Origin of the sequence: Bradyrhizobium sp. NAS96.2 (genome assembly GCF_001908235.1) — a bacterium.
Lineage (GTDB): Bacteria > Pseudomonadota > Alphaproteobacteria > Rhizobiales > Xanthobacteraceae > Bradyrhizobium.
The window spans coordinates 55,745-110,946 of sequence record NZ_LGHK01000100.1; the positions used below are offsets into that span (position 1 = coordinate 55,745).

The window sequence follows — 55,202 nt, forward strand, 5'->3', positions numbered from 1 at the left end:
CGCGAGGCACTCGACGACAACGGTTTCGGCGACGTGCAGATCATGTCCTATGCGGCGAAATACGCCTCGGCGTTCTACGGCCCGTTCCGCGACGCGATCGGCTCGGCCAAGACGCTGACCGGCGACAAGCGCACCTATCAGATGGACAGCGCCAATTCCGACGAGGCGCTGCGCGAGGTCGAGCTCGACATCGCCGAGGGCGCCGACATGGTGATGGTGAAGCCCGGCATGCCCTATCTCGACATCGTGCGCCGCGTGAAGGACCATTTCGCGATGCCGACCTTCGTGTACCAGGTGTCCGGCGAATACGCGATGATCGCGGGCGCCGCCGCCAATGGCTGGATCGACGGCGAGCGCGCGATGATGGAGAGCCTAGTCGGCTTCAAGCGCGCCGGCGCCGACGGCATCCTGACCTATTTCGCGCCGAAGGCCGCCGAGAAGATCAAGGCGGAGACTTGAGCTAGGTCCGGCCCGCGGCCGGCACCGCCGGATGCGGGCCACACAGCGGGCGCAGTGCATCGCGCTGCTGTTGCGACAGCACGGTCAGCGGATAGATCGGCTCACCGGTCTCGCGCTTGAAGAACGGATGCGGCCACGCCTTTCCGCGCAGGCGCCAGCCAAGCACCTTGCCGATGGCGCGCGCGATCAGCGCCAGGTTCAATCCGGTCGAGCCCTTCGGCGCCTCGCCGACCGCATATTTGCCGAGGATCGCGCCGACCGGCTTGCCGAACGCTGCATCGGCACGCGGCGCGCCGCCGTCGAATGCCTGCACCGCGATCCCGACGAACGGGACCGACGGCGTCAGCGTATTGCCGACCGGCGTGTTGCAGCATGTCGTGTGCCAGCGGAACAGCCCCTTCGGCGTCAGCCGCACGCCCGCGATCTTGTCCTGGCCCTGCACGAAACTGAGCGAGGACGGCGCGACCTGGACGATGTCGGTGCCGCCATGTGCATCGAGCAGATCGGCGCGGCCGAGCTGATGCATGAACGCCTGGCAGTCGTCGCAATAGCAGACCACGCGGTTGGCGGACTGCGGCGCAGCATTGCTGACCGTGCCTCGCACGGCCCCGCAGCGGCAGCGCAGGTCCAGCTGTGCGCTCATACGACCTCCCGTTGCAGCCCGGCGGCGCAACGATGCAGCTGTCGGCCCGCAGCGCCTCGCCTGATGCCCGACAGTAGCGGGCGGGCGGTGCGAAAGCCATCTGGGGGCGACCGCTTTGGCCGCCGAATCGCCGGAATATTTCGGCTAGTTAATGTTCGCGCAGACTTGGCAGGCGCCCCTCCTGTTCCCATGTCCTGCGCGGGAGTTTCATCGGAGGTTGGTCATGTCTTACGGCAGTGACGGTGGTGCTTGGCGCAATGAAGCCTGGCGTAACGACGGCGGCGTTCCCCCGCATGCGTTCGATCCATCGATAGAGCCGGAACTGTTCCGCGGGGTGCTGACGCGGCGGGTGTTTGCGTTCCTGATCGACCTCTTCGTGCTGTCGGTGCCGGTGATCCTCGCCGTGATCTTCATTGCCGTGTTCGGCCTGGTCACGCTCGGCCTCGGCTGGGCGCTGTTCTGGCTGGTGTCGCCGGCGTCGATCGTCTGGGCCATCGTCTATTACGGCGCCTCGATCGGCGGCCAGCATTCGGCCACGCCAGGCATGCGCATGATGGATCTGGAACTGCGCACCTGGTACGGCGCGCGCGGCTATTTCGTGCTCGGCGCCACCCACGCGGTGCTGTTCTGGGTGACGATCTCGTTCCTGTCGCCGCTGGTGCTGCTGGTCGGCCTGCTCAACGGCCGCCGCCGGCTGCTGCATGACATCATCCTCGGAACCGTCATTATCAACAGCTCGGTCCGGACCCAGGTATCTCCGGCCGCGCGGGCCTCCTATTAGGCCCGCCTAAACCAATTGACCGTTAGCCTCCGGGGGGGCGATGCTAACTCGGCTGCCTGTATTGTTTGTGGAGCCCGACGATCAGACGTGACCCAGCACTCGCGTGATACTCCCCAGTTCTATCTGACGGCGCCCTCACCCTGCCCTTATCTGCCGGGCCGGCACGAGCGGAAGGTTTTCACGCACCTGGTCGGCGACAAAGCGGGCGATCTCAACGACTTGCTGACCCATGGCGGTTTCCGGCGCAGCCAGTCGATCGCCTACCGCCCGGCCTGCGACCAGTGCCGGGCCTGCGTCTCGGTCCGGGTGATCGCCAACGAATTCCGTCCCTCCCGCAATTTCCGTAAAGTTCTGGCCCGCAACGCCGACATCATCGGCGAGCAGCGCACCGCGGTGCCGACCTCAGAGCAATATTCGGTGTTCCGGGCCTATCTCGACCGCCGCCACCGCAACGGCGGCATGGCCGACATGACCGTGCTGGACTACGCGATGATGGTCGAGGACAGCCATGTCGAGACCCGGATCATCGAGTACCGCAAGCGCAATGCCGACAGCGCCATCACCGGCCGCGGCGACGAGCTGATGGCGGTGGCGCTGACCGACGTGCTCAGCGACGGGCTGTCGATGGTCTATTCCTTCTTCGAGCCGGGGCTGGAGGCCCGCTCGCTCGGCACCTTCATGATCCTCGATCACATCGCCCGCGCCCGCCGGCAAGGCCTTCCTTACGTCTATCTCGGCTACTGGATCGAGGGCTCCAAGAAGATGGACTACAAGGGCCGCTTCCTGCCGCAGCAGCGGCTCGCGCCGTCGGGCTGGCTGCGCGTCGACGCGTCAGGCGAAGGGCTGGCCGAGCCGCAGGACTAGCGTCTGCTAGGTCCCGAACAGCGTATCGAACAACAGCTTCACGTTCAGGATCACGATCAGGCCGGCGACGATCCACGCCGCCACCGCAACCGGCATCGAGATCGCGAACGCGCCCATCTTGCGCTTGTCGGACACGAAGCGCACCAGCGGGATCACTGCGAACGGCAGCTGCATCGACAGCACGACCTGGCTGAACACCAAGAGCTGCGCGGTGCCGCTCTCGCCATAGAGCGCCGCGACCACGATCACCGGAACGATCGCGATGCCGCGGGTCACCAGCCGTTGCAGCCAGTCGGGCAGCTTGAGGTCGAGAAAGCCCTGCATCACGATCTGGCCGGCCAGCGTCGCCGTCACCGTGGAGTTGAGGCCGGATGCCAGCAGCGCCACGGCAAACAGCGTGGAGGCAATGCCGAGGCCGAGCAGCGGCGACAGCAGCTCGAAGGCCTGATCGATCTCGGCGACATCGGAATGGCCGCTCTTGTGGAAGGTCGCGGCCGCCAGCACCAGGATCGCGGCGTTGACGAACAGCGCCAGCATCAGCGCGATGGTGGAATCGGTGGTCGCCCATTTGATCGCGTCGCGCCGGCCCGCCTCGGTGCGCGGATAGGCGCGGGTCTGCACGATCGAGGAGTGCAGATAGAGGTTATGCGGCATCACGGTGGCGCCGATGATGCCGATCGCGATGTAGAGCATCTCCGGATTGGTGACGATCTCGCGCGACGGCATGAAGCCGCCGAGCACGCCGGCAATCGGCGGCGCGGCGGCGGCGATCTGGACCACGAAGCAGACCGCGATCACGATCAACAGCGCGATCACGAACGCCTCGAGGAAGCGGAAGCCGCGGTTCATCAGGAGCAGCAGCAGGAACGCGTCGAGCGCCGCCAGCAGCGCGCCGCCGATCAGGGGAATGCCGAACAGCAGCTTCAGCGCGATCGCGGTCCCGATCACCTCGGCGAGGTCGCAGGCGATGATCGCGGCCTCGCAGGCGAGCCACAGCAGCAAGTTCACCGGCCGCGAATAGGTCGCGCGGCAGGCTTGCGCCAGGTCGCGATCGGTGGCGATGCCAAGCCGTGCGCTCAGCGCCTGCAGCAGGATCGCCATCAGGTTGGAGAGCAGGATGACCGACAGCAGCGTGTAGCCAAACTTCGATCCGCCGGCGAGATCGGTCGCCCAATTGCCGGGGTCCATGTAGCCGACCGAGACCAGATAGCCCGGGCCCGCGAAGGCCAGCAGCCGGCGCCACCACACGCCTGTGCTCGGCACCGCGACGGTCGCATTCACCTCGGGCAGGCTGCGCGCGTGTCCGGCATCGCCGCGCCAGCCGTCTGGCATGGCGTCGGGAACGGAAACGGACGGCATTTGAGGGGTTCGGGCATCCATACCGGGCAGGATGGCTGATCTCTCCCGTTATTGCAACTCATTTGCAACTGCATCTAGGCTCACGAAAATGATACTGCCTGCCCCGCTTGTAAAGCACTGAGGAAGTGCTTTACGTTAGATGCATGATCAAGCTGCCTGTCGAGACGCCGACCGCAACGCTGCGCTACGCCCTCGCGCCCGATCCGTCGGGCATCGAGGCGATCGAGGCGACCTTTGCGGCCTATGACCGAATGATGGCGATCCTCGCCGAGGTCGCGCCGGTCGGCGCCAACCTCGTCTCGCTGCACGCCCAGGCCTATGAGCGGATCCGCAAGGAGACCGGCCTGCCCGCGCGGCTGGTGACGCTCGGCCTGCGCGATCGCGCCAATTACATCGCAGGCGCCGCCGTCCGCCGGATACCGCTCGACGACAAGTTGTTTGCGATCAAGGGTCCAACTTCACTGACCATTAGCACTGTCAGCGGACGCGTCTTGGTGCCGTTCGACGTGCCGGGATATGTCTCGGGCTGGGAAAGCCCCTTCCCGGCGCATTTGATCTCGGATGGACGCGGCTACGAAATCCACATCGCCGTCAAATCGAAATCAGCACAACCGGAGGAGAAGACCATGCTTCACGAAGGCATCCTTGCGCGCATGGGCCGGCTTCTTGCCGCCATCGCGAGCCAGACCATCGACAATGTCGAGGGCAACAACAAGGTGGCGCTGGTCAAGCAGGCGATCCGCGAGATCGACGCCGGCGCCGACGAAGCGCGCTATGCGCTCGGCAAGTCGCGCGCCGAAGAATTCCGTCTGAAGAGGCGCCGCGAAGAACTGGATACCGAGACGGCTGGCCTCAACGAGAAGATCCGTCTCGCACTTGCGGAAAGTCGCGAGGATCTCGCGCGCGCCGGCGTCGCGCGGCAAATTGACCTGGAGTCGCAGGTGATCGCGCTGGAACGCGCGATGGATTTCATCGAGCTCGAAATCGATGAACAGACCAAGGCGCTGCAAGCCATGCTCGGTGCGCGCCGCGAGGCGGAAGCGCGATTGGCCGATCTCGAACAAAGTCTGATCCGCGAGGCCAAGGACGAAACCAGCCGGGGCCCATCGACGACCAATACATTGAGTGCTGAACGCGCCATGGCGGCGATCGCCCGGGTCACCGGTGTTCCCGCTTCCAGCGTGCTCGGCGACAGGGAGCTTGACGAACTCGATCGCCTGCACCGCGAAAAGGAAATCGCGGCGCGGCTTGAAAGGATCAAGTCAGAAAAATGAGTGCAGTTGGCGACATCCTGCTCGCCCCCGACGTACGGCCCTTTGCGGTCGCGGCTGCGATCATGGTGGCACTTGGCGGTATCGAGCTGCTGACCACCATGGTCGGACTTTCGATCAGCGAGCTCATCGGCAAGGAGTTCGCGGTCGAGGCCGAGAGCCACAATGCTCTTAGTGGCCTGTTTCTCTGGATCAACGCCGGGCGGCTTCCCCTCCTGATCCTGATCATCCTGATACTTGGCATCTTCTCGATCGGAGGCTTTCTGCTTCAGGGACTGGCGCATGCCGCAGGCACCGCCATTCCGGTTTCCATTGCCGCGGTGGTTGCTGCCGCGGGCAGCATTCCCGTAATCAGAAACAGCAGCCGCGGCCTCGCCCGCATCATTCCGCGCGACGAGAGCTATGCGGTCAACGACAGCGACTTTGTCGGCAAGGTCGCAACCGTGTCGGTCGGCCCGCTCGATCAGGGCCTGCCCGGCCGGGTTCGTCTCAAGGATGTCTTCGGAAACTGGCACACCGTGTCGGCGCGTGCCAGCGCAGAGTCCGAGGCATTGCCGGTCGGCGCCAGCGTGTTGCTGGTCGATCGCGACGCCAAAAGCTTCATCGCGATCGCCGCTCCAGCCGACCTCGTCGAACAACAACACTCTTCCAACAGGGCATAACACATGTGGGAACTTGCTATACCCGTCGTTATTGGCGTCCTTGCCATTCTCGTCATCGGCCTTCTCTTCGCAAAGCTTTATAAGCGCTCGACGCGCGATGAGGCCTACGTCCGCACCGGCCTCGGCGGCCAGAAAGTGGTGCTCGACGGCGGCTCGCTGGTGCTGCCGATCTTCCACTCCACCGCCGCGGTGAACCTGAAGACGCTCCGGCTCGAGGTCGCGCGCGGCGGTCCGGACTCGCTGATCACCAAGGACCGCATGCGCGTCGACATCGGCGCCGAGTTCTATCTGCGGGTCAAACCCGACTCCTCCTCGATCGCGCTCGCCGCGCAGACGCTCGGCAACCGCACCAACGACGCCGCCGAGCTGCGCGAGCTGGTGGAAGCAAAATTCGTCGACGGCCTGCGCTCGGTCGCTGCGACCATGAACCTCGAGGAATTGCAGGAGCAGCGCGCGACCTTCGTCAAGGCGGTGCAGGATGCGGTCGGCGCCGACATCCAGAACAACGGTCTTGAGCTCGAGTCGGTGTCGCTGACGCGGCTCGACCAGAGCGACATCAAGCACTTCAATCCGAGCAATTTCTTCGACGCGCACGGCCTGACCACGCTGACCAAGATCACCAAGGAGCGTGAACAGGAGCGCAACCAGATCGTCCGCACCACCGAGGTCAATATCGCCCAGCAGGATCTGGTGGCGCGGCAGACCACGCTGACGATCGAAAGCACCAAGCGCGAGGCCGAGCTCGCTCAGCAGCGCGATATCGCCAACAAGACCGCGGCGATGCGCGCGCAGACCGCGCAGGTCGAGCAGACCGCGTTGCAGAACGAGGCCGAATACCGCATCCAGCAGGAGCTTGCGGTCGCCAACAAGCAGACCGAGGCCAACCAGGCCCGCGATACCCGCAAGATCGAGGCCGATCTCGCAGTCAAGCGCCGCAACACCGAGATGGAGCGCGACCTTCAGATCGTCGCCCAGGAGAGCGCGATCGCGGTCGCGGCCAAGAGCAAGGAGCAGTCGGAAGCCCAGACCATCGCCGAGACCGCGCGTGCGGTTGCGATCGCCGCGGAGGAAAAGGTCACCACCGCCCGCGCCACCGAAATCGCCGAGCGTGACAAGATCATCAACGTGATCGCGGCGCGCAAGGCGGCCGAGACCGACGCGATGCCGATCACGGTCATGGCCGAGGCGGAACGCCAGGCCGCCGCCAACAAGGCGGAAGCCACCAACGTGCTCGCCAAGGCCGACGCGGCGGCCGCGACCACCCGCGCGGCCGGCGTCAAGGCGCTCGGCCAGGCCGAAGCCGAGGTCGCGACGATGAAGGCGGAGGCGCGCAACAAGTTGAGCGCCGAGATGATCGACTACGATCTCAACCTGGCGCGGATCAACGTGATCCCGAGCGCACTCGCCGAGGCGGTGAAGCCGATCGAGAAGATCTCGGACATCCGGATCTTCGACACCGGCAGCATGCTCGGCCGCGGCGGCGCCAACGGCCATGCCAATGGCAATGGCGGTCTCGGGCTCGGCGACGGGCTCGCCGCGCAGTTGCTGTCGGTCTCGGCGTTCAAGCCGATGATCGACAAGATCCTCGCCGAGGCGGGATTCCCCGCAGGCCCCGACGCCATGACCAACCTATTGAGTGCTCTGCGTGCCACGCAAGCGGACGTACCGGCTCCGTCCGTCGACAGCACGGCAACGCCGCCGACCACCATATCGGGATCCGGCCACGCGACGCTTGGCCCGAGGTCGTAGCACAGCACCGGCGCGATCACGGGCCGACTCTCCTGTGATCCCAAAGCTCAAGGGCCTAGTCCGGCTCTGAACATCGCAAGAACGGCCCGCCTCTCCGGCGGGCCCTTCTTTTTGACGTTGTCGGGAAACGGGTGGGATCGGACGGCTTCCAATCACACACTAAAGGCAGTCGAATTGATAAGGATTCTGCCATGTCCGCCGATACGCCTCGCCTGCCAAGCACCTTCAATCGCCTGGCCTGGTCCAACCTCGCCGCGCAATCGGCCGAACAGATCGCGCTTGCGGCCGCACCCATCGTCGCCGTGCTGGTGCTCGGCGTCGGCGAAGGCCAGACCGGCCTGTTGCAGACCGCGCTGACGCTGCCCTTCATCCTGTTTGCGATTCCCGCCGGCCTGCTCGCCGACCGCGTGTCGCGGCGCTGGGTGATGGCCGGCTCCGAGGCGCTGCGCGCGGCGGCCCTTGCCGCGATCCTGCTGTTGCTCTGGCTCGGCGCGATGACCTTGCCGCTGCTTGCTCTGCTCGGCTTCATCGCGGTCTGCGGCACGGTTGCCTACAGCGTCGCTGCGCCGGCGCTGGTCCCCTCGCTGGTGACATCGCAGCAACTCCCGGCAGCGAACGCCCGCATCGAACTCGCCCGCACCGTCGCTTTCGCCAGCGGTCCCGCGCTCGGCGGTGTGCTGGTCGGCTGGGTCGGTGCCGCGCCCGCATTCGGCTTCGCCGCGGCCCTGTCGGCGATCGCGGTGGTGCTGCTCGCCGGCCTCTACGAGCCGGCGCGTGCGCCCGCCCCGCGGCGTCATCCGTTACAGGACATCAAGGAAGGCGCGGCCTTCGTGATGCATCACGCCCTGCTGCGGCCTGTGTTCATCACCCAGTTCATCTTCAACACCGCATCCTTCCTGCTGCTCGCCGTGTTCGTGCCCTATGCGGTGCGCCATCTCGGGCTCAGCGCCACCGGTGTCGGCGCCACGCTTGCGATGTACGGGGTCGGCATGGTGGTCGGCGCGCTGTTCGCAACCCGGGTGATGAAGCGGCTGGCGTTCGGCACCGTGATCGGGCTCGGCCCGGTCACCGGCCTCGTCGCCTCGCTGGTGATGGCGCTGACGACCTGGATTGCAACGCCGCTGCTCGCGGGCCTCGGCTTCTTCCTGCTCGGCGTCGGCCCGATCCTGTGGGTGATCTCGACCACCACGCTGCGCCAGTCGGTGACGCCGCCCTCGCTGCTCGGCCGCGTCTCGGCGATCAACATCATGAGCTACGGTGCCCGCCCGCTCGGCTCCGCGCTCGGTGCGATCGTCGGCGGCCTCTACGGCGCCGAAGCCTGCCTCTATCTCGCGGCCGCGATCTTCGCCGCCCAGGCGCTGGTGATCCTGCTGTCGCCTGCGGTATCGCTGACCCGGCAGCCCGACATGGTCGGCGAGCCGGTGCGCTGCTAGCGTTCGTCATTGCGAGGAGCGATAGCGACGAAGCAATCCACGTCTCCGCAAGCGGTGAAATGGATTGCTTCGCTTCGCTCGCAATGACGGGGAGAGAGCCCGGCTAGCTCGCCAGATAGCGCTCGTATTTGCCGCCGACGACTTCGTCGGCGGCAACGGCCGGATCCAGCGTGTAGAGATCCTGCGCATGGCTGATGCCGCGCAGCACGAAGCGGCCGGTTGAAACCAGATAGTTGCGGCCGGCGGCGTCGAGCCCGGTGCGGAAGTCGGTCGAGGTCAGCAATTCCCGGTCGACCGAAGCGCACATCGAGGCGATCCGGCTGACCTCGTTGACGGCGGGCCCGACCACCGTGAAGTCCAGCCGGTCCTCGCTGCCGATATTGCCGTAAAACACTTCACCGACATGAAGGCCGACATAGGCTGTGGTCGTCGGCTGTCCATCGGCGGCGCGGCGCTCGTTCAACGCATCCATGTTGCCGCGGAATTTGTGCTCGGCCCGCAGCGCCGCGCGCTTGGCCCCCGCCAGGTTTTCGCCGGTGAACATCGCCAGCACGCCGTCGCCGATCAGCTTCAGCACCTCGCCGCCGGCATCATGGATCGCGTCGATCGAGGCCTGCGCGTAATCGTTGAGGAACGGAATGATCTCGTCCGGACCGATGCGCTCGCTGATCGCCGTCGAGCCGCGCACGTCGGAGTACCACAGCACGGCCTTGATCTTCTCGGTGATGCCGCGCTGCATGCGCCCGCGCAGCACCTGCTCCGCCGTCTCGCGGCCGAGATAGACCCGGCCGAGCGTGCGGGCGATCTCGACCTGGGCCGCCGACTTGATCGCAAGCCCGAGCACCGGCACCAGATCGCGCAACGCTGCCATATGATTATCGCCGAACCCATCCGAATGGCGCGTCGTGTAGTAGGAATAGAAACAGTCCATCTCACCGATCGTGCCGGCCTCGCCGAAGCGGTGCACGAAGGCAGCGAAATGCTTGTGGCCCTTCTCGGCAAGCTCGCCGATCATCGAAAAATCATGGCTCTCGGCGAGATCGATCACCATCTCGTCATGGCCGTTTTCGAGCATGTGATGGAACGCCGACCGCCGCCAGTTCTGGTTGGCCTCGCCGGTGCTGGTCGAACCGTATTCGAAGATGTCGGACTCGTTGCTCTCGCCATCATTCCAGCGGAAGCCACGCCCCTCGAAGATCGGATGCAGGGTGTCGATGAAGACGATGGCCCGCGACAGCGGCATGCCGGCGGCCCGGCAGCGCTCGCAGAAGCCGCGCAGCAGGTCGTTTTCCGGCAGGCCCGTCAGACCCTGGCGGACCAACCAATTCATGAGGCGCAAACGGGGCGTCAGTTCCATACGTTGGATTATGCCGAGCAATTGGTGCGGGAGGAAGGGCTGGTTGCCGCGTGACAGATGCGGACGCCAATGCGGCATTGCAAGGCCGCCCGGCCGCATCATTTCACAGGGAACAGCACCGCCGGAGCCGGCGTTTCCACTTCCCTTTGCCCCTGGCTTCGCGCACAAGGAGCGCATGGACAACAATGCCGGCCCGCAAAATCCGATCCGACGCCTTATGAAATGGGCGATCACCCCGCCGCAATCCTATGGGGTCTATCTGGCTGGCATCATCCTGGTCTACGCCCTTTCGTTCTATGCCGGCACGCTGAAGCCGAAACATGTTCCCGCCCCGCCGGTGACCGCGCCGTCCACCCCGCACGGCTGATCAGGGCGGCTTGGTCTCCGACGTCGCGATCCAGATTCCGGCGCAGACCGCAATCAGGCCGACCACCAGATTGGCCGTGATCGGCTCGCGGACCAGCTGCTTCGCCAAAAGCCCGGCCGCGATCGGATTGACCGTCATGGTGTTGGCGACACGGGTCGGTGAGGCCCGCTCGAGCGCCAGGACCCACAGGATGAAGGCCAGCGCACCGCCGGCTATTCCGAGATAGAGCCCGGCGATCCATTGCGACGCGCCGAAATCGCGCAGCGTCGCCATGCTGCCGGTGAACGCCCCGACCGCCACCAGCACAGCCGCTCCCGCCCCCATGCCGACGGCAAGGAAGCCGAGCGCGCTGGAGCGGCGGATGAATGGTCGCGACAGCACGTTGTAGAACGCCATGCAGAGCACCGCGGCGGCCATGATCAGCTCGCCGCGCCACGCGCCCGCTGGCGCCGCCGACAGCCCGGATGCGAGCGCGGCGGCGACGCCGAGCACCGCAATCGAGACCCCGGCCGATTTGCGCATCGTCAGCGGCTCGATGCCGAGCACGGCACCAACCACCATGGTGGACAGCGGTAACGTCGCCAGCGCGAGGCTGGCGCGCGCCGCCGTCGTGTAGGACATCGCGAGATTATAGAGCACGAAGAACACGCCGAAGAAGGCGATGCCGAGCGCCGCAACCGCCGGCCAATCCTCGCGCCGCGGCCACTTCGCCCCGAGCAAGACCGCAACGGGAAGCACGCAGAGGAAACCGATCGCCCAGCGCAGGATCGCAAGCGTGATCGGGTCGGCACTGCCCGCGAGGTAACGCGTGATCGCCGCAGCGGTGCCGCCGAGGCAGCTCGAGAGCAGCGCAATCGCGACGCCGATCCACTCGCCCATCCTGCTCCCCATGCGTTTCGTGCCCGCTTGTGGCATCTTGCCCGGCGAGATCGTTTCGGCAACTACCTGACAGGTACTCATGTCACAGCGCGATTTTGCAGCCAGCCTGCGCTGGTGGCGGCAGCGCAAGGGCCATTCGCAACTCGAGCTCGCCGGGCGCGCGGATATCTCGCAGCGCCATCTGAGCTTCCTCGAGCTCGGCCGCGCGGCGCCGAGCCGCGACATGGTGATCCGGCTTGCCGCGGCGCTCGACGTGCCGCTGCGTCAACGGAACGCGCTATTGGTCGCGGCGGGCTTTGCACCGGTGTGGCGGCAAACCGACCTCGCCGCGCCCGAGCTCGCGCAGGTCCGTTACGCCCTCGATTTCATATTGGCGCAGCAGGAGCCGTTGCCGGCGGTCGTGGTCGACCGGCACTGGAATCTGCTGCTGGCCAATGCCGGCGCGGTGAGGCTGGTGGAATTCCTGGTCGGGCCGCTGGTATCGGGCACCGCGGTCAATCTCGCCGACGCACTGGTCGCGCCCGGCGTACTGCGGCCCTATCTCACCAACTGGACCGAGGTCGCCGGCTACTTCGTCCGCAGCGTCGAGGCCGATGCCGCCAGCGACGGCACCACCGCAACGGCTGATTTGCTCAAGCGCCTGCTGGCCTATGACGGGGTCGAGGCGGCGTTGGCCGCGCCGCCCGCGGGGCCTGCGTCCGGGCCGGTGCTGCCGATGCTGTTCCGCAAGGGCGACGTCCGCCTGCAGCTGTTCACGACAATTGCAACGCTGGGGACGCCGCAGGACGTCACGCTGCAGGAGCTGCGGATCGAGAGCTTCTTTCCGATGGACGAAGAGACCGCGCAGATTTTTCGAGACTGGTCGAAGGCGAGTGCCGCCGAGGCGGCTCAGTCATAGAACTCCGGCGACATTTTCAGCCCTTCGCGCTGCGCCTTGTCGTGGTTGATCCAGAGCTGCGCCTTCTCTTTCGCCAGAGTGTCGGCGATCTTCTGCATCGAGGCCAGCGTCTGCTCCTTGCTGGCGTTCAAGCTCGGTACGCGTCGATTGTCCCAGTTGTCCTTGAAGTGAACGGCGTCGCCGGTCAGTACGACCGCGCCAGTCTTCGGCAGCTTCACCAGCAGCGACTGGTGGCCGGGCGTATGGCCCGGCGTCGACAGGATGGTGATGCTGCCGTCGCCGAACACGTCGCGGTCGCCCTCGAGCTTGGTGACGGGATGCTCGGGCTTGAAGCGCGGCCCGTTGTTGACGCCCGGCCATTCGTACTCCGCCTTCTGCACATAGAGCATCGCGGCCGGGAACAGCTCGACATTGCCGATGTGATCGGGATGGGTGTGCGAGACGGCCAACGCCTTGATGTCCGACGGCTTCACGCCGAGCTGGTCGAGCTGCGCGGCGAGCGTCTTCGGCCGCCGCCACGTGATCGCCTTGGGATCGGCAGGCGCAAGGCCGTTCGGCATCGCAGCCACCGCGTCGGGAATGCCGGTGTCCCACAGGAACCAGCCCTGCGCGTGCTTGATCAGATAGCAATTGTCGACGAAGTCCATCGACTTGCCTTCGTTGACGCCGGGCGACCAGCGCGAAATGTCGCCGGCAACGCCCTCGCCGCAATTGAGGACGTAGAGCCGCTCGACGCCTGATTTCGCCGGCTGGGCGTCTGCCTGCGGCGCCGCGCCCACGACCCAGAGCAACACTGCAAGACCGATTGCCTTCCTCACATTGCCCTCCACCGATCGAGCCCGTTATTTCAACGCGCGCGGTCGCAATGTGCCGTCTTGCCGCCGATCGTGGAAGACGCGGAGATGGGCCCGACCGATCAATTGAATGCGAGTGCGTGAGGCGCCGGCTAGACCATTTCCGCCGGGGCCAGCCGGCAGGTCTCGCTGCTGATCTCGACCTGCAGCGTCGCGTGGTGGATGCTGAACCGCTCCGAAAGCTCGGCGCAGACGCGATGCAGGAAGATATCGTCATGTCCGCCAGGCCGCACCAGATGCGCGGTCAACGCGGTCTCGCTGGTGCTCATCGCCCAGATGTGCAGGTCATGCACCTCGGTGACGCCCTCGAGCGCGGCGAGATAGTCCCTCACTAGCTTGAGCTCGATCCCCCTCGGCACCGCGTCGAGCGCGAGGTTGACGCTGTCGCGGGCAAGCTCCCAGCCGCTCAGCAGCACGACCACGGCGATGGCGAGGCTGATCGCCGGATCGAGCCATTGCCAGCCGGTCGCCATGATCAGCAGCGCGGCGATCACGACGCCGAACGAGACGCCGGCATCCGCCGCCATGTGCAGATAGGCGCCGCGGACGTTGAGGTCGCTGTCGCGGCCGCGCATGAACAAGAGCGCAGTGCCGCCATTGATCAGGATGCCGAGCGCCGCGACCCAGACCACGGTCCAGCTTGCGACCTCCGCAGGCTCGCGGAAGCGGTTGATCGCCTCGACCGCGATGCCGCCGACCGCGATCAACAGCAGCCCGGCGTTGAACAGCGCCGCCAGGATCGAGGCACGGCGGTAGCCATAGGTGTGGGTGTCGGTCGGGCGCCTGCCGCCGAGCCACGCCCCGCCCCAGGCCAGCAGCAGCGCGATGACGTCGGAGAGATTGTGAACGGCGTCGGAGACCAGCGCCAGCGAGTTGGCGGAGTAGCCGAAGATCAGCTCAGCGACGACGAAGGCGGTGTTCAGCGATGCGCCGACCGCAAAGGCCGTGCCGAAGCTGGCGGGCGCGTGGCTGTGTCCGGCATGGGAATGCCCGGCGTGGGAGTGTCCGCCGTGCGAGTGCCCGTGAGAATGACCGCCGTGGTCATGGTCGTGGTCGTGATTGTGCGCCATGGCAACCGTCGCCCGTGATCGTTGGCGACGGTTATAGCGCGGTGAAATGTGGATACTATCACACCGCGAAGGGCTGTGACGTAGCCCGGATGGAGCGAAGCGCAATCCGGGGGCTATTGCCAAACACGACAGCGGCCCCGTATTTCGCGAAGCCTGTCATCGGGCGCGCGTTCGCGCGACCCGTTGGCTCCATCCGGGCTACAAACTGACTCACTCCACGCCGCGACTGAACTTGTTCGACTTCGGCAGCCCATGGGCGAGCCGGCCGGCATCGGCGCGGTTGCCGCGCCAGTCGGCCAGTTCCTTCATGGTCATGCTGTGCTCGCGGCCGGCGGAATCCTTCCAGGTCAGGCCGGTCTTTGAGTCGAACACCGCAACATCCGACAGCGACGCGCTGGAGTATTTCTGCAGCCGCACGCCGCGGCCGCGCGCCATCTCCGGCACCTGGTCGAGACCGAACAGCACCATCTTGTGGTTGGTGCCGATCACGGCGACGGTGTCGCCGTTGACGGTCGTGATGGCGCGGGCCTCGTTCGGCATCTCGACATTGAGCACCTGCTTGCCCTTGCGGGTGTTGCCGACGCAGTCCTCTTCCTTGACGATGAAGCCCTGCCCCTCGCTGCTCGCGATCAGGAACTTGCGCTCGCCCTTGTTGACGAACAGCGAGATGATCGCCGCGTCCTGCTCGAGGTCGATGAACATGCGGATCGGCTCGCCATGGCCGCGGCCGCCCGGCAGTTTTGCCACGTCGAGCGAGTAGAACTTGCCGTTGGTGGCGAACAGCAGCAGCTTGGAGGTGGTCTCGGCAAAGAACGAGTGCTCGAGCTTGTCGTCGGTCTTGAAGGCGAGCCCCGAGAGATCCTCGACGTGGCCCTTCAGCGTCCGCACCCAGCCCTTCTCCGAGATCAAGACGGTGCACGGCTCGCGCTCGACCAGCGCTTCCTCGATCGCGGCGAGGTCATGCTCGGGCGCATCGGCGAAGGTGGTGCGGCGCTTGCCGAGCGGCGTCTTGGGTCCGAAGATATCGCGGACCTTGCGCACCTGCTCGCCGACCTTGGCCCATTGCTCGGTCTCGGATCTGAGCAGGCCCTCGATGCCCTTCAGCTCCTTGCGAAGATCCTTGTCCTCGGTGCGGATCTCCATCTCCTCCAGGCGACGCAAATTGCGCAGCCGCATGTTGAGGATGGCCTCGGCCTGGATCTCGGTGAGGTTGAAGGTCTTGATCAGGACCGGCTTCGGCTCGTCCTCGGTGCGGATGATCTTGATCACCTTGTCGAGGTTCAGATAGGCGACGAGGTGGCCGCCCAGCACTTCCAGCCGGTGCTCGATCTGCGTCTTGCGGAAGTTGGACCGGCGGACCAGCACGTCGCGCAGATGGTCGAGCCATTCGCGCAGGCACTCGGCAAGGCCGACCACCTTCGGGATCCGGCCCTTGATCAGCACGTTGAGGTTCAGCGAGATCTTGCTTTCCAGCTCGGTCAGCCGGAACAGCGACTCCATCATCAGCGCCGGATCGACGGTGCGCGATTTCGGCTCGATCACGAGCCGCACATCCTCGGCCGACTCGTCGCGGACGTCGGCGACCAGCGGCAGCTTCTTCTCGTTGATCAGTTCGGCGATCTTCTCGACGATCCGCGACTTCTGCACCAGCCACGGAATCTCGGTGACGACGACCACCCAGGTGCCGCGCGCGCCCTCCTCCTGGGTCCAGCGCGAACGGGTGCGGAACGAGCCGCGGCCCGTGGTGTAGGCCTCGATGATCGCTTCCTTGGAATCGACGACGATGCCGCCGGTCGGGAAGTCGGGGCCCTTGACCCATTTCAGCAGCGCCTTCGACTTGGCGTCAGGCTTCTCGATCAGATGCAGCGCGGCGTCGCAGAGCTCGGCCGCGTTGTGCGGCGGGATCGAGGTCGCCATGCCGACCGCGATGCCCTGGGCACCGTTGGCGAGCAGGTTCGGGAAGCCGCCCGGCAGCACGACCGGCTCTTTCGACTGGCCGTCGTAATTCAGGCGAAACTCGACGCCGTCCTCGTCGATGCCGTCGAGCAGCAGCCGCGCGACCTCGGTCATGCGCGCTTCGGTGTAGCGGTAGGCGGCCGGATTATCGCCGTCGATATTGCCGAAATTGCCCTGGCCGTCGACCAGCGGGTAGCGCGAGGAGAAATCCTGCGCCAGGCGCACCATGGCGTCATAGATCGCCTGGTCGCCGTGCGGATGGAACGAGCCCATCACGTCGCCGACGATCTTGGCGGACTTCTTGAATGCCGCGCGCGGGTCGAGCCCGAGCAGGTCCATGCCGTAGAGAATGCGCCGGTGCACCGGCTTCAGCCCGTCGCGGGCGTCCGGCAGCGCACGATGCATGATGGTCGAGAGCGCATAGGCGAGATAGCGCTCCTCGAGCGCGTCTCGCAGCGGCACCTCGTGAATTTCGGCCGGCTTTTCCGGCGGGGTCTGTCGCTTTCCCATGGGGAGGCGTTAAACTTTTGCGCTGAATCGGGCAAGCCACGAATCAGCGGGAATTTAGGTCCCGAATCGGCCTTACGGAACCGCCGTTCGGCTCCGCCGCTTCGTTACGGCGTTGATGAACCCGTCGCGGGCGTCGGAATGGCCCTGACCGCGGGGCTCCAGCACGTGACGGAGCAGGAACAGGCCGGTGATCGCAAAGCCGTCGCGCAGGTCCTGGTCCGACCAGCTGTTGGCGCCGCCCTCGCCTTCGCGCAGGAAGGCCGGCAACGGCAACAGCCGGTCGCGCCACGGCTCGCCCGCGGCCCGGGACACGGCGCCGCCGGATTTCGGCGACACGTAGATCAGGTCGGTGGTCTCCCCGGTGGCTGCGCAGTTCTCGAGGTCGAGCCCGAAGCCGAGCTCGGTCAGCATCGCCAATTCAAACCGGATCAGGTGCACGGCGGCAATTCCGGCGTCGTCGAAATCGTCGAGCGTCCCCTGCAGCATCTCGTAGATGTCGTCATGCGGATCGCGCTCCGGCAGCAGCCGTGCCAGCGCGGCCAGGTGGGTGACGCCATAGACCGCATGCGACGAGGCGAGCAGCGTCGCCGCGCGCAGCCGCGTGCCCTCCAGCGTGTACATGCCGAGATGCTCGTCGAGCCGCGCCCGCCACACCGCGGTGACGCTGTTACCGGGTTGCAGCAGCGGGCGCATCCGCGAGCTGGCGCCGCCGCGCACGAGGCCGAGATGGCGGCCGTGCTCGCGCGTCAACAGCTCGACGATGGCGGAGGATTCGCCATGCCGCCGCACGCCCAGCACGATGCCTTCGTCGGTCCATTCCATGGTCGGAAACGTATCATCGCAGGGCGGATTAGCGCAGCGTAATCCGCCGATATCGCCAGGAAGTTACGGCGGCGGGTTACGCCGGAGCCTGTCATCGGGCCGCGCTTCGCGCGGACCCGGTGGCTAACCCGCCCTAGGCAGCGCTACGCGTTGAACCAGCCCTGTGCGTCGCCGGTGAAGGAGTAATACAGCCCGGCCGTGGTCAGGATGCACGACACCACCTCGATGGCGCTGTCGAGCTCCAGGCCCCTGTCGCCGATCACCTGGACCAATGACAGCACCGATATCACCAGCATCGCGGCCAGCACCCAGCGCGGCCAGTTCTTGCGATGCTGCGCGGCCAGCCGGACGAAATACACCAGCAACAGGATCATGCAGCCGGCGGTCAGCGTCTCGCCCGTGATCATCTGATCGGTCCTCACGTCGGTCGGCGTGCGGTCCTGGAACGCCACCGACAACGCGTCGAGCGTCAGCGACAGATAGAGCAGCACCTCAAACCACAGCACGTTTCTGGGCACGTTCATTGCGACGCCGGTTCTTATTCCTTGGGGAAATCCAGTCCCATTTCCTTGTAGCGGTCGGGATCGTCGCCCCAGTTCTCGCGCACCTTGACGAACAGGAACAGATGCACCGGCACGCCCATGATCTCGGCGATCTCGGCGCGCGCCTGCGCACCGATCGACTTGATGGTGGCGCCGCCCTTGCCGAGCACGATCTTGCGCTGGCTCTCGCGCTCGACAAAGATCGTCTGCTCGATGCGGATCGACTTGTCCTTGCGATCGGTCCAGCTGTCGGTCTCGACCGTCGACTGGTACGGCAATTCCTGATGCAGATGGCTGTAGATCTTCTCGCGGGTGATCTCGGCCGCCAGATGCCGCATCGGCGCATCCGACATCTGGTCCTCGGGATAGAGGAACGGTCCGGCGGGCACCATCTTCGCCAGCGCCTGGCGCAGATCGTCGACGCCGTCACCCGACAGCGCCGAGATCATGAAGGTGTGCTCGAAGCGCATCCGCTCGTTGGCGGCCTGCGCCAGCGCCAGCAGCTTCTCGCGCTGAACCAGGTCGACCTTGTTGAGCACCAGGATCTTCGGATGCGCGACGGTCTCGAGCTTGGCCAGGATCGCGTTGGCCTCCTCGTCGATACCAGACTTGGCATCGAGCAGCACACAGACGAGGTCGGCATCATGGGCGCCGCTCCAGGCGGTCGACACCATGGCGCGGTCGAGCCGGCGCCGCGGCGCGAATATGCCGGGCGTATCAACCAGGATGATCTGCGCGTTACCCTCGATCACGATGCCGCGGATCAGCGCGCGGGTGGTCTGCACCTTGCGCGACACGATGGTGACCTTGGAGCCCACCAGCGCGTTGACCAGCGTCGACTTGCCGACATTGGGCGCGCCGATCAGCGCGACGAAGCCACAGCGCGTCGCGTCCCCTTGCCCTTTGGCTTCGTCAGTCATTGGTACCGACGCCTTCACGCTCGATCATCGCGGATGCTGCTGCCTTCTCTGCCGCGCGCTTGTTGCCGCCGAGGCCCTCGGCGGAGGCGAGGCCCGGCAGGTCAACCGCAACGCGGAATTGCGGATCATGGTGCGGGCCGGTGCGTTCGACCTCGCGATAGACCGGCGTCGGCAATCCCTTGCCCTGCGCCCATTCCTGCAACACGGTCTTGGGATCGCGCAACGGCCGACGCAGCTTGTGCATGCGCTCGGTCCAGTTGCGCTCGACGAACTGGCGCGCGGCCTCGTAACCGCCGTCGAGGAAGATCGCCCCGATCACCGCTTCGCAGATGTCGCCGAGCACGGACTTGCGCAGCCGCGCGCCCTCGACCGCCTTCACCATGCCGAGCTTGATGTCCTCGAGCAGCCCGAGCGATTTGGCGACATCGGCGCAGCTCTCCTTGCGCACGAGGTCGGCGAGCCGCTTCGACAATTCGCCCTCGTCGGCCTTGGGGAACGCCCGGAACAGCATGTCCGACACGATCAGCCCGAGCACGTGGTCGCCGAGGAATTCCAGCCGCTGGTAGCTGTCGGCGCGGTTGCGGGTGGCGGGCTTCAGCGCGGACACGTGGGTGAACGCGGTGGTCAGCAGCGCGGCATCCGAGAATGTATAGCCGATACGCGCCTCGGTGCCGGCGATCGCCGCCTTCTCTTCAGCCGCCTTCGCAGCCTTGCTGCGCCGCTTCTTCGGCGCAGCTGTGCTTTCGGCGGCAGGCGTCTGGCTCGGCTCGCCGGTCGGCGCTTGATCGTTGATGGCTGCGGTATCGTCGTTCATCGCACGATGGAGAATAGGCGATTCCACCGCACCGCGAACGGCCAGCGCCAGACCATCCAGGCCTGCTCACCCTCGGCGATCGAGAAGAAGATCATCTGGGCGCGCCCGATGATGTTCTCGAACGGCACGTAGCCGACCTGCGACAGGAAGCGGCTGTCGGTGGAGTTGTCGCGGTTGTCGCCCATCATGAAGAAATGCCCGGGCGGAACGGTGTAGACGATGGTGTTGTCCATGTAGCTGTTGTCGGTGCAGTCCAGCGTCTCGTAGCTGACGCCGTTCGGCAGCGTTTCCTTCCAGCGCTTGACCCGGGCGGTGGCATCCGCCGAGCCGCAGGGATCCTCGCCGATGAAATCGCTCAGCCGCTCGCGCTTGATCGGCTCATCGTTGATGTAGAGCAGCCCATTGCGGACCTCGATGCGGTCACCCGGCAGGCCGATGACGCGCTTGATGTAGTCGGTGGAGTCATCCCGCGGCAGGCGAAACACCACGATGTCGCCGCGGTTGGGTTCCGAGCCGAAGATGCGGCCTGAGAAAATGTTCGGCGAGAACGGGATCGAATAGTGGCTGTAGCCGTACGAATATTTCGAGACGAACAGATAGTCGCCGACCAGCAGCGTCGCCTTCATCGACCCCGAGGGGATGTTGAACGGCTGGAACAGGAAAGTGCGGATGACGAGCGCGATCAGAAGGGCATGGATGACGACGCGGATGGTCTCGCCCAAGCCGCTCTCAGATTTGGTCCCGGTGGTCGCGCTCATTGCTTTCCCAATTCCCGCAGGCCCTGACGCCCACGCGGTGGCAGAACGTTCTCTCCACGCGAGGCGTTCGCCCCCGCGTGAGGAAAATGGCCTTGATTCTGATCTTGAGGGCAAATTCCGGCGTAAACCCGAAATCCGCGTCTCGCTCGATATACCCTGCGGCGTTTTAGACGGTTGTTCGCAGGGGCGCAATCAATCGCCGCCTCAAAACTTCGCAATTCATTGAAATGTCAATGATTTTTTAGTTTGCTGAAGTTTTCTGGCAGATTCCGGCGCCGCGCGCTCATCTGGCCGGGGCAACCGCCGAAATTATGACGAAGGCCTGCGCCAGCGGCCAATCGTCCGTGATCGACAGGTCGATCTGCGCCTCCATGCCCTGGGGCGTCAGTTCCTGGAGCCGGGCCAGCGCGCCGCCGGTCAGCTGCATCGACGGCCGCCCTCCCGGCAGGTTCACGACCCCCATGTCCTTCCACCACACCCCGCGCCGGATACCGGTGCCGAGCGCCTTGGAGCAGGCCTCCTTGGCGGCGAAGCGCTTGGCGTAGGTTGCGACCACCATCTTCTCGCTGTTGGCGCGGCGCAGCGCCTTGGCGCGTTCGGCGTCGGTGAAGATGCGATCGAGGAATCGCTCGCCGTGCCGCTCGATCACCTTCGCGATCCGGGTGATGTCGATCAGGTCGGAGCCGATGCCGATGATCATGCGCCGGCCGTACCCTGCGCCTTGGCGCGGCCGCGGTCCATCGCCGCACGCATCTCGCGCACCGTCTCGGCGATGCCGACGAACAGCGCCTCGCCCATCATGAAATAGCCGATGTTGAGCTCACGGATTTCGGGCAGCGCGGAAATCGTCTCCGCGGTCTCATAGTCGAGCCCGTGGCCGGCATGGACCTCGAGCCCTGCCGCCTGCGCGAGCCTCGCGCCGGCGACGATGCGCTTCCATTCAGCCTCCGCCTTGTCCTTGTGGCCGTCGACCACGGCATCGCACCAGCCGCCGGTGTGGATCTCGATCACGGGCGCCTTCAGCTTGGCGGCCATCTCGATCTGCCTGGGATCGGCGGCAATGAACAGCGAGACCCGGATGCCGGCGTCGCTGAGCCGCGCGATGAACGGCGCCAGCGCATTGTGCTGGCCGACTACGTCGAGGCCGCCTTCGGTGGTGAGTTCCTGGCGCCGTTCCGGCACCAGGCAGACCGCGTGCGGCTTGGTCGCGAGCGAGATCCGCAGCATGTCGTCGGTCGCCGCCATTTCGAAATTCAGCGGCTTGGAGATCTCGGCCTTGAGGCGCGCCATGTCCTCGTCGCGGATGTGGCGGCGATCCTCGCGCAGATGCGCGGTGATGCCGTCGGCGCCGGCCGCGATCGCGGCAAGCGCCAGCCGCACCGGATCGGGCCGCGCGCCGCCCCGCGCATTGCGCAGGGTCGCGACGTGATCGACATTGATACCAAGACGGAGCGGAGCAGCCTTTGACATTTCACTAACCTGCAATTCTAGCCTGTCATGCGCGGGCGCAACCCTTCGAAGGACGGCGTTGCTTGCGCTCGCCGATGCCCTGCGCATCCATCCTACCCATTGACGCGCTCGACCTTTGCGACAACGGCCTTGGCGCGCAGCTGCGCGATGATAGCGAGGAGATGCTTGAGGTCATAGACCTCAAGATCGATGGTCAGCTCCGTGAAATCCGGCGATTGGCGCGACATGTGGATGTTGTCGATATTGCCGTCGTGCTCGGCGATCACGGTCGCGATCTGCGCGAGGCTGCCGGGCTCGTTGACATTGTGGACCAGTATGCGCGCCGGGAAGCGCTGCGGCATGGTCTCGTCGATGTCCCAGCGCACGTCGAGCCAGCGCTCCGGCTCCTCCTCGAAATCCTTCAGCGCCGGCGACTGGATCGGGTAGATCGTGATCCCCTCGCCCGGCGTGACGATACCGACGATCCGGTCGCCCGGCACGGCGCCGCCGTTCGGCGCGAACTTCACCGGCAGGTCGGAATTGATGCCGCGCACCGGGATCACCGAGGTTGCGCGCGCCGGATGCGGCGGGGTCTGCGTCTTCAGCTTGGCGGCGAGCCCCTTCTTGGCGCCGTAGCGCACCAGCCGCTCTTCCTTGTAGTCGGGATACATCGCGCGCGCGACGTCGGAGGCCTTGATCTCGCCGCGCCCGACCGAGGCCATCACCTCCTCGATCGAGGTCCGCGCGAGCCGCGGCAACGCGCCCTTCAGCTTGTCGTCGGCATATTCGATCTTGGCGCGGGCAAACAGGCGGTCGACGATACGGCGGCCGAGACCGGCATACTGGTCGCGGACCGCATCGCGGGTGGCGCGCCGGATCGCGGCGCGCGCCTTGCCGGTGCGGGCGAGCGCCTCCCAGGCCGACGGCGGCGCCGACTGTGCCTTCGAGGTCAGGACCTCGACCTCGTCGCCATTCTGCAGCTCGGACGACAGCGGCGCGAACTTGCCGTTGATCTTGCAGCCGACCGCGCTGTTGCCGACGCCGGTGTGCACGGCATAGGCGAAATCGATCACGTTGGCGTTGCGCGGCAGCGCGATCAATTTGCCCTTCGGCGTGAAGCAGAACACCTGGTCGTGGAACAGCTCGAGCTTGGTATGCTCGAGGAACTCCTCCGGATTGGAGCTTTCCGAGAGGATGCCGATGGTGTGGCGCAGCCAGGCGAAGGCGTTGGACTCGTGCTTCAGCCGCTCATGCGGCGAGCCTGCCCCCTCCTTGTAGAAGGCATGCGCGGCGATACCGAACTCGGCGATCTGGTTCATCTCCTCGGTTCGGATCTGCAGCTCGACGCGCTGCTTGCCCGGGCCGATCACGGTGGTGTGGATCGACCGGTAGTCGTTCTGCTTCGGCGTCGAGATGTAGTCCTTGAAGCGGCCCGGCACGACCGGCCAGGTGGTGTGGACGATGCCGAGCGCGCGGTAGCAGGCGCCGACATCGTCGAGGATGACGCGGAAGCCGTAGATGTCAGACAGCTGCTCGAAGCCGACCGACTTGCGCTCCATCTTGGTCCAGATCGAAAACGGCTGCTTGCGGCGGCCGAACACCCGCGCGGTGATGCCGTTCTTCTGCAGGTTCTTGGAGAGCTGGGTTTCGATCTCGCCGATCAGGTTGCGGTTGCGCTCGGCAAGTGAATCGAGCCGCTGCTTGACCACCGCATAGGCCTCGGGATCGAGCACGAAGAAGGACAGGTCCTCCAATTCCCCGCGCATCTCCTGCATACCCATGCGGCCGGCCAGCGGCGCATAGATATCCAGCGTCTCCTCGGCAATGCGGCGGCGCGAGGCCGGCGGCATGAACTCCATGGTCCGCATGTTGTGCAGGCGGTCGGCGAGCTTGATCAAGAGCACGCGGACGTCGTCGGCGATCGCAAGCAGCAGCTTGCGCAAATTCTCGGCCTGCTTGGCCTCGCGCGACACCAGTTCCAGCCGCTTCAGCTTGGTCAGGCCTTCGACCAGCGCGCCGATCTCGTGGCCGAACACATGGTCGATCTCGGCCCGCGTCGCCTCGGTGTCCTCGATCGTGTCGTGCAGCAGCGCCGCTACGATCGTGGCGTCGTCGAGCTTGAGGTTGGTGAGGATCGCGGCGACTTCGAGCGGATGCGAGAAATAGGGATCGCCGGAGGCACGCATCTGCGTGCCGTGCGCCTTCATGGCATAGACATAGGCGCGGTTGAGCAGATCCTCGTTGGTGTCGGGGTTATAGGATCGGACGCGTTCGACAAGGTCATATTGTCGCATCATGCGGGTCCGCGGCCTCGCCGGCCTCTCCGCCGCGGACGACGCCGGCGCCACCGCGACCGTTTCGGTTGCAGCCTGCATCTGGATGGAACTGCGGCGTCGATACGCCATGAACTCGCTGCCTCTCGCGCGGGACCCTAACGTCCCTCTTCCTCAATCTAGTGCGCTTTCGAACGAAGCTGCACCCCGCACGGGCCCTGGAACCATTCAATTTCCCGCGCCCGCATAGGACGCACCGTAACAGCAAAATTGTCAACAAAAGCAAAGGCCCGGAGCAATGTCCGGGCCTTTTTCAAATCCGTTCGAAACCGGGAGCTGAAGGACGAGCTTACTCGTCTTCCTCGGGCTGCTCTTCCGGGGGCGCGAGGCCCTCGAGACCCTTGAGCAGCTCTTCCTCGGTCATGCGTTCGACCGCGACCTCGGTGTCGTCGGCGTCGACGCTGGCACCGGCGGAACCGATCAGCGGCACAGTGTCCGGCTCGGGCTCGTCCACCTCGACGAACTTCTGCAGGGAGTGTACCAGTTCCTCCTTCAGGTCTTCGGGCGAGATCGTCGAATCGGCGATCTCGCGCAGCGACACGACCGGATTCTTGTCGTTGTCGCGATCAACCGTGAGTTGCGATCCCGACGAGATCATCCGGGCGCGATGCGCAGCCAACAGGACGAGGTCGAAGCGATTGTCGACCTTATCAATGCAATCTTCGACGGTGACGCGAGCCATCTCGAGGCGCTCCGTGGTAAAAGGGACCGAACATGTAGGTTATGAGGGTTAGTTATAGGGCTAGCCCCGATTTCGCAAGGCAAAATTTGTGATTTGCCTTCCCGACAGGCTCTGATAACCCGGTCTGCCGGGGCCAGAAGGGCCGGAGCGTCTGACGACATGGCTAGGTTGCCGTCCCAGACAAGTAAATCTCTTCATTGCAATGTCAAAGGTCTAGGCTTTTTGCCCTCGCCTCACCATAATTGCGGTGGTGACTGTCGTGGGGAAAGATTCACCGAACTTTAGGCAGCAACGCCGGAAATTGCGCGCGGTTGATTACCGCCGCGCTAAGAACACTAACAACCACGCGAGAACACTTTGATGTCGTCACCTGTTTCCAACAAGATCGCGCTCTTCATCGACGGAGCCAATCTTTACGCCACCGCAAAGACGCTGGGCTTCGACATCGACTACAAGCGCCTCCTGAAGGAGTTCCAGAGTCGCGGCACGCTGCTTCGCGCGTTCTACTACACGGCGATCATCGAGGATCAGGAATATTCGTCGATCCGCCCGCTGATCGATTGGCTCGACTACAACGGCTACACCGTCGTCACCAAGGCGACCAAGGAATTCATCGACGCCAGCGGCCGCCGCAAGGTGAAGGGCAACATGGACATCGAGCTCGCGGTCGATGCCATGGAACTCGCCGAGCATATCGACCAGATGATTCTGTTTTCCGGCGATGGCGACTTCCGCTCGCTGGTCGAGGCCGTGCAGCGCCGCGGCGTTCGCGTCACCGTCATCTCCACCATTGCCAGCCAGCCGCCGATGATCGCCGACGAGCTGCGCCGCCAGGCCGACGTCTTCACCGACCTCGTCGAGCTGCAATCCAAGCTTGGCCGCGATCCATCCGAACGTCCGGCCCCGCGCGAACCTCGCGAACCGCGCCACCACTCCCCGCAGTTCCTGCAGCGCGCGACCACCATGGCCCCACGGGGAGCCGATGACGATTTCGACGAGTAACCTCGTCGCCGCCCCCACGCGCCCCGACAGCAACTGTCAGCTCTGCGTCAGGCTGGCCGACTTTCGCGCACAGGCGCGCGCACTCCACCCGGACTGGTTCAACTCGCCGGTGGAATCCTTCGGTGATCCGAATGCACGGCTACTGATCGTCGGGCTCGCGCCGGGCATGCAGGGCGCCAACCGCACCGGCCGCCCCTTCACTGGCGACTACGCCGGCGACCTGCTCTACGCCACGCTGCTCGAATATGGCTTTGCCAGCGGCGTCTACCAGGCGCGGCCGGACGACGGCATGACGCTGGTCGACAGCCGGATCAGCAACGCGGTGCGCTGCGTGCCGCCGCAGAACAAGCCGCTGCCGGCCGAGATCAACACCTGCCGGCAGTTCCTCAGCGCCACCATTGCTGCGATGCCGAAGGTGCGGGCCATCGTGCTGCTCGGGCGCATCGCCCACGAATCGACCCTGAAGGCATTGGGTGTTCGTCTGGCCGCGGCGCCGTTTGTGCATGGCGCCGTGCATAGCGTCGGCAAGTACAAGCTCTACGACAGCTACCATTGCTCGCGCTACAACACGAACACGGGTGTGCTGACGACCGACATGTTTCGCAAGGTCTTCGCGACGGTGCGGAAGGATCTCGGCTAGCGCCCTTTCCGGTATCCGCTTTGCGAACCGCTATCCGAAGCCCGCAAAAGCTCCAGGACATCCGCACGCTATTTCTGAATAATAGAAAAATACCCCCGAATTGCCCGACATGTCAAGTTGCTTGGTCGAACGCCGGCCGCCCCCGGCTCCTTTGCATGGGGTTGTTTTCGATATTTTGGCAGCGCCAGCTGCGACGGCTGCGCTAGCTAGTCCTTGCGCGGATTGTCCTTCAGCCATTCCAGCACATCGCCCGCGTTCCGGTCAGGCGGAAACACCGGATAGAACACCTGCGTGATGCGCGCATCGTCGATGATCAGGGCAAGCCGCTTGATCAGCGTCAGGCCCGCCACCGACATCGTCGGCAATCTCAGCGTGTGCGTCAGTTCCAGCGCTTCGTCCGACAGCACCGGGAACGGCAGGTGCAGGCGCGAGGCCATCTCGGTCTGATAGGCATTGCTTTGCGTCGACAGCCCGAACACCTGGGCGGCGCCGGCCGCCTTCAGCTCGGCGAACAGGTCGCGGAAGGCGCAGGTCTGCGGCGTACAGCCGCGGGCGCCGGGGATCATGTCCCAATCGTCGACCAGCCCGATCTTGCCGGGCTCGCCGGTTCGCGGATAGGCAAACACCACGGTGCGGCCCTTGAGCGCCGACAGCGTCACGGACGTGTCGTTGGTGGCCCGCAAGGTCACCGGCGGGATCGCCATGCCGGCCAGGTGCGCCGCGCCGCCATCATCGGTGGGCGCCGGGATCTTGCTCCAGTCGACGTCGGTGAAGCTGCCTTGGCTCATCGGTCCATCTCCATCCGTCGTCATTGCAATGACGGCGCGCTATCCCCGCGCCCGCATCAGGCGGCCCTTCTCGCGGCCCCAGTCGCGCTTCTTCACGGTCTCGCGCTTGTCGTGCAGCTTCTTGCCCTTGGCGACCGCGAGCAGCAGTTTGGCACGGCCGCGCTCGTTGAAGTACAGCTTCAGCGGAATGAGCGTCATGCCCTCGCGGTCGACCGCGCCGAGCAGCTTGTTGATCTGCTTGCGATGCAGCAGCAGTTTTCGCGGCCGCTTCGGCTCGTGGTTGAAGCGGTTGGCCTGCAGATATTCCGGGATGTTCGCGTTGATCAGCCACAGCTCGCCGTTCTTGGAATCCGCATAGGATTCCGCGATCGTGCTCTTGCCGCTGCGGATTGACTTCACCTCGGTGCCGGTCAGCGAAATGCCGGCCTCGATGGTGTCCTCGATTGCGTAGTTGAAGCGGGCCTTTCGGTTTTCGGCGACAACCTTGATCGGGCGTTCGTTCTTCTCGGCCACTTTAGCCCTTCTTGAGGAGATCGCGGATTTCCGTCAGCAGCACGACTTCGTCGGACGGCTTGGGCGGCTCGGCGGACTTGGCCTCATCCTTGCGCTTGAACTGGTTCATGAATCGGACGACCATGAACAGGACGAAAGCGATGATCAGGAAGTTCAGCGTCAGCGTCAGGAAGTTGCCCCAGGCCAGCACCGCGCCCTGCTTCTTGGCGTCGGCCAGGTTGGTTGCGTTGACCGCCTTGGAAAGCCCGGTGAAATAATTGGAGAAGTCGAGACCGCCCGTGATCGCGCCGATGATCGGCATGATGATGTCGCCGACCAGCGAGGTGACGATCGCGCCGAAGGCTGCACCGATGATGACGGCGACGGCGAGGTCGACGACATTGCCCTTCATGGCAAATTCGCGGAATTCCTTCAGCATGCCCATCCCCTTCTCTTCGACATTGCGCACGGCATGGTTCACGGCGGCACGGTCCCGGCTCAGTTGATCAGGCCGGCGTGCACCATGGCGCTGCGGACGGCCTGGCGGGTGGATTCAGCGACCGGCACCATCGGCAGGCGCAGCTTCTCGTCGAGCTTGCCGAGCAGCGACATCGCATACTTCACCGGCGCCGGATTGCTCTCGATGAACAGGTTGGTGTGCAGCGGCATCAGCTTGTCGTGGATCTTCAGGGCGGTGGTGACGTCGCCCTTCTGCCAGGCGGTCTGGAACTCGGAGCACAGCCGCGGCGCGACGTTCGAGGTCACCGAGATGCAGCCATGGCCGCCATGCGCCATGTAGCCGATAATGGTCGCGTCCTCGCCGGACAGCTGGTTGAAGTCCTCGCCCATCGCGGCGCGCTGCTGCGAGACCCGCACCATGCTGGCGGTGGCGTCCTTGACGCCGGCGATGTTCTTCAGCTCGAACAGCCGTTTCATGGTGTCGACCGACATGTCGATCACCGAGCGCGGCGGGATGTTGTAGATGATGATCGGAATGCCGATCGCATCGTTGATCGCCTTGAAGTGCTGATACATGCCTTCCTGGGTCGGCTTGTTGTAGTACGGGGTCACGATCAGCACCGCATTGGCGCCCGCCTTCTCGGCGTGCTCGGCGAGCTCGATTGCCTCCTTGGTCGAATTCGAGCCGGCGCCGGCGATCACGGGCACCCGGCCCTTGGCCTCCTCGATGCACCACTCGACCACGCGCTTGTGCTCGTCATGGCTCAGCGTCGGGCTCTCACCTGTCGTGCCGACCGGCACCAGACCGTGCGTCCCCTCGTCGATCTGCCAGTTCACGAGGCCGCGGAACGCCGCCTCATCGACCGAGCCGTTTTTGAAGGGCGTCACCAAGGCAGTGAATGATCCCCGGAATTTTGTCTTGGCTGCCATGGACTTCCTCCAAACGCTTCAGGCTAAAGGCTAGGTCGACGGACCCTTGTTGTTGTCGTGCTTTACGTCCGTGCAACCGGCACCCGGTTGATGCGAAACGCCATGAAAGGCAATTCATATCGGGTCTGGCCGACAGGCGAAAGGGCCGTACCGTACCTATTCCCAACGGTAATCTGCGGCGCGCGAAACCGCTTCCAGCCGCGATTTTGCCGTTGTGCTGGCGCAAACAGCCGCACCGGCAGGCTTCTTAGTATTTTGTCTACGTTTTCAATCAAATAAGAACCCATGGCCCAAACGACCAGATGATTCGGGGCCGCAGAGGACTTCTGTGATCTGTTCCGTTCGCGCAGGCACATTGCGGTCGACGGCGCTGGCGACGAGCCTGGCGCTCGTTGTCGGCCTTGCCGCCATCACGCCCGACGCCCGGGCCGCCGAAGATGTTCCAACCGCAACGCCGGCGGCCCAGGACACGGCTTCCAAATCGAGTGCAGCGAAGCCTGCCGCGCCGAAGACTGCGGCTTCCAAGAGCGCCACTCCCAAGACCTCTACTTCGAAGCCGGCGGCTTCCAAGCCAGCCGCGACCAAGAGCAGCGAAGCCAAGAGCGGCGACACCAAGCACAGCACGGCCAAGACCGACGCTGCCAAGACGGTCGCATCCAAACCGGTCGCTTCCAAGTTCGGCACGGCCAAGACAGACGGAGCCAAGGCCGCCCCTCCCAAGCCTGAGGCGCACAAGACAACAGCTCCGAAGTCCACCGAACCGAGGACCACCACGTCCACGACGTCAAAGCACGCCTCGCCGGCGGCAACGGGTACTGTCTCGAGCAGGTCGGTGCCCGCCCCCGCACTGGTTCCGGCAACTCGCCAGCATGCCGCGCCTATCGCGCGCAAGCCGGTGCTGCCTGCGGCCGTGGCAGCGACATCGTCGACCTCGCAGTCGGACAAGGAAGCGCTCGCAAGCGTCGTCGAGCTGTTGCGCAAGCGCAGGCCCTCTGACGCAACCGAGGCCGAAGCCTCGATCTCCGATCCGGTCGCGCGCAAGCTTGCCGAATGGCTGATCCTGCGCAGCGAGGACAATGGCGCTTCGGTCGAACGCTACCGCGCCTTCCTCGACGCCAATCCGAGCTGGCCCTCGCAGACCTTCCTGCGCCGCCGCATCGAGGCCTCGCTCTGGGACGACCATCGCGACGACTCCGCGGTCTGGGGCTGGTTCCAGAATGAATCGCCGGTCTCGGCCAAGGGCCGGCTCGCGCTCGCCAAGGTGATGGTCGGACGCGGCGACCGCGGCAATGCCGAGCGCCTGGTCCGCGAGGCCTGGCGCAATGACGGGATGAGCGAGGAGACCGAAACCACCGCGCTCGAAATGTTCGGCTCGTTCCTGACCGCCGCCGACCACAAGGCGCGCATGGACACCATGCTCTACGGCACCGACAACGAGGCTGCCGGCATCCGCGAGGCCAAGCGGCTTGGCTCCGGCTACCTGGCGCTCGCCAAGGCGCGCATCGCAGCCAACCGCAAGGGCTCGAACCTGCGCGCGCTGCTCGAGGCCGTGCCGAGCGAACTGTCCGGCGACACCGGCTATCTGTTCGCCAAGATCCAGCTGCTCCGCCGCGAGGAGAAGTTCGCCGAAGCCGCTCGGCTGATGCTGAGCGCGCCGAAGGACGCCGCGCGGCTCTACAATGCCGACGAATGGTGGGTCGAGCGCCGCCTGCTGGCGCGCAAGATGATCGACGTCAACGAGTTTCGCACCGCCTATCTGATCGCGCGCGACGCAGCGCTGCCGGCCCGCGACATCTACAAGACCGAGCAGGAATTCACCTCGGGCTGGATCGCGCTGCGCTTCCTCAACGATCCCGCCCTCGCCTCCCAGCACTTCGCGCGGATTGGCGTCGGCAGCGCCAACCCGACCGCGCTCGCGCGTGCCGGCTATTGGCAGGGCCGCGCCGCGGAAGCCGCCGGCCGCGGCCAAGAGGCACGCGCGGCCTATGCACGCGCGGCCGAGCAATCCACCAGCTATTACGGCCAACTCGCGCGCGCAAAACTCGGCCTGCCGCAGATCGAGCTGAACAGCGCGCCGCGCGGCCGCGGTGCCGATCGGCTGGAGATCGTGCGGGCGGTCGGGCTGCTCTACGAAATCGACGCGCGCGAGCTTGCGATCCCGATCTTCGGCGACATGGGCGACAACGGCGATCCGGAAGCGCTGGCCGGCCTCGGCGAGCTCACCGCACGCCATGGCGATGCCCGCGGCATGCTGCTGATGGGCAAGTCCGCCCTCAACCGCGGACTGCCGTTCGATCACTATGCCTATCCGGTGAACGGCATCCCGTCGTTCCGCCAGGTCGGGCCGGAGGTCGAACAGAGCGTCGTCTACGCGATCGCGCGCCAGGAGAGCGCGTTCAATCCGGCGGTGGTGTCGCCGGCGCAGGCCTATGGTCTGATGCAGGTGACGCCGGACGCCGGACGCTATGTCTGCAAGCGGGCCGGCATCGGTTTCGACCTCAACCGGATGAAGACCGATCCGGTCTACAATGCGATGCTTGGCGCGGCCGAACTCGGCGGCCTGCTCGAGGACTATCGCGGCTCCTACATCCTGACCTTCGCCGCCTACAATGCCGGCCGCGGCAGCGTGAAGAAGTGGATCGAGCGCTACGGCGACCCGCGCGATCCCAAGGTCGACGCGGTCGACTGGGTCGAGCTGATTCCGTTCTCGGAGACGCGGAACTACGTCCAGCGCATCATGGAGAACCTGCAAGTCTACCGCGCCCGCTTCGGCGGCGGCACCAGACTGCAGATCGAGGCCGACCTGCACCGCGGCACCAGCGCGGAGTGAACCCTCGCAAGGCGGTTTTCAACAGCCTTGCGACGGGCGGCCGTCAGGCTCACGAGAAACAATCCTAACCTATTGTTATAACTTATATTTCGTACGACCGCCCGAGTCCGCACCTCCAAATCGGTGCGCTATATAGAGGCTCCGCGCCCGCTTCGGGGCGGCCGGCGGCTGAGGTGCCACCAAATGACCTTGTCGCAATCTGAATCTGCCGCTTGCGGCTCAGCGCCCACTCGGGCATATCGGCGCCATTGGAGAGGTGGCCGAGTGGCTGAAGGCAACGCTTTGCTAAAGCGTCATACGGTCTCAAGCTGTATCGAGGGTTCGAATCCCTCCCTCTCCGCCAGCCCCACGACCGGCTGCCCAACGATGGTCCCCAGGTCTCTCCGCGGAGACATTCGGGCTTCGGCCTGCCCGGTGTGAACCGGCAGTCACCTCCACGTGAACGAAACATCATTCCCGGCACCTCGAAGCGAGCGCGAAACAAACCGCGCCCAACCTCGCTGCATTGTTTTCTTCACCTGAACATTTCCGGGGTAAGGCCATGCAGCACGACGATGGCATTCAATTCCAGGATCTCGACCAGGTTTTGCGTAACGCCCAGCTTCGTCGCTCCGCCGACTTGGGCCTCCTGTTACGGCAGCGCTTCGCATCCAAAGCAGGCAGGCTCGTCATCGCAACTTCGCTGGCCGGCATGGTTGCTGCGCTGGCGATCGTTGCTGCGCCGCGGCCGGTCTCGAGCGCTGCGCTTGGCAGCGAGTGGCAATGCAGCAAGACGGCGTTTGTCTTGACGACCTGTCGTCAAGCTGACCCTGCGCGCTCATAGCAAGCGGCCTCATTCGTTCAGGCGACGTCGCTCGTTGCGCAGGCACTGCGTATGCTCGCAACGTCAATTGGCTGGTGAAACCATGTGCCCGGCAGCTCCATAGCTGGAGCGCCGACCCATTTCTTCCATTTTTGGTCCTACGGGCCGGCTGGGGCCGTTCGGTCTTTTCCCAGTCTCGAACGGCCTCATCTTTGAGTCCGTCTGGTGTAGCCGCGGCGAACTCAACGGGCGCGCGCGAGGGCCGACATGGAAGCGGCAGGCTTCCCCTCGGCAGGATTATTTGGCATCAAATGACCAGGAAGCCCGCACGAAGAATCCGCCGGCTAGCGAGATCGGGCTGAAGGCGAAGAACCAGGATGGATGGCTCAAGCCGCGGTCTCAGGTCAGCGATCTGCTTCGCACTGGTTCTCGTTCTGCCGGCTGCGCAGACGCCGCCGACGGTGCATTCGCGGGACGAGTGGCGTGTGGTTGACAAGGAATGTCGCGATGTCTTGCCTGCGCAGGCAAAGATACGGGCATGCCTGAACCTGCTGAGCGATCGACGGCTCTCGACCGCCTATCTTGCGCCGATCAACGGCGAGATATCGAGCACGTTCCAGAGCTTGCGGGACTACGACAACGCCATAAAGTACAAAAAGATCGAAATCGAACGCGCGAACACCGCGGCGGAACAACCTTCTTCGTTGGGCGACGCACTTCCTGCAAGTCTTGGCGCGATGTCTCTGCGTTATTTGGAGCTCGGCTCACTCCAGTCGCTCAATCGCCTCACCAACTTCAACAGCCAGTCGGATGAAGCGCGCCGGGTCGCCACCGAGGAGCAAAACAACTACAATCTGGCGCTTTCGTACAACCCGATGAACTACAGGGCCTATCGATACCGGGCTGAAATTCACAGCCTGTTCTGCGACAGCGCGTCCGCCGCTCAAGACATGGAGGCCGCGGTCAGGTTTGCTGAACAAGCCGGCGATCAGGATGCCGCCCGCGACTACCAGCGCGTCACGCTCAGCGCCTGCATTCCGGCGTGGCGGAAAGACTAGTTTCGCGAGACCCGGCAGGCTGTCGCCACCCGGTGGCCCCCGCGCCAGACCGCCCCGACCGTATTGTTACGGACCCGCGACTGGCAGGCTATTTGCGATGCATCCGTGAATAGTTCGGCGCCGGCGGCTCTCGGTGTGCCGAACTCAGACATTCGGAGCACGCACATGAACATGCACCATCGTTTTGAGACAGCTCGCGGACGCGACGGACGAGAGTCGACGGTCAGCAAGATGCTGTCCGATCTTGTCCTGGTCTGCCAGCAGATCGAAGCCGACATCGCGACCGAAGAAGCGCGCGCGGGGATTCGTGACCGGTCGGACGCCAGGTACCCGATCCTGGCAAGGTCGCTCAATGAGCGGTACGCCAATCTCAAGGGAACCATCGCCACGCTCGAGAAGCGTGTCACCGAGAGATCTCAGCACAGGCTGGTCACCGACGCAGCATAGCCGATCCCCTTGACCAACGTCCGGCTCGACGGAGAAGGGATCCCTCCGTCTCCGCCAGCCGTGCTGAAATCAGTACCTGAGTCATGGAAACAAAGGGGCCGGCTGCAAGCAGCGCTGACCGACGTCAGCCGCTGCCGCGGGTCGATGGATCGAGATTCCTGTTCTCGCCCGGCGGGATCGGCCCGAAGCCTGGATACACGTAACGGTCCGGAGCGACGACCGGTTCAGTTGGACGGAGGATGAGATGCTGTCGCACGCGCCGGTGATGCGCAGTTGCGGCGTCGGCGGCCGCACCGCACAGGATCACGAGGGGTAGCGTCAAGGCCAGGGAAATACGTAGCGACATTCGTAAGGCAGCGCGCATGGCGATCACTCCGTTTCAGCGAACAAGTGATCGCGGGCCGCAACGCTCTATTCTGGCCTGGCCTTTCACGTGTGATCAAAACCATGAGATCAGCAGGGCACGACGGCCTATCGAGCCTCGCGCGCGGTGTTCAGCGGTCGGGGAAACGCCTGCGCGCAGGCGACACCGAGCAGCGCAAGGCCGCCGCCGATGACGTGGAATGACCTGACCGGCTCACCCAGCATCACGATCGCGGCCGCGGCGGTGAGCACCGGCAGCAGGTTCATGAAGATCGCGCAGCGGTTCGGGCCGAGCTGGGCGACACCGCGGATCCAGAGGAACGGCAGCACCACCGAAGCCAGCGCGCCGGCATAGACGATCAGGGGCCACGTTTCAGCGTTGACCTGGCGCAGCGGCGCCGGCGTCGCGAGGTATGCGGGAAACATCACCGCCAGCGCGCACAGCGCCTGCATGTAGGTCGACTGCCATCCGGTGATCGGCAGATTCCAGCGCTTCAACAGCACGCCGTACAGCGCATAGACGATCGCGGCCAGCAGCATCAAGGCGTCGCCCGCATGCACGCCGTTGTGCAGCAGCGACGACAATTCGCCGCCGCTGACGAGATAGACAAGGCCCGCAAACGACAGCGGCGCACCGCAGATCATGCCAAGCGTCGGCTGCTCGCCGAGCAACGCGGCACTCAGCGCGACGGTCAATAGCGGCGTCAGCGCGGTGAAGACAGCCATGTTGGTCGCCGTCGTGGTCTCCGCCGCGAGATACGACAGGCTCTGGAACAGGCACATCGCAAGGAAGCCGAGGATCGCGAGCGGCCCGAGATGCGGCCAGATCGCGCGGCGATTGCGCCAGGCGGCGCGCGCCACGAACGGCGACATCAAGAGGACCGCGACCAGCAGGCGATAGAAGGTGATCGCCTGCGGACCGATCGTGTGCGCCGAGAGACGGGAGACGATGACGTTGCCGGCCCACAGCACGATGGCAACGAAGGGATAGAGAAGTGCGACTTTCTGCTTGAGCATGATTTGGCAGCGCGTTGGTGAAGGAGCACCAGCAACTACCTGTCGCGCCAGCGTCCGTCTCACGCTAGAATGACCTCACCTAGCGAGATTGGGACATGCAGATTAAGACGTGTTGGACGAGCTGATCACACGGCACCTCGACTATCACGCCACGGCGCGACCGATGGCGGCGATGGAGATCGACTATCCGAGCGGCGCGTCGACCGGCCTGCATGCGCATCCGCGCGGGCAACTGCTCTATGCGATCGAAGGCGTGATGATCGTGCGTTGCGCCGAGGGTACCTGGGTGGTGCCGCCCAATCGCGCGGTGTGGCTGGTCGCCGATCTCGCGCACGAGGTCCGCATGTGCGGCGCGGTCAAGATCCGCACCGTGTTCGTCGATGCCGCCGCGGCGCCCGATCTGCCGCGGACCAGCTGCGTGTTCACGGTCTCACCCTTGCTGCGCGAATTGTTCGTCGCCGCGATGCGCGTCCCGCTCGACTATGTGCCCGGGACCTCAGACGAGCGTCTGATGCACGTGCTGCTCGACCAGCTGCGCGAAGTCGACGTGCTGCCGCTGCATCTGCCGATGCCGCGCGACCAGCGGCTCGCACGGATCTGCGCGACACTGCTGGCCCGCCCGGACGATGCCTCGACCGCCGCGCAGTGGGCGCGGCGCCTGAAGCTGACGTCGAAGACGATCCACCGCCTGTTCGCCAGGGAAACCGGCATGACGTTCGGCGAGTGGCGTCAGCAGGCACGCCTGCTGTTCGCGCTCGAACGGCTTGCGCGCGGCGCGCGGGTGGTCGATGTCGCGCTCGATGCCGGCTATGCCAGCCAGAGCGCCTTCACCGCGATGTTCCGCAAGCATTTTGGCGCGACGCCCAGCGCGTTCTACCGATAGACGGTCGTGCGAGATCGCCAGGACATGATGAGAAAAGGTTGAGCTGGAACGGCGTCGGAAGTTCACCTCTCCCTTGGGAGAGGTCGATTTGCGCAGCAAATCGGGTGAGGCGTTACGGTCTATCGGGAGAGCAAGAGCCCTCACCCGGATTGCTTCGCAATCCGACCTCTCCCCGATGGGGAGAGGTGAACCGAGATCGCCAAGCCGATTCAATCAAAACTCATCCAGCTTTAGCGCTCCGCAGCCGCTGACTGTGCCACTGGACCCAGAATCCACTCCCTGAACGCTGCGATTTTCGGAAGCCCCTGCCTGTTGTCAGGACAGACGAGATAATACGCGAACTCCTCCAGATGCGCGGTCTCGAGCAGCTGGATCAGCTCGCCGTTCTCGATCTCGCGCGCGACCATCGCCGCCGGCAGCAGGCCCGCGCCCTGCCCGGTCAGCACGGCCTTCAGCAGCAGGCCGCTGTCGTCGAACGAGGGTCCACGCGGCGCGCGAACCTCCGCGATGCCGTTGGCCTGAAACCACAGGCTCCATCCCTTGCGATCGGCATCATGCACCTGCGGCCAGCCCGCGAGTTCGCCGGGAGATGCCGGCCGCCCGAGACGCGCGACCAGCGAAGGCGCTGCGACCGCCACCATCTCGACCGTGACGACGCGGTCGCTGCGCAGCCCCGGATAACGGCCAAGGCCATGGCGCACCGCGACGTCGATGCCGCTGCGCGAGAAATCGACCAGCGTGTTGCTGGTGACGATCTGCAGATCGATCTCCGGATGCGCGTTCTGAAACGACGCCATGCGCGGCACCAGCCAGGCCGACGCAAAGAACGGCGTGACGCTGACCGTCAGCGTGCCGACGTCAACAGATGCAGCGACGCGGCGCGACGCCTCCGCGATCTGGCGGAATGCATTGCGGATCGACGGCAAATAGTCGCGTCCGGCGTCGGTGAGATAGATGCCGCGCGGCACCCGCTCGAACAGCTTGACGCCCAGATGGGCCTCCAGCGTCTTGAGCATCTGGCTGACCGCACCCGGCGTCACGTACAGCTCCTCGGCCGCGAGCTTCACCGAGAGATGGCGGGCGGCGGATTCGAACGCCTTGAGCGCGTTCAGGGGCGGAAGCCTGTTCTCCATGATTTAGATTTTCTAATCTTTATGGCGCAGCAAATCTGGTTTGCCAATCCGGCTATCGCGGCGCTTTATCAGCCTACATTAATGCTGGAAGCCGCGTCAACGCAGAGAAAGCCGAACCAATAAGATTAGATCATCTAATCTTCATTTTCGACGTCCGCGGGCGGCTTTCAGCTCCTTGCTGAAGCCAGGACTGATGGAACCAAGACATGATTGAGGCCCCAAATAGACTCGCTCTGCACGAGGTCGGCGCGGACGGCCATCCCAGCCAACTTGTCGATCGCATCAACGCATCGCAAGCCGGCAGCCTGCCCGGCCTGCTGGACTTTCAATGGCTCGAAGCCCGACGCGGCCACATCAGCGGCCGCTTCGAGATCGCCGCAAAACACTTCTCGCCGCACGGGCTGTTGCATGGCGCAAGCATCGTCACCCTGGCGGACACCGCATGCGGGTTCGGCTGTCTCGCCTCCTTGCCGGACGGCGCCATCGGCTTCGCCACCGGCGAACTGAAGACAAATTTCATCGGCGCTGCGCGCGAAGGCGGCGTGAGCTGCGAGGCGCGCCTCGTTCATGCCGGCCGAACGACCCAGGTGTGGGACGCGGAGATCAAGAGCGAGGTGACCGGCAAGACCATCGCGCTGTTTCGCTGCACGCAGATGCTGCTCTATCCGCCAGCCAATGCCGGCGACCGCGCGACGCAGGGAGAACGAACATGAGGGACACCGTCATGCACGCCGGTTATCAGAGAGCAAAGCCGTTCTACGGCTGGATTGTCGTCGCGGCCGCCTTCGTCGTGACCTTCATCGGCTTCGGCAGCGCCTACACCTTCTCGTCCTTTGTCGAGTCCTTGCAGCGCGAATTCGGCGCCTCGCGCGGCTCGGTCTCGCTGGTATTCTCCTTCGCGGGCTTCCTGTATTTCGGTCTCGGCATCGTCTCCGGCCCGCTTGCCGATCGCTGGGGCGCACGCAGGCTCGCTGGCCTTGGAATGGCGCTGGTCGGTCTCGGCATGGTGCTGGCGGGACAGGCGCAAACCATCCTTCAGGTCTATGCCGCCTACAGCATCGGGATCGGCGCCGGCGTCGGCTGCGCCTACGTCCCGACGCTCGGCGCCGTGCAACGCTGGTTCGTGCGGCGGCGTGGTTTCGCGTCGGGCCTCGCGGTCAGCGGAATCGGCGTCGGGACGCTGGTGATGCCGCCGCTCGCGACCTGGCTGATCACGAGCCTCGGCTGGCGCGATGCTTACGTGGTGCTGGGCGTCGTTGCCGTCGTCGCCGGGATCGGTGCATCGCTGCTGATCGCCGACGACCCGCGCCGCTATGGCACCGGACCGGACGGCGATCCGCTGGAGGCAGTCTCCAGCGCGCCGCTCCGCGACGGCGTCTCGATCCGCGGCGCGGTCAGGACCGCGCGCTTCGCCGGGCTCTACGCGGCCTGCCTGATCAGCGCATTCGGGGTGTTCGTGCCCTTCGTGCATCTGGTGCCGTTTGCGGTCGATCATCAGGTGGCGCCGACGCATGCCGTGCTGCTGCTCGGGATGATCGGCGTCGGCAGCACCGCCGGCCGATTCTTCCTCGGCGGCATCGCCGACCGCGTCGGCCGCGACGCATTCCTGATCGCGATGTATCTCGGCATGGCGGTCTCGTTGGCGATCTGGGCGATTGCCGGCAGCTTCTGGTCGCTCGCAGTCTTCGCGCTGCTGTTCGGCGTGTTCTATGGCGGCTGGGTCGCGATCCTGCCCGCTGTCGTCACCGACCATTTCGGCGGCCGCAATGTCGGCGGCATCATCGGCATCCTCTACACCAGCGTCGCGTTCGGCACACTGCTCGGTCCGAGCGCCGCCGGCTTCGCCTACGATGTCAGCCACAGCTACGTCATCCCGGTGGCGATCAGCGCAGCCGCCAACCTCGTCGCGGCCCTGATTGCTGTCGCGACGATGCGAACGGCCTCGCCGATCGCCTCGGTCGCGCGGCCATGACGCCTCATGACGGTCGGTGACGTCAGTGCTACGCTTCGCCATGACCAATGCCTGGACTTATCGGCGAGCCGACCGTGACGACATCGTCGAGCTGGCATCGTGGCGCGGTGCCGGCTCGCTCGGCCTCAGGCCGCACTTCCATGACGAACACCAGCTCGTGCTGGTGCTGTCCGGGTCGCGCAGCTTTCGCATCGATGGCGAAACCATCACCGTGCCTGCCGGCCATGCAGCGCTGATCCCAGCCGGCATGCTGCATGCGCCGATGCCGACGCCGGACGAGGAAACGGTTTGCCTGAACGCCTATGTTCCGGCGAGCCGCGCCTGCTCGTCGCTCCGGGTCGTCAGCTTCAGGGCTCGCTGGCAGCGCGTCGACGAGATCTCGCCCGAGCGCATCCTCGAGATCGCGGGCGACATCCTGTCGCGCGCGCCGTCTCCTTCGACCGGGCGCACCGGCCGGTCCAAGCTCGGCGCCGCCCTGACGGAGAGCCTCGCGCCGATCGGCGCAGTTGCCGCAAGCTTGGGACGAAGCCGCGAAGGGTTCAGCCGCATGGTGAGGCGCGAGCTCGGCGTCGCGCCGCATGCGTTCCGCCTGCTCGCCCGGCTCAACCTTGCGCGGCAGCTGCAGCGCGCGGGCGAGCCGATCGCTGCCGTTGCGGCCGATGCGGGCTTCTCCGACCAGAGTCACCTCACCCGGCTGTTCCGCCGCACCTTTGGCACGACGCCGGGCGTCTATTGGCGCGACTGAGACGACGTCACAGGCGTTCCAGACGGACTGCGGCTCCGCCCGCTAGCCTGCTCACCCTCGAATTGGGTGACGCATGGATATCCAGACAAGCCTTCTGCTGCTCGCCGCCGGTATCGCGGGAGGCATCGTCAATGCCCTGGCGGGCGGCGCGACGCTGATCACGTTTCCGGCGATGCTCGCGGCGGGCCTGCCCGCCGTCATCGCCAACGCGTCGAATGCGGTGGCGATCTCGCCGGGGCACCTGATCGCAGCGCTCGCCGATCGCGGCAAGCTGCCGCCGCCGACACGGCGCACGATCAGCTTCGTCCTCGTCTCGACGCTCGGCGGCGCAATCGGCGCCGGCGTCCTGCTGCTGCTTCCCGAACACTTGTTCGTGCTGCCGGGACCGGCCCTGATCGGCTTCGCGACGCTGTTGTTTGCCTTCGCGCCGCAGATCCAGAGCTGGACCATCGGGCAGCAGAAGACCGCGACCCTGCCCTCGACCCGCGCGAGCGCTGCCGTGCTGGGACTGGCATGTGTCTATGGAGGGTTCTTCGGCGCCGGGCTCGGCGTCATCCTGACCGCAGTGCTGTCGGTCACTGAGCCCAACGACATCAGGGCGATCAAGGCATTGAAGAACCTGCTCGCGACCTGCGTGTCGCTCGCGGCTACACTGATCTTCATCGTAGAGGGAGCGGTGCGTTGGCCGGAGACGTTGGCGATGCTGCTCGGCGCGATGGCCGGCGGCTATGCAGGAGGTCACCTGATCCGGGTTCTTCCCGCGCCCGTCGTCCGCCAGTTCGTCATTGTGGCCGGAGCGGTGATGACCATGATCTATGCCGCTCGATACTGGCTCTAGATGGAGCGAGGGAGCCGAGGCTCCCGGCTCGATAGCTGCTGAGCTGGAGCGTTTTCGAACGAAGCGATTACCGGCTCGCGCGAAGAAACCGCGCCAAACGAAACCTAATGCGTCGTCATCCAGGCGCGGGCTTCGCGCTGGGCAGCCGCGATCTCGACGTCGGACATCTGCTCGGCGACTTCGCGGCGGTGCGCGATCGCGTCGGTACGTCCCTTGAGCGCCGCCAGGTTGAACCATTTGTGCGCCGCGACGAGGTTGACCACGCCGGAGCGGCCGCTCGCCCAATACATGCCGCGCTCGAACAGCACGTCCTGGATTGCGGTCGCAGCAACCGGGACGGCGCTTTCCTGATCGATGACCCCCTGAAACATTGTCGTCATTCCCCTTTTTGTTGTTGGCCGCCCTCCCCCGAGCGCGGCCCCCGTCCACTGTTCAAACGTCCTGCTATTCCCTCGCCGTTTGCCGGCTTGTTGGGATGATCATGGCCCATCAAATTTGAAGAGCGGTTTAAGTATCGCGATGAACGGGATGTAAACCGGCGCCGCCGGGAGCGCTGCGCGGAATCGCAGAAGTGCCTGTGCCGCCGGCACTTCCTTCCATTCGTGAACGCCGGTTTACCCTGGTGCTTCGGACAACGATAACCATCGTGGACAATGGCCGCGCCTATCGGCCGGCCCTCGCCGGTGATCGGTCTCGAAATTGACGGAGGGGTGCGAGACCCGTCGGACGATCCACGGACGGCGCGCACACAAAAGCAACGCGAGGCCGTCAGGCCCAACGTCGATCCAGAACTGGGATGTGGGAAAGTGGCTGCCGGGCGCGGACTGCGCGGGCCGCCGGAACGAGGGGGTCGGCGAACACGTCAGGACCAGATTTCAGCTCGGCATTCTCGCCGGTGAAATTGCGGAACCAAGCGGGCTCCGCACCGAACGAAGAAATCTCTGTTTCTTCTGCCGGATCGGTTTTGGGAAGGTCGCCCTCTCCGAAATTCGATCCAGCCGTTTGACCTGATGTCTCGCCGACACCCTCTTTCGTCAGCCAGAGCCTTGGGGTGGGATGTGCCTCTCAGCAGTCCGTCCGCTGGCTCTCGCGACGTGCCGGCGTCAAGCCGCCGGCAATCCTCTCAAGGCGAGAGGCTTACTTCTTCTTGGCGACCTTGCGGGTCTTCTTCGCAGTCTTCTTCACTGCGCTCTTGGCCTTCTTCGCCTTCTTCGCCTTCTTTGCCTTCTTAGCCATGTTGCCCTCCAGTATGTGAGATGGCTCTACTTCGCTGCGTGCACTCGGGAATCGATATGCACTACTTCCCGAATACACCAACAGACTGAAAAAAACAGTGTCCCGCTTAAGGAAGTGTTGACGCAGCGGTGGCAGTGCGCACAGCGCGCGCCGCCGTTCAAATCGACGATGCATTCGCGCGACGATGCAAGAAGTGCAACAGCGGCCGATATCGGCATTTGTCAACGTTGCAGGAAATGCCTTGTATTGCAGGCTTTCCATGAGTTCGCATTGAAGCGATCGGCGCGCGATCGTCATTGCGCTGAGTCGCGAGCGACGACGAAAAGCGGCGCGTCGCCGACGCCGAGTCGTAATTTTTGGCAACGAAAAAATTTTCGTGGGAAAGACGGCTTTTGCCTCGTTTGAGGTCGTCCGAGCCGGTTTCGCGAACGAATCGCAGCTTCGCCGATTCGGCGGCGATGGCGTCAGTGCGACCGTCGACGGAGGCTGTGAGCTGGGATCACGCCGCGTTCACGCGCGCGCGACGACGCCAAAAGGTGATCGCGCGGGAGCATGATCCGGTTGGATCATGCGCCAAGGACAACATCATTGTCCTGTTCGTCAGATGCCGAGCTTCGACTTCAGGAGGTCGTTGACCGCTTGCGGGTTCGCCTTGCCGCCCGACGACTTCATCACTTGACCGACGAACCAGCCGACCAGTTGCGGCTTCGCCTTGGCCTGCTCGACCTTGTCGGGATTGGCCGCGATGATGTCGTCGACCACCTTCTCGATCGCGCCGAGGTCGGTGACCTGCTTCATACCGCGCGTCTCGACGAGCGCGCGCGGATCGCCGCCTTCCTGCCAGACGATCTCGAACAAGTCCTTGGCGATCTTGCCGGAAATCGTTCCCTCGCCGATCAGATCGACGATCGCGGCGAGTTGCTGTGCCGATACCGGCGAGGCAGCGATCGCAACGCTCTCCTTGTTCAGCCGGCCGAACAGCTCGTTGATCACCCAGTTGGCCGCGAGCTTGCCGTCGCGCGCCTTGTCGGCAAGACCTGAAAGCACCGTCTCGTAGAACTCCGCGCTCTCGCGCTCGGCGACCAACACGCTCGCATCATAGGGCGACAGGCCAAAGCCCGTAATAAAACGGGACCGCTTCTGATCGGGCAGTTCCGGCAGCTGCGCCTTGAGGTCGTCGACGAAGGCCTGGCTGAACTCGAGCGGCAGGAGATCGGGATCCGGGAAGTAACGGTAGTCGTGCGCCTCTTCCTTGGAGCGCATCGACCGGGTCTCGCCCTTGTTCGGATCGAACAGCCGGGTCTCCTGGTCGATGGTGCCGCCGTCCTCGATGATCTCGATCTGACGCCGCGCCTCGTACTCGATCGCCTGGCCGATGAAGTTGACCGAGTTCATGTTCTTGATTTCACAACGGGTGCCGAATGCGGTCTCGCCGTAGCGGCGCACCGAGACGTTGACGTCGGCGCGCAGGTTGCCCTTCTCCATGTCGCCGTCGCAGGTGCCGAGGTAGCGCAGGATCGAGCGCAGCTTGGTGACGTAGGCCTTGGCCTGCTCGGCATCGCGGATGTCGGGCTTGGAGACGATCTCCATCAGCGCGACGCCGCACCGGTTGAGGTCGACATAGGACATCGTCGGCGACTGATCGTGCAGCAGCTTGCCGGCGTCCTGTTCCAAATGCAGCCGCTCGATCCCGATGGTGACGCTGCGGCCGCCGTCGAGCTCGAGCGACACCTCGCCCTCGCCCACGATCGGCGACTTGTATTGGCTGATCTGGTAGCCCTGCGGCGAGTCCGGATAGAAATAGTTCTTGCGGTCGAACACCGAGCGCAGGTTGATCTTCGCATTCAGCCCGAGGCCGGTGAGCACCGCCTGGCGGACGCACTCCTCGTTGATGACAGGCAGCATGCCCGGCATCGCGGCATCGACCAGCGAGACATGGGAGTTGGGCTCGCCGCCGAACGCGGTCGACGCGCCGGAAAACAGCTTTGAGTTCGAGGTGACCTGGGCATGGACCTCCATGCCGATCACGACCTCCCAATCGCCGGTGGCGCTCTTGATCAGTCTATGCGGGGCGGCAGATGCGGTCATGGATCTCGGTTTCCGGACAAGTGATATCTGGGATGGATTGGGCTTCGCGCAACCGACCGCGCCAGTCAAGCCGCCTTGCTGTCCCCTTGCCGCCCTTGCGGCCCATAGCGGCGCATTGGGGCGCGGATCAGAGCCCGCGCCGGAACTGCTGGTAGGCCTTGCTCGAGCGCAGCGCGTCCGCGCCGCCCGCAATCAGCTGGTCGACCTGCTCCGGCGGCAGCGACAGCCGCGTCGGGATGGCGTTCAGGATACCGGCACGTTCCGGCCCAAGCCGGTCGAAGCCGAGCCGCTCGACATAGATCGCGACGTCGCCGCACTTCCAGCCGGCACCAACGCCGAGCCGGCTCCGATCCGCCGCCGACAGGCCGCAGCGCCAGCGCTTCAGCTTGCCCGACCAGTCGCTGGCGAGCGACGTGAAGGCGGCGTAGCTCGAACGCACGCTGGCATCGATTGCGGTGTCGGCCGCCGCCGATACCAGCTCGACGCCGTTCGGTCCTTCGAGCGTCTGCACGAAATCGCCGGAGACGCCGCGGCCGGCATCGACCACCAGGAACAGGATGCGCTTCAGCTTGGCCGCCTGTCGCTCGTCGAGCGGCTCGTAAGGGCGCTGCGCGGCGAGCAGACCGATGCTGAGCCCCGACAGGCCGTAATTGTCGACCAGCCCGCCATCGAGCAGCTTGACGTAGCGCATCGAGCCGTCGCGGTAGCGCGCCTGGGCCTCGGCGTAGGAGCGCAGCAAAGGTTGCGCGTTCGGATCGTTGCGCACCCGATCGTACCAGGGCGGCAGCGGCGCGGCGCAGCCGCCGGGATAGGTTTGCAGCACGATCGGGGCGAATGCCAGCGGCACCGCGGCGGACGCCGCCACCGCTTCGGCGACACGATAGGAGCGGATGTCACTGCACAGCGCATCGAACGAGGTCTTGCCGAACACGAACGGCGTGCGGTTGTAGATGTCGGAGGCGTTGATCCACACCCGCGGCCGGCGGTCGTCCGGCAATGCCTCGAACCGCGCGCCGTCGAACAGATTCTGGTCGAGCCAGTCGGTGAACTGGCTGTCATTGACGCCGCCGCCCAGCGCGCGCCCGATATTGCCGAGCGAGATCCTGGTCTTCAGTCCCTCCTCGGCATTGCGCAGCAGGAAACGTTCGCGGAAATCGGCAAGCGCCGCGCGCCGCTTCAATCCGAAATAAGCCGCGGTGACCGATCCGCCGGAGACGCCGGAGACGAAATCGACGCGATCGAGCAGCGTCTTGCTGCCGGCGGCACTGGAGTGCACCCGGTCGAGCTCTTCGAGCACGCCGAACGAAAACGCGGCCGCGCGCGTGCCGCCGCCGGAGAACGACAGCGCGAGCAACAGGTCATCTTCATAGGTCGGATAGTCGCGGGCGCTATTGTTGTCGGCGAGCGCGGCACCGAGCGGCACGTTGCCGGGCAGATTGTAGACGGAGGCGCAGCCGGCAAGGCCCGCTCCCACCACGGCCACCAGCAGCGCTGACAGCCATCCCCCTATGCCCGACCCACGCACGAATACTCTCTTTGCAACTGGCCCCCGCCCGGTTCCACCAGCCTATCACGGTCAATCTGGGCGCCGGCATGGCGGCCGAAACACGGTTAATGCTCGCGGTGCCACCGCACCGGTGTCCTTTAGCCGCGCTGTGTCAGCAGCGCGGTGACGATCCGCTCCCACTCGGCCTCGAGCGTGTCCTTTGCGACCGGCTGGCCGGCCCGGCGATACCAGTAGCCGGCATTGCCGAGGTCGCCCTCGACGCGATGCAGATAGGCATGCACCCAGGCCGAGTTAGCGTCGCTCTCGTCCTGCACGATGCGGTGCGCCTGGTCCCAATCGCCCTTCTTCGCCCACCACATTGCGGCGAGCGGCGGCGACAGCGCCGCATCGGGCGCTGCGTCAACGAGAGTGGCGCGGAAGTCCGCCATCGCTCACCACCATTTGGGCGCCGTGAACCGGCCGGCCGCCTGCTCGATCACCTCGCCGAGCGAGAACAGCGTCTCCTCGTCGAACGGACGGCCGATCAGTTGCAGGCCGAGCGGCAAGCCCTGGGCGTCCTTGCCCGCGGGCACCGCGATGCCCGGCAGGCCCGCCATGTTCACGGTCACCGTGAAGATGTCGTTGAGATACATCTCGACCGGATCGGCGCCGCCCTTCTCGCCGATGCCGAACGCCGCTGACGGCGTCGCCGGCGTCAGGATCGCATGCACGCCCTTGGCGAAGCAGTCCTCGAAATCCTTCTTGATCAGCGTCCGCACCTTCTGCGCACGCAGATAATAGGCGTCGTAATAGCCGGCCGAGAGCACATAGGTGCCGATCAGCACGCGGCGGCGCACCTCATCACCGAAGCCATCGGCGCGGGTGTTCTCGTACATCTCGATGATGCTCTTGCCCGGCTCGCGCAGCCCGTAGCGCACGCCGTCATAGCGCGCGAGGTTCGACGAAGCCTCCGCCGGCGCCACGATGTAATAGGCCGGCAGTGCGTATTTGGTGTGCGGCAGCGACACCTCGACGAGCTCGGCGCCCGCGGCCTTCAGCCATTGCGCGCCGTCGCTCCACAGCTTTTCGATCTCGGCCGGCATGCCGTCGAGCCGATATTCCCTGGGGATGCCGATCTTCATGCCCTTCACGGACTTGCCGATCGCTGCCTCGTAGTCCGGCACCGCGATATCGACCGACGTGGTGTCCTTCGGATCGTGACCGGCCATCGAGCGCATCAGGATCGCGGCGTCGCGCGTGGTGCGCGCGATCGGGCCGGCCTGGTCGAGCGAAGATGCGAACGCCACGATGCCCCAGCGCGAGCAGCGGCCATAGGTCGGCTTGATGCCGACGGTCGCGGTGAACGCAGCGGGCTGACGGATCGAGCCGCCGGTATCGGTCGCAGTCGCGCCCATGCAGAGCAGCGCCGCCACCGCCGAGGCTGAGCCGCCCGACGAGCCGCCCGGCACCAGCGTGGTGTTGGAGCCCTCGCGGCGCCACGGATTGGTGACCGGGCCGAAGCATGAGGTCTCGTTCGACGAGCCCATCGCGAACTCGTCATTGTTGAGCTTGCCGAGCAACACGGCGCCGTCACGCCAGAGCTGCGAGGTCACCGTCGACTCGTAGGGCGGGATGAAATTGCCGAGGATCTTCGAGCACGCCGTGGTTCTGATATCGCGGGTGGCGAACAGATCCTTGATGCCGAGCGGAATGCCGACCAGCGGTCCGCCGTCACCCTTTGCAATTTTCTCGTCGGCGGCCTTGGCCATCTCGCGCGCCCGGTCGGGCGTCTCGAGCACATAGGCATTGAGCACGCGCGCGGCTTCGATGGCCGCGAGATGCGCATCGGTCAGCTCGCAGGCGGTGAAAGACTTGCTCGCCAGGCCCTCGCGGGCCTCGGCGATCGTCAGCGATGTCAAATCGGTCATTTATTGATCGGGCTGCAGAAGAACGGAGACAGGGTTTTGTCGTTGGCGGGGTCGTCTTGGCGCGCCCGGTTATTGGCATTTTCCTTGGCGCGGGCGGCATCGAGCGCCTCGAGATGGTCGAGCACGGCGTCCATCGCCGCGTTGGGATCGGCGACCTTCCCCTTGCGCTCCATCGCATCGAGGAAGTCCATATAGGCCTTGTAGGCCTTCTCATCGTCGCAGAGCAGACACATTGGACTTATCCGATCGGGCTCTTTACTCGACCACCTTCGGCACCAGGAAGAAGTCGTTCACGGTGTCGGGCGCATTGCGGACGATGATTTCGGCGATCTCGCCGTCATTGACCACATCGCCGCGCTTCTTCATCTCCATCGGCGTCACCGAGGTCATCGGCTCGACGCCCTCGATATTCACCTCCGACAGCTGCTCGACAAAGGCCAGCATCGCGTTCAGCTCGCCCTGGAGATGGGGAACTTCGGCGTCGCTGACCGCGATCCGCGCCAGATGCGCGATGCGGCGGACGGTCGTGGCATCTACGGACATTATATAGGGCCTCGGGTGGTCAGGCTGAAAGGTCAGCCTGCCGTATAGCAGAGGCCGGTTTTGCGCCGCAACCGCGGCCCCGGGGGCTAAACGGGCCCTGCCGGCCCCCGGCGAGGCATTCCGGGCGCTCATTGAGGCAACAAAACCCCGCGACGAAACCACTTCGTGCCCGCCACGAAATGGTCCGGAAACATTGCCGGCGCCTACTCTCTCCAAACAGAAAAGTTCGGAGCGCGTCATGTCAATGCTCGAAAGCCGCCCCCGGTCAGAGGGCTGGGACCCCGCCTTGTGGTCGATCGGCACGGTGCTGGGGATCGCGATCCTTTACGTGGCCTGCCTGGTCTGAGCGTGGCAAGCCATGGCCATCTCCCAGGCAAAGGCTCTGCAGGAAAAGGCCGAGATGTTCGAGCGCCGCGCCGAAAGCGCCGCGGATCCGATTTCCCGCCAGCATTACAAGGAAATGGCCGCGCATTATCGCAGGCTCGCGACCGAGCATCTGGAGATCAGCCGGGACGAGCCGGCGCGTCAGGCCTGAGACAACGCCCCCATCCGCGCCAGCGCCGCGCCGGCCAGTGCGCGGGTTAGCGCCGCGGCCGGCATTTCCTTGCCCATACGTACCGCCTGCCCAGCCCAAAGATTGGTGAAATCGACCTTGCCCTGTTTTTCGGCAGCCGCCTTCAAGGGTCCGAGGGCGGTCGCCGCATGCGGGAACGCCGGCGCGTCAGGCGAGATCGGGCCGACCTCGCGCATCACGCGATTGGCGACGCCGCGCGCCGGGCGGCCAGTCATCACGTTGGTGATGACGGTCGATTCATCGCTGGCCTGCGCCAGCGCAACACGGCCCTGCGCGGTCACCTTGGACTCCGGGCAGCGCAGATAGGCCGTGCCGATTTGCACAGCCGAGGCGCCGAGCGCGAAGGCCGCCGCGATGCCGCGTCCATCGGCGATGCCGCCGGCCGCGACAACCGGCACCTTCACCGCATCCACCACCTGCGGCAGCAGCGAGAATGTGCCCGGCTGCTCGGCGATATCATCGGTCAGGAACATGGCGCGATGGCCGCCGGCGTCGGCGCCCTGCGCGATGATGACGTCGGCGCCGTTCTCCTCGAGCCAGATCGCCTCCTTCACGGTCGTCGCCGACGACATCACGACGGCGCCCGCTCCCTTCACCCGCTGCAACAGTTTTGGCTCCGGCAGGCCAAAATGGAAGCTGACGACCTCGGGTTTCAGCTCCTCGACCACGGCGCAGAACGCCGCATCGAACGGCGCGCGGTTCGCCGCGTTGATCGGTGCGTTGGGATCGAGGCCGTGCTCGCGATAGTAAGGCGCCAGCCGCTGCCGCCACGTCGCCTCGCGCGCCGGATCGGCGTCGACCGCCTTGTGGCAGAAGAAGTTAAGGTTGACCGGCGCGGAGACGCGCTGGCGGATGATGTTGACCTGCTCGCGCGCCTTCTCGGCCGACAGCATCGCGCATGGCAGCGAACCGAGCCCGCCGCCCTGCGCCACCGCGATCACCAGCTCCGCATCCATCACGCCGGCCATCGGCGCCAGCACGATCGGGAATTCGGTCTTGAAACGATCGATCAATCGACGGTCCGGCCACATGGTGCGTCTCACACTTGTTCAGGTCAAAGAGGAAAGAGAGTTGCGCCGGCCCTGCAGCGACTGCTCGGCTTCGGCGACGATACGGCCGAAGATTTCGGCCGCGGGAACGATATCATGGATCAGGCCGACGGACTCGCCGGCAAACACTGCGGCAATGTCGAAATTGCCGGCTTCCCTCGCAGCGGCATACTCCGCAGCGATCTCGTCGGCGCGCTGCATCAGCTCGATCTCGTGGCCAGACCACCGCCGCAAATGATCATTGGCAAGCGAGCGCGCGGTGAACGGCGCCGGCCACATCAGCTTGCGCGACCAGTCCATTACCACGCCGCGCACCGTCTGGCCGCTCTTCGCCGCGCGGATCAACTGCTTCGCCTGCTCGGGCGCGTCGGCCTCGACGCTGGCATAGAAGCGCGTTCCCATCAGTACGCCGGAGGCACCGAGCATCATCATCGCAGCCAGGCCGCGGCCATCAGCAATGCCACCGGCCGCGACGACAGGCACACGCCCTGCCGAAAAATCGATGATCGCCGGCACGATATCGAGCGTGGTGCGCGACGCACCGTGACCGCCCGCCTCCGCGCCCTGCGCGATCAGGATGTCGGCGCCGCAATCGAGCGCCACTTGCGCCATCTCCTCATTCTGCACCTGGCAGATCAGCAGCGCGCCGGCGGCTTTGATATCAGGCGCGAACGGCGCGGGATCGCCGAATGACAGCATCACCGCGCGCGGCCGCGCCTGTAGCGCGATGTCCATCAGCTCGGGTTGCTTGGCGAGACTCCAGGTGATGAAGCCGATGCCGAACGGACGGCGAAATCCGCTGAGCGCCGCAGTCTCCGCCTCGAGCCACGTCCTGTCGCCGTAGCCGCCGCCCAGAATGCCGAAGCCGCCCGCGTTGCTCACCGCCTTCACCAGCCGGCTCCCCGTGATCATGGCCATCGGCGCCGCCAGGATCGGATGTTCAATGCCCAGACGCGCCGTCAATTCGGTGCTGATCGGCATGCGTTTGCTCCCTGTTCTGGACTTGCTGTTCTGGACTCCAACCCTAAGCGGGCCTAACATTCTCGAATAATGAATACTAGAGAACGCAGCCATCCCTAAATTGAAACGGTGGTCCCAGATGGAATTGACCGACCTGCTCACCTTTTCCACGGTCGCCCGGCTTGGCGGCATCACCCGGGCCGCCGACGAGCTGAATACCGTGCAGTCCAACGTCACCCAGCGCATCAAGGCGCTGGAGGCCGAGATTGGCACCGCGCTGTTCGAGCGGCACAGCCGCGGCATGTCGCTGACCGGCGCCGGACGCCGCCTGCTGCCGTACGCGCAGCGGATGGCGGCGCTGTCGCGCGAAGCCGTGCTCGCGGCGCGCGACGACGGCGAGCCGAGAGGACCGCTGTCGATCGGGTCGATGGAAACGACCGCGGCCGTGCGGCTGCCGGCGCTGCTTGCCGAGTTTCACCGCCGCTACCCAGCGGTGCGGTTGACGCTGCGCACCGCGCCGACCGCCGATCTCGTGGCCGCCGTACTTGACGGCTCGCTCGATGGCGCCTTCGTCGCCGGTCCGATCGAGCACGCCGAACTGTCTGCGACATCGGCCTTCACCGAGGAACTGGTGCTCGTCACCGCGCAGCGCTGGAAATCGCTCGCCGCCTTGCGCGCCGGCACACCGGAGTCGGGCCCCACCGCGCTGGTGTTCCGCACCGGCTGCACCTACCGGCAGCGCCTCGAACAGGTGTTCACCGAGTTCGGCTGGCCGTCGGCCGCGCGCTTCGAACTCGGCACGCTGGACGGTATGGTCGGCTGCGTCGCCGCCGACATGGGCGTGACGCTCTTGCCGCGCGCGGTCGTCGAGCGCGACCACGTCCAGCGCGACGTGAATATTCACAAGCTCAATCCGCAGCATGCGCAGGTCGAGACGCTGTTCATCCAGCGCCGCACCGCGCACCAGTACAGCCCGTTGCAGGGCCTCGTCGCGTGCCTCGGCGGCGACGATCGGGTGATCGCCGCATAAATGCATCGACGCCGCCGCAGTTCGTAGCCCGGATGGAGCGCAGCGCAATCCGGGACAGTTTCGCGGCGGCAAGATTCCCGGATTTCGCGGAGCCTGTCATCGTGCGCGCGACCCGTTGGCTCCATCCGGGCTACCTTTCCTTCCCTCACCCGTGCTAAGCGCTTGCGCCATGCCCGCCCCCATCCTTCCCCTGATCGAAGCCGCGCCGCACTGGCCCGACCGCGGCGCGCTCGTCGGCCTCGACCTCGGCACCAAGACCATCGGCGTTGCCGTCTCCGATCCAGACCGGCGGCTCGCGACCGGCGTCGAGACCATCCAGCGCAAGCAGTTCAAGGTCGACGCGGCGCGGCTGCTCGCGATCGCGGCCGAGCGCAATGCCGTTGGCTTCGTGCTGGGCCTGCCGATCAACATGGACGGCAGCGAAGGCCCGCGCGCGCAATCGACCCGGGCCTTTGCCCGCAACCTCTCAAACCTCACCGCGCTGGCGATCGGACTGTGGGACGAGCGCCTGTCGACCGCGGCGGTCGAACGCGAATTGATCGGCATGGATGTCAGCCGCGCCCGCCGCGCGGAGGTGATCGACGAGCACGCCGCGATCTTCATCCTGCAGGGCGCACTCGACCGGCTCGCGAAGCTGCGCGGAGACCGCTGACGATGGCCGTGGTGATCGCGGCGCTGTTGCCGGTGTTTTTGCTGATCGTGCTCGGTTTCGTCCTGAAGCGCACGCTGATGCGGCTCGACACGCAATGGCACGGGCTGGAGCAACTCACCTACTACGTGCTGTTCCCGTTGCTGCTGGTGCAGACGCTGGTCAAGGCCGACCTGACCAAGGTACCGGTCGCCGGCGTCGGCGGCGCGCTGTTGCTCGCGGCGCTCGTGATGTGCCTGCTCTGTCTTGCGCTGCGGACCGCGCTTGCCCGGACCGGTGTCGACGGCCCCGCCTTCACCTCGATCTTCCAGGGCGCGACGCGCTGGCAGACCTATGTCGCGCTGTCGGTGTCGCGTAATCTCTACGGCAGCACAGGACTTGCGCTCGCCTCGGTCGCGATGGTCGCCATCATCCCGCTGGTCAACGTCTTCAGCGTCGCCGTGCTGGCGAAATATGCCTCCTCGGAGAAGCGGTCTGCCGGCGCCGTCGTGATGACGATCGTCAAGAACCCGCTGATCTGGGCCTGCGTGATCGGGCTCGTCATCAACGTCGCGCACATGCCGCTGCCACAAATCTGGCATGATGTCGCCGACGCGCTCGGCGGCTCGTCGCTGGCGATCGGTCTGCTCGTGACTGGCGCCGGGCTGCATCTGGAAGGCATCTTCCGCCCCAGCCTCGCCGCCAGCATCGCGCTGGTGCTGAAGCTGGTCCTGATGCCCGTGCTCACGGTCGCGCTCGCGGTGTGGTTCGGCGTCACCGGCGCCAACCTCGCCATCGTCGCCGCCTGCGCCGCGGTGCCGACCTCGCCGTCAGCCTACGTGCTGGCGCGCCAGATGGGCGGCGATGCCCCGCTGCTCGCCCAGATCATCACGCTGCAGACGATCCTCGCCGCGATCACGATGCCGATCGTGATCGCGGCGGTCGGGCCGTAGGTCCTGCCGGCGTGGATGCCAGCCCGCCTTTCAAACTCAGAAGCGTCTTCGCTTTGGCTCGCACGCGCTGCTAGTCTGCGCCAGTATGAAGCCCAAGTTTGATCAACGATGACCTCGGTCCGATGGACCAAAGGCTACACCCAGGCTGAACTCGACAGAGCTCAGGATCGGTTTGGCTTGGTTTTTCCCCCGGACCTGATTGACCTTCTCCGCCGGAAACGACCGATAGACGGTCACGACTGGACCGATGATGCTGCGATCAGGCGAGCCCTCGACTGGCCTTTGAATGGCCTTCTTGTCTCTGTCGAGAGGGGCCAGATATGGTGGCCGGAATGGGGGAAGGAGCCTTCCAGCGCGCGCGCTCGCAAGCAAATTCTGCGGGAGGTGGTTGCTCGTGCGCCCAAACTGATCCCCTTGATCGGCCACCGATATCTGCCCGAGCAGCCGCATGAAGCAGGCAACCCGGTATTTTCCATCTTCTACACCGATGCGATCTACTACGGCGCCAATCTGAAGGACTATTTCGAACGAGAGTTCGGAGATTGGCACAGACGGGAACAGCCCTGGTCACGCGAAATCAAGTACATTCCGTTTTGGTCTGACCTTGTTGAACGGTTCGCGCAACAGGGTCGACGTCCTACATGAAGGTCGGCGACTGCCGACGACGACTGAGCGACGTCAGCTCTCCCGCGCGCCGAAGTAGCGCCACAGTTGGCCTTTGCGCTCCTGCAACGTATGCAACAGCGTCAACGCCAGATCGATGATCTGCAAGATGACGAGGGCGACGATCGTGGTGCTGGACCGAAATATCCAGATGTTCTGCAAGTTCTCGTCCATCTGCATCACCCTGCGAAAGAGCTGAGAGAGGGATAAAAATCAACGGCTCCGCACGGGGT

At 65.2% G+C, this 55,202-nt stretch carries 57 protein-coding genes and 1 tRNA gene (1 of these 58 cut by a window edge); 26 read left to right on the forward strand and 32 right to left on the reverse strand.

Features of this window, described 5'->3' with window-relative positions; genetic code table 11:
* Positions 1-459 carry the final stretch of a porphobilinogen synthase gene (hemB, locus tag AC628_RS22245; RefSeq protein WP_074128873.1) on the forward strand. The gene continues 606 nt to the left of window position 1, outside the view, so the window shows 459 of its 1,065 coding nt (coding positions 607-1,065); its start codon lies beyond the left edge, outside the window; it ends in the stop codon at positions 457-459.
* Between the two features lies 1 nt (position 460).
* Here hemB and AC628_RS22250 read toward each other — a convergent pair whose 3' ends face one another.
* Complete coding sequence (locus AC628_RS22250; RefSeq protein WP_074128874.1) at positions 461-1,102, reverse strand: DUF6151 family protein; 642 nt, start codon at positions 1,100-1,102, stop codon at positions 461-463.
* A gap of 223 nt (positions 1,103-1,325) precedes the next feature.
* Between AC628_RS22250 and AC628_RS22255 the strand changes: the two genes are divergently transcribed.
* Positions 1,326-1,883 carry an RDD family protein gene (locus AC628_RS22255; protein ID WP_074128875.1) on the forward strand — a complete coding sequence of 186 codons (558 nt, stop codon included), beginning with the start codon at positions 1,326-1,328 and terminating at the stop codon, positions 1,881-1,883.
* An 87-nt stretch (positions 1,884-1,970) separates the two neighbouring features.
* A complete protein-coding gene (locus AC628_RS22260) occupies positions 1,971-2,747 on the forward strand; it encodes an arginyltransferase (RefSeq protein WP_050422600.1) in 777 nt (258 codons plus the stop codon).
* Positions 2,748-2,753: 6 nt separating this feature from the next.
* On the opposite strand, the gene AC628_RS22265 is transcribed toward AC628_RS22260, so the two are convergent.
* Positions 2,754-4,127 (reverse strand): Nramp family divalent metal transporter, encoded by a 1,374-nt coding sequence (locus AC628_RS22265; RefSeq protein ID WP_074128876.1) that lies wholly within the window; start codon positions 4,125-4,127, stop codon positions 2,754-2,756.
* A gap of 122 nt (positions 4,128-4,249) precedes the next feature.
* Between AC628_RS22265 and AC628_RS22270 the strand changes: the two genes are divergently transcribed.
* From AC628_RS22270 to AC628_RS22285, 4 genes are all read left to right on the forward strand, one after another.
* Positions 4,250-5,380, forward strand: coding sequence for a PspA/IM30 family protein (locus tag AC628_RS22270; protein WP_083633083.1), 1,131 nt, complete (start codon positions 4,250-4,252; stop codon positions 5,378-5,380).
* The gene (locus AC628_RS22275; protein ID WP_074128878.1) at positions 5,377-6,039 is read left to right on the forward strand and encodes an OB-fold-containig protein; all 663 of its coding nucleotides are present in this window, start codon (positions 5,377-5,379) and stop codon (positions 6,037-6,039) included. Before AC628_RS22270 ends, AC628_RS22275 begins: the two co-directional genes overlap by 4 nt.
* Positions 6,040-6,042: 3 nt before the next feature.
* Entirely contained in the window at positions 6,043-7,788 is a 1,746-nt protein-coding gene (locus tag AC628_RS22280; protein ID WP_074128879.1) for a flotillin family protein, read from the forward strand.
* Between the two features lie 191 nt (positions 7,789-7,979).
* On the forward strand, positions 7,980-9,221 hold the full coding sequence (locus AC628_RS22285; protein ID WP_074128880.1) for an MFS transporter: 1,242 nt from the start codon (positions 7,980-7,982) through the stop codon (positions 9,219-9,221).
* A gap of 103 nt (positions 9,222-9,324) precedes the next feature.
* Here the strand turns inward: AC628_RS22285 and AC628_RS22290 are convergent, their stop codons facing one another.
* Positions 9,325-10,578 carry an adenylate/guanylate cyclase domain-containing protein gene (locus AC628_RS22290; protein ID WP_074128881.1) on the reverse strand — a complete coding sequence of 418 codons (1,254 nt, stop codon included), beginning with the start codon at positions 10,576-10,578 and terminating at the stop codon, positions 9,325-9,327.
* A 175-nt stretch (positions 10,579-10,753) separates the two neighbouring features.
* On the opposite strand from AC628_RS22290, the gene AC628_RS22295 reads away from it, so the two are divergent.
* Entirely contained in the window at positions 10,754-10,945 is a 192-nt protein-coding gene (locus tag AC628_RS22295) for a hypothetical protein (RefSeq protein WP_074128882.1), read from the forward strand.
* Here the strand turns inward: AC628_RS22295 and AC628_RS22300 are convergent, their stop codons facing one another.
* Positions 10,946-11,824 (reverse strand): DMT family transporter, encoded by an 879-nt coding sequence (locus tag AC628_RS22300; RefSeq protein WP_074128883.1) that lies wholly within the window; start codon positions 11,822-11,824, stop codon positions 10,946-10,948.
* A gap of 79 nt (positions 11,825-11,903) precedes the next feature.
* On the opposite strand from AC628_RS22300, the gene AC628_RS22305 reads away from it, so the two are divergent.
* Positions 11,904-12,722 (forward strand): helix-turn-helix domain-containing protein, encoded by an 819-nt coding sequence (locus AC628_RS22305; RefSeq protein WP_074128884.1) that lies wholly within the window; start codon positions 11,904-11,906, stop codon positions 12,720-12,722.
* Here AC628_RS22305 and AC628_RS22310 read toward each other — a convergent pair.
* The 12 genes from AC628_RS22310 to rpoZ form a co-directional block, all read right to left on the reverse strand.
* Positions 12,713-13,528, reverse strand: a complete 816-nt coding sequence (locus tag AC628_RS22310) for an N-acyl homoserine lactonase family protein (RefSeq protein WP_074128949.1) — start codon at positions 13,526-13,528, stop codon at positions 12,713-12,715. The two genes, AC628_RS22305 and AC628_RS22310, sit on opposite strands and share 10 nt — an antisense overlap.
* Positions 13,529-13,668: 140 nt before the next feature.
* Positions 13,669-14,646, reverse strand: a complete 978-nt coding sequence (locus tag AC628_RS22315; RefSeq protein WP_074128885.1) for a cation diffusion facilitator family transporter — start codon at positions 14,644-14,646, stop codon at positions 13,669-13,671.
* Positions 14,647-14,856: 210 nt separating this feature from the next.
* Positions 14,857-17,112, reverse strand: coding sequence for a DNA topoisomerase IV subunit A (gene parC, locus AC628_RS22320; protein ID WP_074128886.1), 2,256 nt, complete (start codon positions 17,110-17,112; stop codon positions 14,857-14,859).
* Positions 17,113-17,184: 72 nt separating this feature from the next.
* Positions 17,185-17,934 carry a DNA repair protein RecO gene (gene recO / locus AC628_RS22325; RefSeq protein ID WP_074128887.1) on the reverse strand — a complete coding sequence of 250 codons (750 nt, stop codon included), beginning with the start codon at positions 17,932-17,934 and terminating at the stop codon, positions 17,185-17,187.
* A 143-nt stretch (positions 17,935-18,077) separates the two neighbouring features.
* Positions 18,078-18,458, reverse strand: a complete 381-nt coding sequence (locus AC628_RS22330) for a cyclin family protein (protein ID WP_074128888.1) — start codon at positions 18,456-18,458, stop codon at positions 18,078-18,080.
* A 14-nt stretch (positions 18,459-18,472) separates the two neighbouring features.
* Entirely contained in the window at positions 18,473-19,396 is a 924-nt protein-coding gene (gene era, locus AC628_RS22335) for a GTPase Era (RefSeq protein WP_050422612.1), read from the reverse strand.
* Entirely contained in the window at positions 19,389-20,210 is an 822-nt protein-coding gene (gene rnc / locus AC628_RS22340; protein WP_050422613.1) for a ribonuclease III, read from the reverse strand. Before rnc ends, era begins: the two co-directional genes overlap by 8 nt.
* Entirely contained in the window at positions 20,207-20,968 is a 762-nt protein-coding gene (gene lepB, locus AC628_RS22345) for a signal peptidase I (protein ID WP_074128889.1), read from the reverse strand. Before lepB ends, rnc begins: the two co-directional genes overlap by 4 nt.
* Positions 20,969-21,251: 283 nt before the next feature.
* Positions 21,252-21,668: a holo-ACP synthase gene (gene acpS, locus AC628_RS22350; protein WP_074128890.1), complete on the reverse strand. Its 417-nt coding sequence runs from the start codon at positions 21,666-21,668 to the stop codon at positions 21,252-21,254.
* Complete coding sequence (locus tag AC628_RS22355) at positions 21,665-22,438, reverse strand: pyridoxine 5'-phosphate synthase (RefSeq protein ID WP_074128891.1); 774 nt, start codon at positions 22,436-22,438, stop codon at positions 21,665-21,667. The genes acpS and AC628_RS22355 overlap by 4 nt, the downstream gene beginning before the upstream one ends.
* Before the next feature lie 92 nt (positions 22,439-22,530).
* Positions 22,531-24,822 (reverse strand): RelA/SpoT family protein, encoded by a 2,292-nt coding sequence (locus tag AC628_RS22360; RefSeq protein WP_074128892.1) that lies wholly within the window; start codon positions 24,820-24,822, stop codon positions 22,531-22,533.
* 217 nt (positions 24,823-25,039) lie between these two features.
* The gene (gene rpoZ, locus AC628_RS22365; RefSeq protein ID WP_016844003.1) at positions 25,040-25,432 is read right to left on the reverse strand and encodes a DNA-directed RNA polymerase subunit omega; all 393 of its coding nucleotides are present in this window, start codon (positions 25,430-25,432) and stop codon (positions 25,040-25,042) included.
* A gap of 360 nt (positions 25,433-25,792) precedes the next feature.
* Here rpoZ and AC628_RS22370 point away from each other — a divergent pair, with 360 nt between their 5' ends.
* Both AC628_RS22370 and AC628_RS22375 read left to right on the forward strand, forming a co-directional pair.
* Positions 25,793-26,434, forward strand: coding sequence for a LabA-like NYN domain-containing protein (locus AC628_RS22370; RefSeq protein WP_050422617.1), 642 nt, complete (start codon positions 25,793-25,795; stop codon positions 26,432-26,434).
* Positions 26,415-27,074 carry a uracil-DNA glycosylase gene (locus AC628_RS22375; protein WP_074128893.1) on the forward strand — a complete coding sequence of 220 codons (660 nt, stop codon included), beginning with the start codon at positions 26,415-26,417 and terminating at the stop codon, positions 27,072-27,074. Before AC628_RS22370 ends, AC628_RS22375 begins: the two co-directional genes overlap by 20 nt.
* A 206-nt stretch (positions 27,075-27,280) precedes the next feature.
* Here the strand turns inward: AC628_RS22375 and AC628_RS22380 are convergent, their stop codons facing one another.
* Genes AC628_RS22380 through dapA form a run of 4 tightly spaced genes read right to left on the reverse strand, consistent with a single transcriptional unit; the run spans position 27,281 to position 29,743 of the window.
* Positions 27,281-27,862 (reverse strand): peroxiredoxin, encoded by a 582-nt coding sequence (locus AC628_RS22380; RefSeq protein ID WP_074128894.1) that lies wholly within the window; start codon positions 27,860-27,862, stop codon positions 27,281-27,283.
* Between the two features lie 39 nt (positions 27,863-27,901).
* Positions 27,902-28,375 carry an SsrA-binding protein SmpB gene (gene smpB, locus AC628_RS22385; protein WP_016843999.1) on the reverse strand — a complete coding sequence of 158 codons (474 nt, stop codon included), beginning with the start codon at positions 28,373-28,375 and terminating at the stop codon, positions 27,902-27,904.
* A 1-nt stretch (position 28,376) separates the two neighbouring features.
* A complete protein-coding gene (mscL, locus tag AC628_RS22390; protein WP_074128950.1) occupies positions 28,377-28,793 on the reverse strand; it encodes a large conductance mechanosensitive channel protein MscL in 417 nt (138 codons plus the stop codon).
* A 59-nt stretch (positions 28,794-28,852) separates the two neighbouring features.
* Complete coding sequence (gene dapA, locus AC628_RS22395; RefSeq protein ID WP_074128895.1) at positions 28,853-29,743, reverse strand: 4-hydroxy-tetrahydrodipicolinate synthase; 891 nt, start codon at positions 29,741-29,743, stop codon at positions 28,853-28,855.
* A gap of 382 nt (positions 29,744-30,125) precedes the next feature.
* On the opposite strand from dapA, the gene AC628_RS22400 reads away from it, so the two are divergent.
* The 5 genes from AC628_RS22400 to AC628_RS22420 all read left to right on the forward strand — a co-directional run bounded on the left by AC628_RS22400 (position 30,126) and on the right by AC628_RS22420 (position 34,880).
* Positions 30,126-32,573, forward strand: coding sequence for a transglycosylase SLT domain-containing protein (locus AC628_RS22400; protein WP_074128951.1), 2,448 nt, complete (start codon positions 30,126-30,128; stop codon positions 32,571-32,573).
* Between the two features lie 250 nt (positions 32,574-32,823).
* Positions 32,824-32,916, forward strand: a tRNA-Ser gene (locus AC628_RS22405).
* A gap of 198 nt (positions 32,917-33,114) precedes the next feature.
* Positions 33,115-33,396 (forward strand): hypothetical protein, encoded by a 282-nt coding sequence (locus AC628_RS22410; RefSeq protein WP_083633088.1) that lies wholly within the window; start codon positions 33,115-33,117, stop codon positions 33,394-33,396.
* 356 nt (positions 33,397-33,752) lie between these two features.
* The gene (locus AC628_RS22415; RefSeq protein ID WP_074128896.1) at positions 33,753-34,433 is read left to right on the forward strand and encodes a hypothetical protein; all 681 of its coding nucleotides are present in this window, start codon (positions 33,753-33,755) and stop codon (positions 34,431-34,433) included.
* 165 nt (positions 34,434-34,598) lie between these two features.
* A complete protein-coding gene (locus tag AC628_RS22420) occupies positions 34,599-34,880 on the forward strand; it encodes a hypothetical protein (protein WP_074128897.1) in 282 nt (93 codons plus the stop codon).
* Positions 34,881-35,351: 471 nt separating this feature from the next.
* On the opposite strand, the gene AC628_RS22430 is transcribed toward AC628_RS22420, so the two are convergent.
* Positions 35,352-36,260: a DMT family transporter gene (locus tag AC628_RS22430; protein ID WP_074128899.1), complete on the reverse strand. Its 909-nt coding sequence runs from the start codon at positions 36,258-36,260 to the stop codon at positions 35,352-35,354.
* Between the two features lie 109 nt (positions 36,261-36,369).
* Here AC628_RS22430 and AC628_RS22435 point away from each other — a divergent pair, with 109 nt between their 5' ends.
* Positions 36,370-37,143 carry an AraC family transcriptional regulator gene (locus AC628_RS22435; protein ID WP_245321271.1) on the forward strand — a complete coding sequence of 258 codons (774 nt, stop codon included), beginning with the start codon at positions 36,370-36,372 and terminating at the stop codon, positions 37,141-37,143.
* 230 nt (positions 37,144-37,373) lie between these two features.
* On the opposite strand, the gene gcvA is transcribed toward AC628_RS22435, so the two are convergent.
* Positions 37,374-38,276: a transcriptional regulator GcvA gene (gcvA, locus tag AC628_RS22440; protein WP_074128900.1), complete on the reverse strand. Its 903-nt coding sequence runs from the start codon at positions 38,274-38,276 to the stop codon at positions 37,374-37,376.
* A 206-nt stretch (positions 38,277-38,482) separates the two neighbouring features.
* On the opposite strand from gcvA, the gene AC628_RS22445 reads away from it, so the two are divergent.
* The 4 genes from AC628_RS22445 to AC628_RS22460 all read left to right on the forward strand — a co-directional run bounded on the left by AC628_RS22445 (position 38,483) and on the right by AC628_RS22460 (position 41,831).
* Positions 38,483-38,989 (forward strand): PaaI family thioesterase, encoded by a 507-nt coding sequence (locus tag AC628_RS22445; RefSeq protein WP_074128901.1) that lies wholly within the window; start codon positions 38,483-38,485, stop codon positions 38,987-38,989.
* On the forward strand, positions 38,986-40,248 hold the full coding sequence (locus tag AC628_RS22450) for an MFS transporter (RefSeq protein ID WP_083633091.1): 1,263 nt from the start codon (positions 38,986-38,988) through the stop codon (positions 40,246-40,248). The genes AC628_RS22445 and AC628_RS22450 overlap by 4 nt, the downstream gene beginning before the upstream one ends.
* A 16-nt stretch (positions 40,249-40,264) precedes the next feature.
* Positions 40,265-40,993, forward strand: a complete 729-nt coding sequence (locus tag AC628_RS22455; RefSeq protein ID WP_143201746.1) for an AraC family transcriptional regulator — start codon at positions 40,265-40,267, stop codon at positions 40,991-40,993.
* A 73-nt stretch (positions 40,994-41,066) separates the two neighbouring features.
* Positions 41,067-41,831: a sulfite exporter TauE/SafE family protein gene (locus AC628_RS22460; protein ID WP_074128903.1), complete on the forward strand. Its 765-nt coding sequence runs from the start codon at positions 41,067-41,069 to the stop codon at positions 41,829-41,831.
* A gap of 104 nt (positions 41,832-41,935) precedes the next feature.
* On the opposite strand, the gene AC628_RS22465 is transcribed toward AC628_RS22460, so the two are convergent.
* The 7 genes from AC628_RS22465 to gatC all read right to left on the reverse strand — a co-directional run bounded on the left by AC628_RS22465 (position 41,936) and on the right by gatC (position 49,112).
* On the reverse strand, positions 41,936-42,202 hold the full coding sequence (locus AC628_RS22465; protein ID WP_021078341.1) for a hypothetical protein: 267 nt from the start codon (positions 42,200-42,202) through the stop codon (positions 41,936-41,938).
* 1,465 nt (positions 42,203-43,667) lie between these two features.
* Positions 43,668-45,155, reverse strand: coding sequence for an Asp-tRNA(Asn)/Glu-tRNA(Gln) amidotransferase subunit GatB (gene gatB / locus AC628_RS22470; protein WP_074128904.1), 1,488 nt, complete (start codon positions 45,153-45,155; stop codon positions 43,668-43,670).
* Between the two features lie 127 nt (positions 45,156-45,282).
* A complete protein-coding gene (locus AC628_RS22475; protein WP_083633095.1) occupies positions 45,283-46,644 on the reverse strand; it encodes a patatin-like phospholipase family protein in 1,362 nt (453 codons plus the stop codon).
* A gap of 155 nt (positions 46,645-46,799) precedes the next feature.
* Positions 46,800-47,090 (reverse strand): hypothetical protein, encoded by a 291-nt coding sequence (locus AC628_RS22480; protein ID WP_074128905.1) that lies wholly within the window; start codon positions 47,088-47,090, stop codon positions 46,800-46,802.
* A 3-nt stretch (positions 47,091-47,093) separates the two neighbouring features.
* Positions 47,094-48,569 (reverse strand): Asp-tRNA(Asn)/Glu-tRNA(Gln) amidotransferase subunit GatA, encoded by a 1,476-nt coding sequence (gene gatA, locus AC628_RS22485; protein ID WP_074128906.1) that lies wholly within the window; start codon positions 48,567-48,569, stop codon positions 47,094-47,096.
* Positions 48,566-48,802, reverse strand: coding sequence for a hypothetical protein (locus AC628_RS22490; RefSeq protein WP_021078336.1), 237 nt, complete (start codon positions 48,800-48,802; stop codon positions 48,566-48,568). The genes gatA and AC628_RS22490 overlap by 4 nt, the downstream gene beginning before the upstream one ends.
* A 22-nt stretch (positions 48,803-48,824) precedes the next feature.
* Positions 48,825-49,112, reverse strand: coding sequence for an Asp-tRNA(Asn)/Glu-tRNA(Gln) amidotransferase subunit GatC (gatC, locus tag AC628_RS22495; RefSeq protein ID WP_074128907.1), 288 nt, complete (start codon positions 49,110-49,112; stop codon positions 48,825-48,827).
* Positions 49,113-49,512: 400 nt separating this feature from the next.
* Here gatC and AC628_RS45855 point away from each other — a divergent pair, with 400 nt between their 5' ends.
* A complete protein-coding gene (locus AC628_RS45855; RefSeq protein ID WP_283806659.1) occupies positions 49,513-49,647 on the forward strand; it encodes a hypothetical protein in 135 nt (44 codons plus the stop codon).
* Here the strand turns inward: AC628_RS45855 and AC628_RS22500 are convergent.
* Entirely contained in the window at positions 49,638-50,717 is a 1,080-nt protein-coding gene (locus tag AC628_RS22500) for an NAD(P)H-dependent flavin oxidoreductase (protein ID WP_074128908.1), read from the reverse strand. The genes AC628_RS45855 and AC628_RS22500 overlap by 10 nt on opposite strands.
* 18 nt (positions 50,718-50,735) lie before the next feature.
* Positions 50,736-51,716 carry an NAD(P)H-dependent flavin oxidoreductase gene (locus AC628_RS22505; RefSeq protein WP_074128909.1) on the reverse strand — a complete coding sequence of 327 codons (981 nt, stop codon included), beginning with the start codon at positions 51,714-51,716 and terminating at the stop codon, positions 50,736-50,738.
* Between the two features lie 118 nt (positions 51,717-51,834).
* Here AC628_RS22505 and AC628_RS22510 point away from each other — a divergent pair, with 118 nt between their 5' ends.
* The 4 genes from AC628_RS22510 to AC628_RS22525 all read left to right on the forward strand — a co-directional run bounded on the left by AC628_RS22510 (position 51,835) and on the right by AC628_RS22525 (position 54,951).
* Complete coding sequence (locus tag AC628_RS22510) at positions 51,835-52,725, forward strand: LysR family transcriptional regulator (protein ID WP_074128910.1); 891 nt, start codon at positions 51,835-51,837, stop codon at positions 52,723-52,725.
* 169 nt (positions 52,726-52,894) lie between these two features.
* A complete protein-coding gene (ruvX, locus tag AC628_RS22515) occupies positions 52,895-53,377 on the forward strand; it encodes a Holliday junction resolvase RuvX (RefSeq protein WP_050426023.1) in 483 nt (160 codons plus the stop codon).
* A 2-nt stretch (positions 53,378-53,379) separates the two neighbouring features.
* Positions 53,380-54,306, forward strand: coding sequence for an AEC family transporter (locus AC628_RS22520; protein ID WP_074128911.1), 927 nt, complete (start codon positions 53,380-53,382; stop codon positions 54,304-54,306).
* Between the two features lie 108 nt (positions 54,307-54,414).
* On the forward strand, positions 54,415-54,951 hold the full coding sequence (locus AC628_RS22525) for a hypothetical protein (RefSeq protein ID WP_074128912.1): 537 nt from the start codon (positions 54,415-54,417) through the stop codon (positions 54,949-54,951).
* Between the two features lie 33 nt (positions 54,952-54,984).
* Here the strand turns inward: AC628_RS22525 and AC628_RS44140 are convergent, their stop codons facing one another.
* The gene (locus AC628_RS44140; RefSeq protein ID WP_168193422.1) at positions 54,985-55,143 is read right to left on the reverse strand and encodes a hypothetical protein; all 159 of its coding nucleotides are present in this window, start codon (positions 55,141-55,143) and stop codon (positions 54,985-54,987) included.
* Positions 55,144-55,202: the final 59 nt, after the last annotated feature.

What these genes read in the sequence shown, in the direction of transcription:
- AC628_RS22360 (WP_074128892.1), bottom strand. Translation starts at nt 24,822, where the DNA reads ATGGCGTATCGACGCCGCAGTTCCATCCAGATGCAGGCTGCAACCGAA.
- AC628_RS22255 (WP_074128875.1), top strand. Translation starts at nt 1,326, where the DNA reads ATGTCTTACGGCAGTGACGGTGGTGCTTGGCGCAATGAAGCCTGGCGT.
- AC628_RS22500 (WP_074128908.1), bottom strand. Translation starts at nt 50,717, where the DNA reads ATGTGGCCGGACCGTCGATTGATCGATCGTTTCAAGACCGAATTCCCG.
- AC628_RS45855 (WP_283806659.1), top strand. Translation starts at nt 49,513, where the DNA reads ATGTTCGAGCGCCGCGCCGAAAGCGCCGCGGATCCGATTTCCCGCCAG.
- AC628_RS22445 (WP_074128901.1), top strand. Translation starts at nt 38,483, where the DNA reads ATGATTGAGGCCCCAAATAGACTCGCTCTGCACGAGGTCGGCGCGGAC.
- AC628_RS22285 (WP_074128880.1), top strand. Translation starts at nt 7,980, where the DNA reads ATGTCCGCCGATACGCCTCGCCTGCCAAGCACCTTCAATCGCCTGGCC.
- AC628_RS22280 (WP_074128879.1), top strand. Translation starts at nt 6,043, where the DNA reads ATGTGGGAACTTGCTATACCCGTCGTTATTGGCGTCCTTGCCATTCTC.
- acpS (WP_074128890.1), bottom strand. Translation starts at nt 21,668, where the DNA reads ATGATCATCGGCATCGGCTCCGACCTGATCGACATCACCCGGATCGCG.
- AC628_RS22505 (WP_074128909.1), bottom strand. Translation starts at nt 51,716, where the DNA reads ATGCCGATCAGCACCGAATTGACGGCGCGTCTGGGCATTGAACATCCG.
- AC628_RS22465 (WP_021078341.1), bottom strand. Translation starts at nt 42,202, where the DNA reads ATGTTTCAGGGGGTCATCGATCAGGAAAGCGCCGTCCCGGTTGCTGCG.
- recO (WP_074128887.1), bottom strand. Translation starts at nt 17,934, where the DNA reads ATGGAATGGACCGACGAAGGCATCGTGCTGGGCGTGCGGCGGCATGGC.
- gatC (WP_074128907.1), bottom strand. Translation starts at nt 49,112, where the DNA reads ATGTCCGTAGATGCCACGACCGTCCGCCGCATCGCGCATCTGGCGCGG.
- gcvA (WP_074128900.1), bottom strand. Translation starts at nt 38,276, where the DNA reads ATGGAGAACAGGCTTCCGCCCCTGAACGCGCTCAAGGCGTTCGAATCC.
- era (WP_050422612.1), bottom strand. Translation starts at nt 19,396, where the DNA reads ATGACTGACGAAGCCAAAGGGCAAGGGGACGCGACGCGCTGTGGCTTC.
- rnc (WP_050422613.1), bottom strand. Translation starts at nt 20,210, where the DNA reads ATGAACGACGATACCGCAGCCATCAACGATCAAGCGCCGACCGGCGAG.
- AC628_RS22420 (WP_074128897.1), top strand. Translation starts at nt 34,599, where the DNA reads ATGAACATGCACCATCGTTTTGAGACAGCTCGCGGACGCGACGGACGA.
- gatA (WP_074128906.1), bottom strand. Translation starts at nt 48,569, where the DNA reads ATGACCGATTTGACATCGCTGACGATCGCCGAGGCCCGCGAGGGCCTG.
- AC628_RS22370 (WP_050422617.1), top strand. Translation starts at nt 25,793, where the DNA reads ATGTCGTCACCTGTTTCCAACAAGATCGCGCTCTTCATCGACGGAGCC.
- AC628_RS22490 (WP_021078336.1), bottom strand. Translation starts at nt 48,802, where the DNA reads ATGTGTCTGCTCTGCGACGATGAGAAGGCCTACAAGGCCTATATGGAC.
- AC628_RS22460 (WP_074128903.1), top strand. Translation starts at nt 41,067, where the DNA reads ATGGATATCCAGACAAGCCTTCTGCTGCTCGCCGCCGGTATCGCGGGA.
- AC628_RS22315 (WP_074128885.1), bottom strand. Translation starts at nt 14,646, where the DNA reads ATGGCGCACAATCACGACCACGACCATGACCACGGCGGTCATTCTCAC.
- AC628_RS22480 (WP_074128905.1), bottom strand. Translation starts at nt 47,090, where the DNA reads ATGGCGGACTTCCGCGCCACTCTCGTTGACGCAGCGCCCGATGCGGCG.
- AC628_RS22510 (WP_074128910.1), top strand. Translation starts at nt 51,835, where the DNA reads ATGGAATTGACCGACCTGCTCACCTTTTCCACGGTCGCCCGGCTTGGC.
- AC628_RS22375 (WP_074128893.1), top strand. Translation starts at nt 26,415, where the DNA reads ATGACGATTTCGACGAGTAACCTCGTCGCCGCCCCCACGCGCCCCGAC.
- AC628_RS22355 (WP_074128891.1), bottom strand. Translation starts at nt 22,438, where the DNA reads ATGTCAAAGGCTGCTCCGCTCCGTCTTGGTATCAATGTCGATCACGTC.
- AC628_RS22330 (WP_074128888.1), bottom strand. Translation starts at nt 18,458, where the DNA reads ATGAACGTGCCCAGAAACGTGCTGTGGTTTGAGGTGCTGCTCTATCTG.
- AC628_RS22450 (WP_083633091.1), top strand. Translation starts at nt 38,986, where the DNA reads ATGAGGGACACCGTCATGCACGCCGGTTATCAGAGAGCAAAGCCGTTC.
- mscL (WP_074128950.1), bottom strand. Translation starts at nt 28,793, where the DNA reads ATGCTGAAGGAATTCCGCGAATTTGCCATGAAGGGCAATGTCGTCGAC.
- AC628_RS22380 (WP_074128894.1), bottom strand. Translation starts at nt 27,862, where the DNA reads ATGAGCCAAGGCAGCTTCACCGACGTCGACTGGAGCAAGATCCCGGCG.
- AC628_RS22410 (WP_083633088.1), top strand. Translation starts at nt 33,115, where the DNA reads ATGCAGCACGACGATGGCATTCAATTCCAGGATCTCGACCAGGTTTTG.
- AC628_RS44140 (WP_168193422.1), bottom strand. Translation starts at nt 55,143, where the DNA reads ATGGACGAGAACTTGCAGAACATCTGGATATTTCGGTCCAGCACCACG.
- AC628_RS22295 (WP_074128882.1), top strand. Translation starts at nt 10,754, where the DNA reads ATGGACAACAATGCCGGCCCGCAAAATCCGATCCGACGCCTTATGAAA.
- AC628_RS22520 (WP_074128911.1), top strand. Translation starts at nt 53,380, where the DNA reads ATGGCCGTGGTGATCGCGGCGCTGTTGCCGGTGTTTTTGCTGATCGTG.
- AC628_RS22430 (WP_074128899.1), bottom strand. Translation starts at nt 36,260, where the DNA reads ATGCTCAAGCAGAAAGTCGCACTTCTCTATCCCTTCGTTGCCATCGTG.
- AC628_RS22265 (WP_074128876.1), bottom strand. Translation starts at nt 4,127, where the DNA reads ATGGATGCCCGAACCCCTCAAATGCCGTCCGTTTCCGTTCCCGACGCC.
- lepB (WP_074128889.1), bottom strand. Translation starts at nt 20,968, where the DNA reads ATGAGCGCGACCACCGGGACCAAATCTGAGAGCGGCTTGGGCGAGACC.
- AC628_RS22270 (WP_083633083.1), top strand. Translation starts at nt 4,250, where the DNA reads ATGATCAAGCTGCCTGTCGAGACGCCGACCGCAACGCTGCGCTACGCC.
- dapA (WP_074128895.1), bottom strand. Translation starts at nt 29,743, where the DNA reads ATGGCAGCCAAGACAAAATTCCGGGGATCATTCACTGCCTTGGTGACG.
- AC628_RS22250 (WP_074128874.1), bottom strand. Translation starts at nt 1,102, where the DNA reads ATGAGCGCACAGCTGGACCTGCGCTGCCGCTGCGGGGCCGTGCGAGGC.
- AC628_RS22290 (WP_074128881.1), bottom strand. Translation starts at nt 10,578, where the DNA reads ATGGAACTGACGCCCCGTTTGCGCCTCATGAATTGGTTGGTCCGCCAG.
- AC628_RS22415 (WP_074128896.1), top strand. Translation starts at nt 33,753, where the DNA reads ATGGATGGCTCAAGCCGCGGTCTCAGGTCAGCGATCTGCTTCGCACTG.
- rpoZ (WP_016844003.1), bottom strand. Translation starts at nt 25,432, where the DNA reads ATGGCTCGCGTCACCGTCGAAGATTGCATTGATAAGGTCGACAATCGC.
- AC628_RS22300 (WP_074128883.1), bottom strand. Translation starts at nt 11,824, where the DNA reads ATGGGCGAGTGGATCGGCGTCGCGATTGCGCTGCTCTCGAGCTGCCTC.
- gatB (WP_074128904.1), bottom strand. Translation starts at nt 45,155, where the DNA reads ATGACCGCATCTGCCGCCCCGCATAGACTGATCAAGAGCGCCACCGGC.
- ruvX (WP_050426023.1), top strand. Translation starts at nt 52,895, where the DNA reads ATGCCCGCCCCCATCCTTCCCCTGATCGAAGCCGCGCCGCACTGGCCC.
- parC (WP_074128886.1), bottom strand. Translation starts at nt 17,112, where the DNA reads ATGGGAAAGCGACAGACCCCGCCGGAAAAGCCGGCCGAAATTCACGAG.
- AC628_RS22525 (WP_074128912.1), top strand. Translation starts at nt 54,415, where the DNA reads ATGACCTCGGTCCGATGGACCAAAGGCTACACCCAGGCTGAACTCGAC.
- AC628_RS22305 (WP_074128884.1), top strand. Translation starts at nt 11,904, where the DNA reads ATGTCACAGCGCGATTTTGCAGCCAGCCTGCGCTGGTGGCGGCAGCGC.
- AC628_RS22275 (WP_074128878.1), top strand. Translation starts at nt 5,377, where the DNA reads ATGAGTGCAGTTGGCGACATCCTGCTCGCCCCCGACGTACGGCCCTTT.